The organism is Salinispora sp. CH2A1_6 (assembly GCF_056820975.1).
The window spans coordinates 55,953-113,623 of the sequence record NZ_JBXEDG010000016.1 but is presented as its reverse complement, the minus strand read 5'-3'; the positions used below and the strand labels follow the sequence as shown (position 1 = coordinate 113,623).

Genomic DNA, 57,671 nt, shown 5'->3' with positions numbered 1-57,671 from the left:
GGACCTCTGCCGCCTCCCCTCGCCTGTCGCCCACGGTCCCAACCGAGCCCCCTCGTCCCGGCCAGCGGCAGGACGAGCCCGACTCCCACCGCCGTTCACCCGCCCGCTCCGGCGCTACCGACGACAGCTTCGACCGGCGGGAAAGGCCCCGGGCCGGGTTCGAGCACGGCCACGGCCGTCGCCGTGACCATCAGCCGGGGCATTCGCGTCCCAAGAGCCCGGACCGGGGCGCGGACAGTGACGCGTACCCGCTGCCCGTCTCTGTCGATCGACACCTTCGCGCCCGGTGGGGCTACCACGCGGACCACGGCCCACCCATCTGCACCCCGGGATGTCGCGATCGCCGCCTCCCGGGCCGCGTGCAGACAGGCCCCCTTGGTGCCCACCGCGTCAACCGCCGTCAGACCAACGAAGAGGAGCAAGAGCAGCGCCGGCAGGCCGGCCGCCAGTTCGGCGGTGAAGGAGCCCCGATCTCGGCCGGCCCACCGGCACCGCCTCACTGAAGTGCCCGGTCGATGACGGCGGTCAGCGCAGTCTGCACGCTGTCAGAGGTGAGCACCTTGAGCAGGAGACCGGCGAAGGCGACTGCGGCGAGCGTGCCGACGGCGTACTCGGCGGTGTTCATCCCGGCGTCACCTCGCAGCCGGGCGGTGATTCTGCGCATGTCCATGATCCTTTCTCGAGGTTGGTCAGAGCACGTCACCGAGAACGGCGACGATCACCGGCACCAGGCCGGCGAGAATGAAGGCCGGCAGAAAGCAGAGCCCCAACGGCAGCACGATCAGAACCCCGGACCGACGGGCCGTCGCCTCCGCCGCCGTGGTCCGATCAGCTCGCAGATCATCGGCGAGACGGGCCAGGGCACCCGCCAGGGAAGCGCCGCTGGTTGCCGAACGGAGCGCAGCACCGACCAGACGCTCGGCGGCGGGCACCGCCGCAAACGTTGACCAGGCCTCCACCGGCTCCGCTCCGAGGTGGAGGAGACGCCCGACCCGGGCGAGCCGCTCCGCGAGGGGCCCGTCGAGCGCCTCCGCCACCGCCAGTACCGAACGGTCAACCGGGGCGCCGGCGCGCATCGCCGACGCGAGCAGGTCAGCAGCGAGCGGCAGGGCTGCGTTCTCCCGTCGGCGCCGTTCCCGGACGGCCGGTGACTCGACCCGATGCAGCAGGCGGTCGAGCAGCACCGCCACGGGCAGGGCGCCGAGCAGGCCGGGCACTCCGCCGGCCAGCACAGCGAGCGCCACGGCAGCGAGCCCTGCGACGAGCCGAATCGCGTCCCGCCGGTGCCGGGACTCCGCTGGGGTCACACCCGCCGGTCCGATCGGCGGCGGGCCGGGCGGGTGCCGGTCGAGGTCGCGCAGCCGACGGATCGGACGACGCCTCCTCCATCGGCCCCGGCACGGCTGGGCTGACACGGACCAACGCTTGGCAGTCAGCACCGGCGGGGTCATCCGATCTCCCCGCCGCGGATTGTGGTGAGCCGCTCTGTCCAGAGCAACCCAGCGATCTGGAGCATGACAGCGAGGACCGCACAGCTACCGCCGACCGCCGAGTGCAGTAGCACTGCGACCGGGTCGACACCGATGCCGTAGCCCAGACCAATGCCACCGAGCGGAAGCGCCGCGAGCAGCCAGGCGGTCGCCCGCGCCCCGGCCGCCTGCGCCGCCGCCGTGGCCCGCCCCCGGTCAGCGGCGCGGGCGTCCACGTCGATTCGTTCCAGCAAGTCGGCGAGGGGCGCACCGGTGCGATCAGCGAGCCGGACAGCCGCCCGGATCAGGGTGCCACCCGAACTTCCGGCCGCCGACAACGCCGTGGACTGGCCCACCGGCAGACCGGCTCGCAGATCAGCGGCGAGATCACAGAGTTGTTCGAGGTGACGGCGGCGGAGCTGGTGAGCCTGTCGGGCCGCCCGTCGCCGCAGCAGCGCGCGGACTCCCAGTGTGCCGTACGCACCGGCTACGACAGCGGCGACCGGGCCGCCCAGCAGGGCACCCATGGCGGCGGCCAGGACTGCCGAGAGCAGCAGAGTGCGCCGGGGCGCTGCCGCCAGAGAGCGGTACCGGGTGGAGATCGGCGGTGCACCCGCCACCCGCGTGACGGAGATCGAACCATCCCGGCGGCTACCGGAGATCGGGGGAGCCACCCCACTCGGGCGCCTCGAGTCACGCCGGGGCGGCGGCCCTGCCGAGCGGTCCTGCCCGCGCCGCTGGGGCTGCGCCAGCGACGGCATCGACCATGCCACGTCCCGCTCCGCCCGGAGCCCTCGTCTAGGCGACGGGGTGCTGTGCCGCAGGCTGGCAACCCAGGTCACGAGTGGGTCGTCAGCGACACCCGAGCCAGCGGGGGTCTGGACCCGTTGACGGACGAGCCAGGCCACCGACCCCGCCGCGACGACCATCAGGGGGACCAAGAGCAGCGAGAGCAGGAGCTGAGCCGAGGTCATCTGACACCTGCCGGACCGGGCCAGGGCCCCCGAAGGATCGGTGGCACCGCCACCTCCCGCTCATCCAGCAACTCGGCCAGGGTCCGGGCTGCCGGGCCGGGGCCGCCGTCCCGGCCCCACACCGGAACCGCTCTGACCAGCCGATCCGGGCCTTCCGGCAGGAGCAGGCAGATGGAATCCAGCGCCCGTCCCCGATCCGCACGGCGGACATGCAGCACCACCTGGAGTGCCGCCGCCACCTGCGCGTGCAGTGCGGGCCGGGGTAATCCACCGAGGAGACCGAGTGCCTCGAGCCGAGCCGGCACATCTGAGGGGGTGTTGGCGTGCAGCGTCCCTGCACCACCCTCGTGACCGGTATTCATCGCCACCAGCAGGTCCACCACCTCCCGGCCCCGGCACTCGCCGACGACGAGGCGGTCTGGTCGCATCCGCAGCGCCTGCCGGACCAGGTCGGTCAGGCCCACCGCACCGGCGCCCTCCACATTGGCAGTCCGTGCCTGCAACCCGACGACATGTGGATGCGCGGGGTACAGCTCAGCCGCGTCCTCCACCAAGACGATTCGTTCCGTGCCGGGAACCAGGCCAAGTAGCGTGTTGAGCAGTGTGGTCTTACCGGAACCGGTGCCGCCGACCACGAGGTACGCGAGCCGGGCTGCCACCACCGCGGCCAGCACCGGGGCGACCGCCCGTGGCACGCCCCCCTGACCGGCCATCTCGTTGAGCGTGAACGGTCGCTGCCGGAATGTCCGCAGAGAAAGGTATGGCCCGTCAGTGGCCACCGGTGGCAGGACCGCATGTAGCCGGGTGCCGTCGGCGAGCCGTGCGTCAACGTACGGTGAGCCGTCGTCCAGTCGCCTGCCCGCACTGGCAGCGAGTCGCTGCGCAAGCCGGCGGACGTCCTCCACCGAGCCCACCGGCACCGCGACTTCTTTCAGGCCCTCCCCTCGATCGACCCAGACGTGCACGTTGTTGACGAGAACATCGGTGACCCTTGGATCGGCCAAGAGCGGGGCCAGCGGACCGGCGCCCACCAGGTCGTCGCGCACCCGGTCGGCGAGGCGAAGCAGCGTGGTGTCGCCGAGCACCGCGGCGGCCGGCTCGGCACGTACGGCGGAGACGATCGCTGCCGGGGTGACCGGTGCCGACGAGGACGCGATTCGCTGTCGGACTCGTGCGGCGAGGCCGTCGTCTGCCGTGGTCATGCCGCACCCGGCGCCGCGCCGGTCAGTTCGTTGATGAGTCGTTGACACAGGGCGGCCAGTGGGCCCCGCCCATCTGCCGCCGGCGCTTCGCCCCGTTCCAGGCCGCGGCCGAGTGCCGGCTCCAGACGCACCGTGCCCGCCAGCGGCAGCCCGAGGGTCCGCGCGAGCTCGGTGGCCTTGAGCCGGCCGGGAGCGGGACCACGGACGATCAGGGAAAGGTCGGCGCAGTGTGGTGCGGCAGCGCTGACCACCCGAGCGGCAGCAGCGGTTGCGCGGAGTTCTGCGGGTACCACGACGAAGGCCCGGTCGACCGACTGTAGGGCGGTCACCGCCGCGCCATCCAGGTGACGGGGCAGGTCAACCACGACCACGTCGCGAGCCCGCCGGGCAGCGTCGAGGGTCGCCGCCATCGCCACGGCCGGCAACGACTGAAGATCACCTCGATCCCACGAGAGAACCACCAGGTCGCCCCGGCTGGGTAGGGCCTGCACCAGCGACGAGGCGTCCACCCGGCCGTCGGCGTCAGTCAGCGCGGGCCAGCGCAACCCGCCCAGTTGTTCCCAGCCCAGCACCAGATCCAGCCCGCCCCCGAGCGGGTCGGCGTCAACCAGCAGCGTCCGCAACCGGGAGCGGGCCGCGGTGACAGCGAGCCCGCCGGCGAGGACACTGGCACCGGCACCGCCCCGTCCCCCGAGGACGGCGACGACGTGGGCCGCTACCGGGTCAGCCTGCTCCGGGCCGCACTCGACGAACCGGTCGACCAGCCAGGGCTCGGCGGCGGGCAGGACGGCCACGAACTCGGCACCCATCAGATCGGCCACATCGCGGCCAGGGTCGAGGTGTCCAGCGTGTCCGACCAGCACCAACCGCCGCCGGTGCGGCAGCCGCGCCCGTAGGCACGGCTGCGCCTGGTCGCTGCCGACCAGCACCAAGGGCGCGGGGGCCCAGCGGGATCGGGCGGCCACCGGGTCCGGTGCGAGGTCAACCTCAACGCCACCGGCCGCGGCGAGCCGCAGTAGGTCGTCCAGGAGCGCGTCGTCGGAGGTCACGAGGAGAGGCAGGCGGCGCGGGGGTGGTACGGCGGGGCGAGGTGGCATCACGGCCTCCAGCAGTCGGCTCGGGCTTCGCTGGTCTGGAAGCCTGCGTGGCCCCACCGACCCGAGGGCGGCCCCGGCTGCCGATCTGTGGACGAAGTCGGCACCTGTGGACAGAGTCCGTCGGTATAGTTGATCTGTTACGTCCGCGAGGCCTCAGCGGGCGGCCGCCCCACGGTCGTTGCCGGTGCCGACGGCCCTGTTCGGGACGGTGCCGGCTCCGAGGCTCCGATATGGTCCGTGGGTGAGCCCTGCTTCGAAACGTGCTGCCACCGTCCGCAGCCTCGCTACCGTGGCCCTGGTCGCCGGCTTCCTCGTCTCGGCAATCACGCTGGCGAGCGACCACGGGGCGACGGATCCGCACATTCTGGCTAGCTTGCTCGTCGCCACCGGGATCGGGCTGCGGATCGAAGCCGCTATCAGCGAACCTCGGGCGTAGCCACCCGAGCCCTCGGAGCCTGCCCGCCCACGCCGCCGTCAACAGATCTCTCGGCTGCTCTCGCCCGGACGTCGTAGCCTCCGCTGGCGCCCCTCGCCGATATTGACAACCCCACGCTCCACTGCCAAAAAGCTGGCCGAAGCGAAACGCCGCGGTGTCGCTTGCGGGGTATGCGGGTTCGACTGGCTGACCATCGAGGAGTTGGAGTCACTCGTGACAAGGTCGTCGGCCTGACCTCCGCCGCCCCAGCCGGCGACCGGTCACGGTGGGGTGGCACCACGTCAGGCATTCATCGCTCCCGCAAAGAGACGACCCCCGTCGGGGGGAAGACGGGGGTCGTCGGGGTTCGGCTCCGGGGGGGTCGAGCCGAACCACTCAGCGGTCACGGGGGGTGCAACCGCCGAGGGGTCTGTCGGTTGTCCGCAGAATGAAACGCCTGTTGTGTCGACAGTCTGCCTGAGTGAGCCTGGCTACGTCGAGTGGTGTAGCCTCCACTCCCCGCTGAATTCTTCCCAGAGAGTGTGATCGCGGTCACGCGGAGCATGCCTACCGTCAATCACGTCGCACATCCGAGGGGTTGATGGACCCGGGCCCCCGCAGACGATAGACCATCGGGCTAGACTTGCGCGCCGTGGGCCGAAGCGCCGCTTTTTTCGATCTGGATAAGACCGTCATCGCCAAGTCAAGTGCGCTGGCGTTCGGTCGGCCGTTCTACCGGGACGGCCTGATAACCCGACGTGACGTTGTCAAGTCGGCGTACGCGCAGCTGATGTTCCGGCTGGGCGGCTCCGACGAGCAGACCATGGCCCGGACCCGGGACTACCTCGCCGCACTCTGTAAGGGCTGGCAGGTGGAGCAGGTCCGGCAGATCGTGGCGGAGACCCTCCACGAGCTGATCAACCCCTACGTGTACGCCGAAGCCGCCACCCTCATCGAGGAGCACCAGGCCGCCGGCCGGGACGTCGTGCTGGTCTCGGCCTCGGGCGAAGAGATGGTCCGGCCGATCGGGGCGCTACTCGGGGTGACCGATGTGATCGCCACCCGGATGGCCGTCGTGGACGGCCACTACAGCGGGGAGATCGAGTTCTACGCGGCCGGCCCGGCCAAGGTGGACGCGGTGGGCGAGCTGGCGCTCGAGCGGGGCTACGACCTCACCGACTCGTACGCCTACTCGGACTCGTACACGGACCGGCCGTTGCTGGAGTGCGTCGGTCGCCCGACCGCGGTCAACCCCGACCGCCAGCTACGCAAACTCGCCGCGGAGAACTCCTGGCCGGTGTTGGAGTTCCGGCACCCGATCCCACTGGGGCGGCGGTTGCGGGATCGCCCCGCAGTGCCGGTCGCCGCCGCCGCGCTCGGTGTCGGGGTTGGCGTGGCGATCGGCATCGCCTGGTACGGCCGACACCGTCGGACCCGGTCCGCCCCGGCGACCTGAGGTCACAGTCGGCCTGCGGTGGCGGGTCGGCCTGCGGTGGCGGGTCGGGCTCGAACAAGTCGGGCGAGGAGGGTTACGGGGCCGCGGCGAGCACCTCATCGCCGATCCCGGTCAGCTGGTCGGCGCCCAGCTCGGCGGCGCTCAGATAATGCCGCAGCCACGAGCGAAGCCCGTCCGGGGTTCCGGTGGCGAAGGCCCCGGCCGAGCCCACATACTCCGGCTCCCGTTCCCGATGGCCGACGTCCACGGCGAGCAGGCCCCGCGGGTCAACCCCCCGGGACATCAGCACCAGCCGGGCGGCCCCACGGGCGACCACGCCGGATGGGCCCGCGAAGGGCCGCAGGTTCAACAGCTCGCCGTGGACTACCGCGGCGAGCACCAGTGGCGGCGCCTCGCTCCCCCCGGCCACCAGGGCGGCCAACCCGTCCAGCCGGGCCGCCACAACCGCATCGGGCACCGGGCGTCCCAGCTCCGTCTCCGGCACCAGCTCCCGCGCGGCGAGCACGTGCAGTTTCGCGAGCGCCTGCCGGGGCGCCCTCGGCCAGAGGTCGGTCAGTCCGGGTAGTGCACCGGCGACCCGCAGTGCGCCCTGCAGCACCGGCTCGGTGACGGTGCCGGCACGGACCTCCTCGCGATCGTGGGCGTACCCCTCGAGGGCGGCGCTGGCCACCGCGCAGCGGAGGCTGACCTCCGCGGCCACCTGACCGCCGTGCCGGCGCAGGGCGCGGTGCTGCAGCGCCTGGTCGAAGCGCTCGCGGGTCCGCTCCACGGCAGCGGCGACATCGGCGAGGGCGAGCAGCGGAGCGAGTGGGTCATCGGTCACCCCACCACGCTATCGGGACCACAGGTACCGCCCGCCGGTGCCGTGCCGTCCGCCGGGCCACGCCGTCCACCGGGCCACGCCGTCCGGCGCGGGGGAGGCTCCATTCGGCGCGATCCGTTACCCTCGGCAGTCGCCTGCGTCCGCCGGGCGGGCTAACCTCTGCACCGAGACGCAGGTCACCCCGAGCGACGAGGGAGCAGGCATGAGCGAGGCGTTGGCCAACCTGTTGAACGAGACGCGCCAGTTCCCACCGCCGGCCGAGCTCGCCGCGAGCGCCAACGTCACCAGCGAGGCGTACGCCACAGCGGACACCGACCGGCTGGCCTTCTGGGAGCAGCAGGCCCAGCGCCTGACCTGGACGACACCGTGGGACCGGGTACTTGACTGGTCGGAGCCGCCGTTCGCCAAGTGGTTCGTCGGTGGTCAGCTCAACGTGGCGTACAACTGCCTGGACCGGCACGTCGAGGCCGGCCGGGGGGACCGGGTCGCGATCCACTGGGAGGGCGAGCCGGGTGACACCCGGACGATCACCTACGCGGAGCTACTGAAGCTGACCTGCCAGGCGGCGAACGTGCTGACCGAGCTCGGGGTGACCGCCGGCGACCGGGTGGCGATCTACCTGCCGATGGTGCCCGAGGCCGTGGTGGCGATGCTGGCCTGCGCCCGGATCGGCGCCACCCACAGCGTGGTCTTCGGCGGTTTCTCCGCCGACGCGTTGACAAATCGGATTCAGGACGCCGCGGCGAAGGTGGTGGTCACCGCCGACGGCGGCTACCGGCGGGGCCGGCCCTCCGCGCTAAAACCGACCGTTGACGAGGCGGTGTCGAACTGCCCGTCGGTGGAGCACGTACTGGTGGTCCGCCGCACCGGCGAAGAATGCGCCTGGTCGGCGAAGGACCGCTGGTGGCACGAGACGGTCGGGCGGGCGTCGGTCGAGCACGAGGCCACCGCCTTCGACGCCGAGCATCCCCTGTTCATCCTGTACACCAGCGGCACCACCGCCCGTCCGAAGGGGATTCTGCACACCACCGGCGGCTATCTGACCCAGGCCTCGTACACGATGCACGGGGTCTTCGACCTCAAACCGGAGAGCGACGTCTACTGGTGCACCGCCGACGTCGGCTGGGTCACCGGCCACTCATACATCGTGTACGGCCCGCTCTCCAACGGTGCCACCCAGGTCATGTACGAGGGCACTCCGGACACCCCGCACCGGGGCCGGTTCTGGGAGCTGGTCGACAAGTACCGGGTGACGATCCTTTACACCGCCCCGACTCTCATTCGCACGATGATGAAGTGGGGTGAGGAGATCCCCGCCGGATTCGAGTTGTCCTCCCTGCGCCTCCTGGGCAGCGTCGGCGAGCCGATCAACCCCGAGGCCTGGATCTGGTACCGGCAGCACGTCGGCAGGGGCCAGCTACCGATTGTGGATACCTGGTGGCAGACCGAGACCGGCGCCATCATGATCTCCCCACTACCCGGAGTGACCCACGCCAAGCCGGGGTCGGCGATGACCCCGCTACCGGGGATCAACGGCGACGTGGTGGACGACCAGGGTCAGCCGGTCCCCGACGGCGGCGGTGGCTACCTGGTGCTTCGGGAGCCGTGGCCGTCGATGCTGCGGACCATCTGGGGCGACGACAACCGGTTCGTGGAGACGTACTGGTCGCGCTTCGGCGCCGGTGCGGGTGTCGGCGACGACTGGGTCTACTTCGCCGGGGACGGCGCCAAGAAGGACGATGACGGCCACATCTGGCTGCTCGGCCGGGTGGACGACGTGATGCTGGTCTCCGGGCACAACATCTCCACCACCGAGGTGGAGTCGGCCCTGGTGTCGCACCCGGCGGTGGCCGAGGCGGCGGTGGTCGGCGCGACGGATCCGACCACGGGGCAGGCGATCGTCGCCTTCGCCATCCCCCGAGGCAGCGCCGAAACCGAGGGGACGGCGGGCGCTCAGCTCATCGCGGACCTGCGTAACCATGTCGCGCGCACGTTGGGGCCGATCGCGAAGCCACGGCAGATCATGCTCGTGCCGGAGCTTCCGAAGACCCGCTCCGGCAAAATCATGCGACGGTTGCTGCGGGATGTGGCGGAGAACCGGTCCCTGGGCGACGTGACCACGTTGCAGGACTCCTCGGTAATGGAGCTCATCGCCACCGGCATGGGCGCCGGTAAGGGCGAGGACTGAGCCGGACCGCACCGGCGGTGCCGGCCGGTTGCGCGGGGGGCTCAGCTGGCCGGCAGGTGTATGACGTTGGAACGCGTTACCAACAACTTCTTGCAACAAAGTGTCCGGACGGTCTTCCCCTCATCAGCAACGATGTCTATCTTCACCAGTGGTCCCATCCATGGGATCGTCGCACCGGCCCACGCCCCCGCTGGGCCGGTTTTACTTCACACCCGGAGGTACCGCGTGCGCAAAGTCGCAGTGGGTCTACTCGGGCTCTCGCTGACGGCAACGGGACTGGCGGTCGGACCATCCGCCAGCGCCGCGCCGAAGCCCCAGCAGCCGACATCGGCTCCCTCAGCCGCAGAGCCCGCCCATGTTGACCATGACCTGCCCAACCCGCTCGAGGAGAAGCGACGGGCACTGCGCCAGGAGGGCCTGAGCAGCGTCCTCTCCGGCGAGGCGACATCGCAGCGAGTCAACGGCAGCACTGTCGTCAAGGTCGGTGAGACGGACGGTGGTTCCCCGACCGCCCGTGGTCAACGCGGCAAGAAGGACCAGTACGTCGAACTCTCCCGGGAGAGCACGGACCAGATCTTCGTGATCCTGGCCGAGTACGGCGATGAGCGCCATCCGTCCTACCCGGATCAGGACACCGCCCCCACCTGGCCGGGGCCGGCGCGCTTCGACGGACCGCTACACAACGAGATCCCGGAGCCGGACCGGGCGTTGGACAACTCCACAAGCTGGCAGGCGGACTACAGTGCCGACTACTTCCGGACGTTGTACTTCGGCGAGAACCCCGGCGACGAGTCGGTAAAGCAGTACTTCGAGGCCCAGTCCTCGGGCCGGTACAGCGTCGAGGGCACGGTCACCGACTGGGTCAAGGTCCAGTACAACGCCGCTCGCTACGGCCGCTCCCTGGACGACCCGACCGACGCCAACGGCGACGATCCGGCGGTCTGCGAAGGCCGGGTCTGCACCAACGTCTGGTCCCTGGTGCGAGACGCCGCCAACCAGTGGGTCGCCGACCGGAAGGCCGCCGGCCGTACCGACGCGGAGATCGCCGAGGAACTCCGGGCGATGGACCAGTGGGACCGGTACGACCACGACTCGGATGGCAACTTCAACGAGCCGGACGGCTACATCGACCACTTCCAGATCGTCCACTCCGGTGGCGACATGGCCAACGGTGACCCGCACCAGGGTGAGGACGCGATCTGGAGCCACCGGTGGTACGCGTTCGCGTCCGACCAGGGCCGCACCGGCCCGGCGAACTTCCCGGCGGGTGGTACCCAGATCGGCGACACCGGATTCTGGATCGGCGACTACACCATGCAGCCGGAAAACGGCGGGCGTAGCGTCTTCTACCACGAGTACGCGCACGACCTCGGCCTGCCGGACGACTACAACGTGGTCAGTGGAGGCGACAACAACAACGAGCACTGGACCCTGATGGCCCAGAGCCGACTCGGCGCCAAGGGTGACGGTGGCATCGGCGAGCGCGGCGGTGACCTGGGTGCCTGGAACAAGCTCCAACTCGGCTGGCTCGACTACGAGGTGGTGACCGCGGGCGAGGAACGCACCATGACCCTCGGCCCGCAGGAGTACAACTCCAAGAGGCCGCAGGCCGCCGTGGTCGTGCTCCCGCAGCGGGAATACGACTTCGACAGCGGTGCGCCCTTCGCCGGCACGAAGCAGTTCTTCTCCGGCGACGCCGACGACCTCAACAACACGATGACCCGGACGTTGGATCTCACCGGGAAGTCGTCGGCCACCCTGACGATGAAGGGTCGATACAGCATCGAGGCCGACTTCGACTACCTGTTCTTCGAGGTGTCGGAGGACGGCGGTAGCACCTGGACGCCGCTGCCCGGCACCGCCGACGGCACGCCGTTCAAGGAGATCTCCGTCGGACGGTTCGCCCTGGACGGTAGTAGCAACGACGAGTGGGTCGACATCACCCTCCCGATGGATGCCCAGGCTGGGAAGTCAGTCCAGTTCCGGCTGCGCTACCAGACCGACGGTGGTGTCTCCGAGGGCGGCTTCTACGGCGACGAGATCACCGTCACGGCCGACGGCCAACCGGTCCTCAACGACGGCGGCGAGACCGGTGCCGGCAGCTGGAACCTGGCTGGCTGGGACATCGTCGACGAGACCTACACCCGGCTCTTCGACAACTACTACATCGCCGGCCACCGGTCGTACGTCTCGTACGACAAGTACCTGAAGACCGGGCCGTACCACTTCGGGTACGCGAACACCCGCCCGGACTGGGTGGACCACTACGCGTACCAGGAAGGTCTGCTGATCTCCTACTGGAACACCCGGTGGGCGGACAACGACACGTTCGTGCACCCGGGTGAGGGCCGCAACCTCTACATCGACTCGCGCCCGCAGCCGCTCTACAACCAAGATGGCGAGCTGTGGCGGTCCCGGATCCAGGTGTACGACGCGCCGTTCAGCCTTAAGCGGGCGGACTCGTTCACGCTGCACGTCGACAGCCAGCCGCACCGCATTCGCGGCCAGGCCGCACAGCCGCTCTTCGACGACACCAAGCAGTACTGGTACGAGGAGCTGCCCAACCACGGGGTGAAGCTCCCCGCGACCGGCACGAAGATCGAGGTGCTCAAGCAGAAGGGCACCTCCATCAAGGTCCGCTTCAAGTAACGAGAACCACACGAAGGCGATGCCCGGGCCGGTGACCGGCCCGGGCATCGCCCTTCCCGGCCCCACCCGACAGCGGCTCGGCTCCCGGCCCCGACAGCGGCTCGGCGACCGGCCCGCTCCGCTCCACGTCGGCCCGGTTGTGCCCCGGGCCTTAGGCTGTGGCACATGACCGAGCAGCACGACGGGGCCCTGGACGAGTCCTGTGTCCTCGCCGAGGGGCCGTGGACGCACCGGTTCGTCGGCGCCAACGGCAGCCGGTTCCACGTGGTCGAGGCCGGAACCGGCCCGATGGTGCTCTTCCTGCACAGCTTTCCGGAACACTGGTGGGCGTGGCACGACATGCTACCGGCGGTCGCCGACGCCGGGTTCCGGGCAGTCGCGGTCGACCTACGCGGCTACGGCGCGAGCGACAAGCCACCCCGGGGATACGACGGCTACACCCTGGCCGGCGATGTCGCCGGGCTGATCCGGGCGCTGGGCGAGCGCTCCGCCACCGTGGTTGGCTCCGGTGCCGGCGGGCTCCTGGGCTGGACAGCGGCGTCTTTCTACCCGACTTTGGTCCGCCGACTGGTGGTGCTCGGCGCCCCGCACCCACTCCGGCTACGGGCTGCCATCTTCGCTGATCCGCGTGGCCAGTTCGCTGCCTCCACGCCAACGCTGGTGTTCCAGTTGCCGCGCTACGAGCACGTGCTGACCCGCGACGACGGGGCGGCGGTAGCGGAGATCCTGCGGCGCTGGGGCGGGCCGGACTGGGTGCAAAGCCCGGAATTCGATGCGTACGCGGCCCAGTGCCGGACGGCGATGCAGATCCCGCAGGCGGCCTTCTGCGCTCTGGAGGGCTACCGGTGGGCCTTCCGGTCAGCGCTACGGCTGCACGGCTACCGCTTCGTTCGGCTCATGCAGAAGCCCCTCGTCACGCCGACCCTCCAGTTACACGGCGCCCTCGACCGGGCGGTCCTGCCGCGTACCGCCCAAGGCTCCGGCCGGTACGTGGTGGCGCCGTACGAGTGGCGCCTGCTCGACCGGGTCGGGCACTTCCCGCACGTCGAGGCCCCGGAGATCGTGCTCGGCGAGATCCTGCGCTGGGCGAAGTCCTAGCTGACCGGCGCTAGACGCGAACCTCGCGCAGGTCGCGGACCTCCGCGGCCGGTGCCCAGCCCTGGTAGACGCCGTAGTCGAACGCCTCGAGACCCATCGCCTCGGCGACCGGCCAGCGCCCACCGGTGTACTCGACCCGCAGCCAACGGTCGTGCTCGCCCAACACGATGAACGGCTGCCGCTGCCAGGTGCAGGCGGTGCGGATGTACATCAGCTCGTCCACCTCGGCGGCCGGTACGACGCGTAGGTAGCGGCCCGGGCGTACTTCGGTGAAGCCCGCACCCGGCTCGCGCTGATACAACCGGACCTCACCACCGTCCGGGCTGGCCTGGTATTCGCGGTCCCGCCAGCGCGCCACGTACCCGTCCCGGATCACCCGTCACCCGCCTGTCGCCACCGCAGTGCGTCAACATCCAACGTGGCGACGAGCCGCTCGGTGCCGTCCGCGCCGATCCGCCACAGCTGCGTGCCGTGCGGCAGCCGGGCACTGTCGACCTTGAACTCCGCCACGACGTCGCTACTCTCGCTCGGAGCGAAGCCGTTGCCGCGGAACGGCGGCTTTTCGATCACCCAGCCCTCCATGGCCTGCATCGCGGCTTCGCTCTGCCCGCCATACGGGATGCGGTAGAGGTTCGGCCGAAACGCCGGCCACCGCAGCACGTAGATCTTCTCGGCGCTCCGTTCGAAGGCAGAACCGGGGTAACCCAGGCCAAGCGCGTCGTAGAGCTGAGCCGGGGTGGTCAGGTGTGCCAGCTCGCCAGCCCGGTGCACGAAACCGGAGACGCGGTCGTACCCCCGCTCCAGGTAGTAGGCGAGTTGGCTGGCGGCCACCGCCTTCTGCATCAGGACGGGGCTCGTGGATTCGGGGCTCGGCGGCTGATAACGCGGCCGGTCCGCCGGTGCCGGCTGGTCCGCCGGCGCCGACGCGGCCGGTGCCGCCTCGGGCTCCGGCCGATCCTCGCCCAGGCCCACCTCCACCGCCCAGTTGGCGAGCCCGACGATCTGCTCGCCGGGCAGCTTCGTGCCGATCGGGGTTCCCGGATTGACAGTGAAGGACCACGACCGGTCCGGCCAATGCTGGATGAGCTGCACGAAGCGGACTCGGATGGTCTCGACGGTCCCGGTGGTGTGCTCGGCAAGCCGCTCCGAGGAGGTGTAGACCACCACGGAGACCGCTCCGTCCTGCTCCTCGGTCTGCCAGACGAACCCCGCCCCACCGGGCCGGCTACCCGGTGCCGACTCGGTCGCCACCGGAAGCAGCACCTGGGCCAGCAGCAGCGTCGACAGGAAGGTGTCGGTGTTGCCACTGATGGCCGCCGTGACCAGGTCCGCCTCGACCGCATTGGCCGGTACGAAGTCCGGCGGCACGGAGGCCGGGTTCGGGCTCGGGGCGGGCTTCGGGGATGACATCGAGCTCGGGGGAGGGTCACCTACGTCCGCCACGGTGATTCGCATCGTGGGCTCGACTGGATCGGCACTGGCGGGGAGCACCGGGGCGCCGCCGACCGGGACCGCGCCGTCGCCACCGATCGAGACCGCACCCGCTGCCACCGATATCGGCATAGTCGCCGACGCATCGTCCGAGCCGGTGGCGGTCAGGTTCCGGGACTCGACGACGGTCCCCTCGATCACCGTCGGAGGAAGGGCTCGCTGGGGTGGCGAACTGGAGGCCGGCTCGGTGCCCGGGGTCGGCTCCGACTCCGCCGAGGTAGGCCGGGGCGGGACCGCGGCGGTGCGGCGCGCGTACCGTCGGAGGGTCGCCGGGTCGGGCACCGGGAAACGGACGGTCCGGGCGTCCTCGGCTGCCACCGGCCCGGATGCTGGCTCGCCGGGCGGGGCAGCGCCGTCCTGGTTGGCCCGGGTCGTGGGTCGGGCCGAGAACATCGGCGACGTGGCCGGCGACGATTCACTGACCGGCTGCCGGCGCGGAAGCTGTTGGGCGCCCCGGGTCAGGCGCGACCTCCGCTCATCTCGGTCACTACGGGCCGCGGCCGGTTCGAAGAAGGACCGGCGACCGGGGGGCTGCTCGGGGAGGCTCCGGGGTTGCCCCCTCGGGGGTGCGGCTCCGTCGGCGGGGCCGGGTTCGGGCGGGCGAGCCTGGCGGGGTGCCACCGGGTCCCCACCGGTGACTCGGCCAGCGTCCATCACCGGCCGCCGGAGGGCGGCCGCGCGCAGGTCGGCCGGGGTTCGCAGCGGCGCGCCCGGGGACGACGTGGATGCTGACGGGCGCAGGGGGGCGACGCCCTCGGGTGTTCGGCCAGCCCGCGGAGCGCGGTCCTGCCCCTTCGGCCCGGCGGCCGGCTCCGCTTCCCAGCGTTCGAAGGGACGAGGCCGGGAGTCGGTCTCGTCATGCTGCACCCGGGCCCGAGTACCCATCGTGCGACCGGGTAGGCGGACATCGCCACGGGAGAGCTGGGCGACATACCAGGCCGGCAGATAACCCTCGATGGGCAGGCCCGGGTTGACTGCCAGCCACCACTCGTGGTTGGGCCAATGGTCGACTAGTTCAGCGTAGGCGGCTCGGCGGTTCGCGCCCGCGTGCTCGCCGAGGCAGGCGCGCAGCGCGGCGACCGAGGTGAACGCCAGCACGTGGGTTCGGCCGCCGGCGCTCCAGGTGCCCCAGTTCATCGACGCCTGACCGGCCGGCGCTGGCGCGGAGACGGGCAGCAACAGCTCCGTACGGGCCAGGACACGAAAGTATCGTTGCTGGTCATTGGCACGCAATGCGTCACGCAGCGTTACCTCTACCTCGGTGGCCGGCTCCCAGTCGGTCAAGGCCAGCCCTCCTCCCGGCGATAGCGCAGGCGTATGGGATCCAATCTACAAGGTGCCGCAAGATCATAACGGGCTGGCCATACTGGACCACTGCGAGCGATGACACCCCGCTCCGGCATCGACACAATCCGGAGTCGGTCGATGTCGCGGAACCGGTCCCACCCCACGCACCGCTTCTCCGTCGACCCCACTCGCGATGCTCGCGCCGGGGGCGGGGAGGCCCAGACCCACGGGTTCGAGGCCGTTCTCTCCGCGGCGGACGGGACCCGAGCCTTCCCTGGAAGAACAGTCCGTGGCAGCATTCTCCGCCATGGGTTTCCTGAAAGGGCTCTTAATCCGGTTGGGCATCACCGCGGCCGCCTTCTGGCTGGCCACGCTCCTCATCCCGGGCATCACGCTGGACGCGGATTCGGCCACCGAGACGGTCACCACGCTGATCCTCGTCGCCGCAATCTTCGGCGTCGTCAACGCGGTGCTCCAACCGATCATCAAGACTGTGGGCTGCGGCCTCTACCTCCTCACCCTCGGGTTGATCGCGCTGGTCGTCAATGGTCTGCTGTTCCAGCTGACCAGCTGGATCGCCGGTGAGGCCGGACTGCCCTTCCACGTTGACGGGTTCTGGCCGGCCGCCGTCCTCGGCGCACTCTTCGTCGGTGTGGTCACCTGGCTACTCGGCGCCATCTTCGACCGCGATTAGCCGCGTTTACCCGCCGCCCCGATCGGTACGTGTATCGGGGCGGCGGGCACGGTGCTCCGGCGGAGTGACCCCCAATCCGGGGTGTTCAGCTTTGGTTCACATTGCTGCAGACTGACGGCAATAGTTTCCTCCTAGCCTCCGGCGTGTACGCACGCCATTCGCTGACCGCGGCGTGCGCCATCGACACCAGGAGGCCCCTCCACATGAGCGACCGCCCTCGGCTGCTCCCGCTGCTCGGCTCCATCCGCCACGGCAGTCGTGACGCGATGACCTGTCTCTACCGGTGTGGTAACGCCTGTGACCACCCGGTGCCCAACACCTCGAACAACACCTACTTCGGCGACCTGGTGGACGCCGAGGTTTCCCGCCGCGGCATGGTTCGCGCCGGCACGGTTGGTGCGCTGGTCCTGGGCTTCGGCGGCGCCGGTGTGCTCGCCGGTGGCGGCGCCGCTGCCGGCGCCGCCACCTCCGCTGGGGTGACGCCGGAGACGACCGAGTTCGCCGCCCCGCCCGGTGGCGTCGGCGACGGGAAGCTGACCTTCAAGTCGGTCCCACCGAACACCCTGGACAGCTTCATCGTGCCGAACGGCTACGACCACTCGGTGATCATCCGCTGGGGCGACGAGGTGGTGCCGGGCGCGCCCTCGTTCGACCTACACAAGCAGACGGCCAAGGCGCAGGCCCAGCAGTTCGGTTACAACAACGACTTCGTTGGCGTGCTACCGCTGGGCCGGAACAAGGCCCTGCTCGTGGTCAACCACGAGTACACCAACGAGAACCTCATGTTTCCCGGCTTCACCGACATGGACTCGCTCAGCGTCGCGCAGCTGAAGGTCGCGATCGCCGCGCACGGCATGTCCGTGGTGGAGTTGGAGCGGGTCCAGGGCACCGGTGAGTGGCGCCCGGTCAGGTCCGGCAAGCGGCCGTACAACCGTCGGGTGACCGCCGGGACGACGAAGTTCGAGCTGACCGGTCCAGCCGCCGGCTCGGACTGGCTCAAGACCGCTGCCGACCCGAAGGGGCGCACGGTCATCGGCACGTTGAACAACTGCGCCGGCGGGGTAACCCCCTGGGGCACGGTGCTCTCCGGCGAGGAGAACTTCAACCAGTACTTCATTGGCGGCGACGGTGCCCCGGAGGAGCTGAAGCCGAGCCTGGCCCGGTACGGCGTCAACACCACCGACCGTTACCCGAGCGGGAACCGGAAGTGGGACCGCGCCGACGAGCGCTTCGACCTGACCCAGCACCCGCACGAGGCGCACCGGTTCGGCTGGGTCGTCGAGATCGACCCGTACGACCCGGAGAGCCGGCCGCGCAAGCACACCGCGCTGGGCCGGTTCAAGCACGAGGGCGCGAACGTCATCGTGTCGAAGAGCGGACACGTGGTCGCGTACATGGGCGACGACGAGCGGTTCGACTACCTCTACAAGTTCGTGTCGGAGAAGAAGTTCAAGAAGGGCAGCTCCTGGCGCGCCCGTGAGCACAACCTGACCCTGCTGGAGTCGGGCACCCTCTACGTCGCCAAGCTGGACTACACCAGCGCCGACGAGATCGACGGCTCCGGTGAGCTTCCCAGCGACGGCGCGTTCAACGGCGGCGGTCGGTGGATCAAGCTGGTCAGCGGCAACCGCTCGTACATCGAGGGCATGACCGCCGCCGAGGTACTCACCTTCACCCGGCTCGCCGCGGACCAGGTCGGTGCGACCAAGATGGACCGGCCCGAGGATGTCGAGGCCAGCCTGCACACCGGCAAGGTCTATGTTGCACTCACCAACAACTCCCGGCGTGGAGTCGACAGCAACCCGAAGGCCGACGAGGCGAACCCGCGTAACGCCAACCGCCACGGCCACGTGCTGGAGTTGGTCGAGAAGCACGGGGACAACTCGGCTGAGAAGTTCGCCTGGTCGCTGCCGATCGTCGCCGGCGACCCGGCGGACTCCTCGACCTACTTCGCCGGATACGACAAGACGAAGGTCTCTGCGATCTCCTGCCCGGACAACCTCGCCTTCGACGCCACCGGCAACCTCTGGATCTCCACCGACGGCAACGCGCTGGGCAGCAATGACGGCCTCTTCGCGACGCCGATCGAAGGCCCGGAGCGGGGCCACCTGAAGCAGTTCCTCACCGTGCCCACCGGCGCGGAGACCTGTGGCCCCTTCATCACCGGCGACAACCGTTCGGTCTTCGTGGCCGTGCAGCACCCGGGGGAGATCTCCGGGGCCTCAATCGAAAACCCCGCCTCCACCTGGCCGGACGGTGACTACGCCAAGCCGGGCGTGGTCGTCACCTGGCGCCTGGATGGCGGCCCGATCGGCAGCTGACCTCTGCACTGCCCCTCGGTCCTGGTAGGGGCGCGCGAACGGGCCCTCTCCCCGATCCGGGAGAGGGCCCGTTTCCTGCTGCCGCCGGCCCGCAGCCCCGCATCCAGTCAGGTCTCGTGGACGAGACTGTCGGCGATGCCCCGGGCAGTCGCGAGCAGCTTCGCGCGAATGACCCGGGCGGAGGTCATCATCTCGCCGGCCGGCAAGGCGCAGGCGAGCGCCATCCGGCGCTCCACGTCCTTGTCACCACTTACCAACACCGCCGCGCAGGCCACCCCCGGCCGGTACTGCCCCAGCTCCAGCTGCATCCCCCGTCGCTCACCCGCCACGAGGTCAGCCTCGAACGCCTCGATGGTGGTCAGCGTCCCGGTGGTGAACGGGCGCATGCCGCTTTCCCGCAGGTAGCGCAGTCGCTGTTCGGTCGTGAGCGTCGCGAGCAGCGCCTTGCCGAGGGCGGTGGCGTGTGCCCCCTCGTCAAAGCCGGGAACCAGGTCCTCCAGGTAGGGGGAGCGTAGGCCTTCAGTGGCGGCCGTGATGGCCACCTGGCCGCCGACGAACCGCCCCAGAAAATGGCTGTAGCCGGTGTCGAAGACGGCCCGTCGCAGGGACTCCCCGACCGCCGACGGTCCGCGGAAGGCGCTGACCAGCTCCCGGTAACGGTCGGCGACCTCCAGGCCCACGATGTACGTGCCGTCCTCGCGCCGGATCACGTAGCCCTCGTACGCCAGGGTGCGGACGAGGTGGTAAGTGGTTGCCACGGTCAGCTCGCACCGTCGCGCGATCTGTTTGACGGTCAGCCCTTTCGGGGCACGACCGACTGATTCGAGCACTCGTAGCGCACGGGACACACTTCGGATGAGGTCCGAAGGCTCCGCCAGGGGGTCACGCACAACCACCTCCGCAGCCGGGGACTTACACCATATGAAATTCAGGACCGCCAGGAAACGCCTGTTCGGGCAGAGAACACTAGATCGTCATCCACTGCACGTGATGAAATGATCACCTTACGCTGACGCGGAGGGGTGCGTGGATACCACAGGACACCATCCGACACCGTGGTGGTGCCGGCGGGCCGGGAACCGGGTTGCGCAGAGATGCGTCAGCCGGCCCGATCGGCGCCCGGACCGCCGATAGATACGTCAGCCGCTCCGGTCCGCGATCTGGTCGCAGAGAGCTTCGAGCGCCTGTCGGGCCGGACCCGGCGGCAACGGCGCAAGCTGCGCGCGCGCCTCCTCAGCACGGCTCCGGACCGTCTCCCGGGCCCGCTTCAACGCCGGGCTCTCCCGGAGCAGTCCAAGGGCCTCGGCATGCAGGTTGTCATCGGTCAACGGACCGACCGCCAGGACGTCCCGGAGCCGCACCGACGCGGCGTCGGCGTCGTCCGAGGCGAGGGCATACAGCACCGGCAGGGTGGCGATGCCCTCGCGGAGATCGGTCCCGGGCGTCTTGCCGGAGCGCTCCGCCTCGCTGGAGATGTCCAGCAGGTCATCCGAGAGCTGGAAGGCCACCCCGATGGTCTCACCGTAACCAGCCAGCGCCTCGGTGTGCGCCGGGCTGGCCCCGCTGAACATCCCGCCGAACCGTGCCGCGGTAGCGATCAACGAGCCGGTCTTCTCGGCGATCACGTGCAGGTGGTGCGCCACCGGGTCCACACCGGGACGCGGCCCCACGGTCTCCGCGATCTGGCCGTGCACCAACCGGGCGAAAGTCCGCGCCTGCAGTCGGACAGCCTCGGTGCCCAGGTCGGCCGAGATATCCGCGGCGCGGGCGAAGAGATAGTCACCGACCAGAATGGCCACCGAGTTCGTCCACCGGGAGTTGGCGCTCGGCGCACCCCGGCGCACCGGCGCCTCGTCCATAACATCGTCGTGGTAAAGCGTGGCCAGGTGGGTAAGCTCCACCACCACGGCCGCTGGCACCACCTGCTCCCGAGTCGGATCACCGAACTGGGCGCCGAGCGCCACCAACAGCGGGCGGAATCGCTTGCCCCCGGCGTCAAGGAGGTGTCGGGCGGCCTCGGTGACGAACGGGTCGGCGCTGACGACATCGGCCCGCAGCGCAGCCTCGACCCCCGCCAGCACCTGAAGTGCCGAATCCGGGAGCCCCGCGTCGATCGGGTGCAGCCCGACGGCACCCATCTGACCCGCACCGCCCCGGCCGGAACGATTACCAAGGCCGGTGGCGCCCGAAAGCTTGTCAGCCGGATTCACCACGTCTCCCACCATGCCACACCAGTACCGCCAGCCCCGGGGCGGGGATGACTGAAGGGCTCCCGAATGCGTCCATGACCTCCGAGAACAGCCTCGGGGCCGGCACGGAGGTCACGTGCCGGCCCCAGATCAGCGGTGTCACCGCACGAACTCTGCAGCTCCCGCGGCGAGGTCGAGCAGCGGCTGCGGAAACACGCCGAGCACCAGGGTGGCGACCACACCGATGGTCAGCGCGGCCGAGGTCAGCCAACCCGGCATGACCACGGCGGGAGTGGACTCGCCCGGCTCGGAGAGCCACATCAGCACGACCACCCGCAGGTACGGGAAGGCGAGCACCATGCTGGTCAGCACACCAGCGATCACCAGCCAGCCCTGACCGCCGTCGAACGCCGCGCTGAAGACCGCGAACTTGCTCGTGAAGCCGCTGGTCAGCGGGATACCGGCGAAGGCGAGCAGGATGAAGGTGAACAGCCCGGCGTAGAAGGGCGAGCGCTGGCCCAGACCCGCCCAGCGAGACAGGTGGGTGGCCTCGCCGTCCGCGTCCCGGACCAGGGTGACCACCGCGAACGCGGCCAACACCGAGAAGCCGTAGGCCACCAGGTAGAACATCGTCCCGGAGACCCCGTCGCTGGTCGGTGCGAGCACCCCGACCAGCAGGTACCCCGCGTTGGCGATCGAGGAGTACGCGAGCAGCCGCTTGATGTCGGTCTGGGTGACCGCCAGCACCGCGCCGACGAGCATGGTCAGCACCGCCACCGCGCCGAGGACCGGGGTGAAGTCCCAGCGGGCCCCCTCGAAGGCGACGTGGAAGACCCGCAGCAGGGCGCCGAACGCGGCGACCTTCGTGCAGGCGGCCATGAAGCCGGTGATCGGGGTGGGCGCCCCCTGGTAGACGTCCGGCGTCCAGACGTGGAACGGCGCGGCGCCGGCCTTGAACAGCAGGCCGATGGCGATCAGCGCCATGCCCCCAAAGAGCAGCACGGAACTGGACGGGCTCTCCGCGACCGCCGCGTGGATGGTGGCGAAGTCAACCCCCGCCGTCCGGCCGGGGACGCCGGCGGTGAAGCCGTACACCAGCGCGACGCCGAAGAGGAAGAATGCCGAGGCGTACGCGCCGAGCAGGAAGTATTTCATCGCCGCTTCCTGGCTCAGCAGCCGCCGGCGACGAGCCAGGGCGCAGAGCAGGTAGAGCGGCAGCGAGAGGACCTCGAGCGAGATGAACATGGTCAGCAGGTCGTTCGCCGCCACGAAGATCAGCATGCCGCCCACGGCGAAACTGATCAGCGGGTACACCTCGGTCGCGCCCGGCGCCCCTTCGGCCTGCCGACGATCGTCCGCCGACTCGGCGGTCACCGCCGCCTGAGCCACGAACGCCCCACCACGCTCGACCGTACGCTCGCCGATGAGCAGCAAGGCCATCGCGGCCAACACCAGGATCGCGCCCTGTAGGAAGAGCGCCGGCCCGTCAATGGCGATCGCACCACCGATGGTGATCAGACGATCATTGGCGTTCAACACCACCATGGTCAGCGCACCGAGCACCGCCAGCAGCGCTACCGCGAGCTGCACCACGTGCCGCCGCCGGCGCGGCACGAACGCCTCGACCAGGACACCGACCAGAGCGGCGCCCAACAAGATGAGCGTCGGCGCGAGCGCCGCGTAGTCGATCGACGGAAGCTTCAGCTCGCTCACCGGCTCGCCTCCTGTGGAGTTCCGGCCGACGGGGCCGGGTCAGTCTTGCCGATATCCTGCATGGTCGCCTGGACAGCAGGGTTGATTACATCCGTGACCGGCTTCGGGTAGAAGCCGAGCAGCACGATCAGCGCGACCAGCGGGGCTACCACGACCTTCTCGCGCAGGTTCAGGTCCCGCTTCATGCCCTCGACCTCGGTCAGCGCCGGGTTGAGCGTGCCCTGGGTGGTGCGCTGCACCATCCACAGCACGTACGCCGCAGCCAGGATGATCCCGAGTGTGGCGATCACCGCCACCGGCTTGTTCACCGAGAAGGTGCCGATCAGCACCAGGAACTCGGAGATGAACGGTGCGGTGCCGGGCAGCGCCAGCGAGGCGAGACCAGCGAAGAAGAGCACCCCGGCCAGCAGCGGAACCAGCTTGCCGGCGCCACCGAAGTCGCTGATCAGCGCGGAGCCCCGGCGGGCGACCAACATCCCGACCACCAGGAAGAGCAGACCGGTGGCGAGCCCGTGGTTGACCATGTAGAGCACCGCACCGGTGGCGGCCTGGCTGGTGAACGCGAAGATGCCGACCCCGATGAAGCCGAAGTGCGCGATCGAGGTGTACGACACCAGCCGCTTCAGATCGTTCTGACCGATCGCGAGGAGCGCCGCGTAGATGATGCCGATCACGCCCAGCGCCAGCGCCCACGGCGCGAACCACTTGGCCGCGTCCGGGAACAGCGGAAGGCAGTAGCGCAGCAGGCCGAACGTCCCGACCTTGTCGAGCACACCGACCAGCAGCGCGGCGGCACCAGCGGGGGCGGCGCCACCGGCGTCGGGCAGCCAGGTGTGGAACGGGAAGAACGGAGCCTTGATGGCGAAGGCGATGAAGAAGCCGAGGAAGAGCCAGCGCTCGGCCCCGGTGGAGATATCCACCTCCGACAGCGCCGCCCAGTCAAAGGTCTTTCCACCGACCACCCAGAGGCCGATCACCGCGGCAAGCATGAACAAGCCGCCGACGAGCGAGTAGAGGAAGAACTTCACGGCCGCGTACTGCCGCTGATGTCCGCCGTAACTGCCGATGAGGAAGTACATCGGCACGAGCATGACCTCGAAGAACACGTAGAAGAGGAAGACGTCGGCGGCGGCGAAGACGCCGATCATCGTGCACTCGAGCACCAGCAACAGGGCGAAGTAGACCGGCACCGACCGCTTGGAGGACTCGGCGTCATGCCAGGACGCCAGAATCACCAGGGGCACCAGCAGCGCGATCAGCATCAGCATGACCAGCGCGATGCCGTCGGCGGCGAAGGTGAAGTTGACGCCCCAGTTCGGAATCCACGGATAGGACTCGCGGAACTGGAACCGGTCACCACCGGTCTGCCAGGTCACCCACATGACCACCGAGAGCGCCAGCACCAACAGCGACCAGCCGAGCGCCACCTGTTTGGCCAGCTCCGGCCGGCGGCGGGGCAGGACGGCGACCACCAGGGCACCGACCAGCGGCGCCACGGTGAGCACCGAAAGGAACGGGAAGTCGGACATTACGCGGCCTTACCTCCGTCGTCACTGTGCGGTCCGCCGACGGCGGCCACTGCGGGGTTCCCCGACCGCCTCCTGAGGTCGATCACACCAGCCACCCCGCCTCGACGGCCAGGAAGGCCGCCACCACCAGCAGGGCACCGGCCAGGATCGAGGTGGCGTACGACCGGACGAAGCCGGTCTGCAGCCGCCGGAGCCGACCCGAGCCACCGCCGACGCCGGCGGCGAGGGCGTTGACCAGTCCGTCGATGCCCCGGTTGTCCAGGTAGACCAGCGCCCGGGTGAGGAAGATGCCCGGCTTCTCGAACACCGTCTCGTTGACGGCGTCGGTGTAGAGGTTCTTCCGAGCGGCGGTGACCAGCACCCCCGCCGGCTGCGGCTCGGTGGCTGTGCCGCGCCGGAACAGGAACCAGGCCAGCCCGGCACCGATCACGGTCACCCCGATCGACAGGATCGTGATGGCGAGGTGCGAGAGCACCGTCTCGTGCGCTGCCTCCGAGCCACCACCCAGTCCGGCGGTCGCCTCCAGCCACTCGGGGACGGGCCCGACCATCAGGGCACCGGCGCCGATCGAACCGACCGCGAGCAGGATCAGCGGGATCGTCATCAGCTTCGGCGACTCGTGCGGGTGGTCGATCTCCTCGGTCCAGCGCGCCGGGCCGTGGAAGGTGAGCACGAACAGCCGGGTCATGTAGAACGCCGTCAGCCCGGCACCGAGCAGGGCCGCCATGCCGAACAGCCAGGCCGTCCAGTCGTCCCGCTCGAACGCGGCCACGATGATCGGCTCCTTGGAGAAGAAGCCGGAGAACGGCGGCAGGCCGATGATCGCCAGCCAGCCGGCCATGAAGGTCAACCAGGTGATCTTCATGTATTTCGCCAGCCCACCGAAGCGCCGAATGTCGACCTGGTCCTTCATCCCGTGCATCACCGAGCCGGCGCCCAGGAACATGTTGGCCTTGAAGAAGCCGTGTGCCAGCAGGTGCACGATGGCCAGCGCATACGCCGCGCCGCCGAGGCCGACGCCGAGGAACATGTAACCGATCTGGCTCACCGTGGACCAGGCGAGTACCCGCTTGATGTCGTCCTTGGCCATGCCGATGATGGCACCGAGCAGCAGCGTCAGCGCGCCGATGCTCACCACGACCAGCTGCAGCGTCGAGTTCGCCGAGAAGATCGGGTTGGAGCGGGCGATCAGATACACACCCGCGGTGACCATGGTGGCCGCGTGGATGAGCGCCGAGACCGGGGTCGGGCCCTCCATCGCGTCCGGGAGCCACGCCTGCAGCGGAAACTGACCCGACTTTCCGGCCGCACCGAGCAGTAGGAGCAGGCCGAGCAGCAGGACCGTGGTGGCGGTCAGCGAGCCGACGCCGGTGAAAACCTCGTCGTACTGCGTGGTGCCCAGGGTGGCGAACATGATGAAGATGCCGATCACCAGGCCGGCGTCGCCGACCCGGTTCATCAGGAACGCCTTCTTACCGGCAGTGGCGGCGGCGGGCCGCTCGTACCAGAAGGAGATCAGCAGGTACGACGCCAGCCCGACGCCCTCCCAGCCGAAGTAGAGCATCACGTAGTTGTTGCCGAGCACCAGCAGGAGCATGGCGGCGACGAACAGGTTGAAGTACGCGAAGAACCGCCGACGCCCCGGGTCGTGGGCCATGTACTCCACCGCGTACAGGTGGATCAGGAAGCCCACCCCGGTGATCAGCAGTACGAAGACCGCCGCCAGCGGGTCGAAGAGCAGACCGAAGTCCACTCGCAGGTCACCGACCGCGATGAAATCCCAGAGGCTCCGCTCAACGGACCGGTTCTCCAGACCGCGGAGCTGGAAGAAGTAGGTCAGGCCAAGCAGGAACGCGACACCGACCGACGCGACACCCAGCCAGTGCCCCCACCGGTCCGCCCGCCGGCCGAGCAGCAGCAGGATCGCCGCGCTGACCAGTGGGATCGCCACCAGCAGCCAGACGCTGCCGAGCAACCCTTCAGCGGTCGCGTACGTGACGGCGCCCACCGGCTCGACGGGGGCTTTCGCCAATATCTCCATCACCGCAGGCCCCTCAGTACTTCAGCAGGTTGGCGTCGTCGACGCTCGCCGAGCGTCGGGTCCGGTAGATCGCCATGATGATCGCGAGTCCGACCACGACCTCGGCCGCGGCCACCACCATCACGAAGAACGCTATGATCTGCCCGTTGAGGTCACCGTTGATCCGACTGAAGGTGACCAGGGTCAGATTGGCCGCGTTGAGCATCAGCTCAACACACATGAACAGCACGATCGCGTTCCGCCGGACGAGTACCCCGGCCGCACCGATGGTGAACAGCACCGCGGCGAGGACCAGGTAGTAGTTCGGCTCGACCGAGAAGAACTCGCTCACTTTTCGGTCCCCTTCAACGTCGTGTCCTCGGCGGTCAGCTCACGAACCGGCAGGATCTCCGGCGTGCTCTGCTCGGCCAGGCGGCCGTCGGGTAGGCGGGCCGGCGTGGCGACCGACGAGGAGGTGGCGAAGACGCCGGGGCCCGGCTTCGGGCCGGGGTAGTTACCGGGGCGGAACCGCGCCTTCATGGTGGCGACCTGGTCCATCCGGTCCTCCCGGCGCCGCTCGAGATGTGCCAGCACCATCGCACCGACCGCCGCCGTGATCAGTAGCGCCGAGGTGAGCTCGAAGGCGAGAACGTACTTGGTGAACAGCAGCCGGGCGATGCCCTGCACATTGCCCTCGGCGTTGGCGGCGGTGAGCCCGACAGCGGTGCTGTCCGCCAGCGCCCGGTGCAGGCCGGTTCCGACGAGTCCGGCGAAACCGACGCCGAGCACGAGCGCCGCGACCCGCTGGCCGCGCAACGTCTCAATCACCGAATCCGAGGCACCGCGGCCCACCAGCATCAGCACGAAGAGGAACAACATCATGATCGCGCCGGTGTAGACGATGATCTGCACCACGCCGATGAACGGCCCCGCCTGGATCACGTAGAAGACGCCCAGGCAGAGCATCGTCATGACCAGCATCAGCGCCGAGTGCACCGCGTTGCGGGCGGCGACCATACCGATCGCGCCGATCAGCGCCAGCGGGGCGAGGATCCAGAAGGTGACCGCCTCACCTCCGGGTACCGAACCCGCCGCGGCGAGCACCGTCTGCGTGGTCATGCTCCGTCTCCCTTGTCCGCCCGTTCTGCGGCCTGCTCGGCGCCGGGGAACTGCACACCGGGGTGCTCGCTGATCCGGTAACGGCCGGGGCCCATCGGCGAGCGCTCCGCCCCGGCTGAGGTACCCGGGTTCTCCAACGCGCCGACGTAGTAGTCCTTCTCGCTGTCACCCAACCGCATCGGATGCGGCGGCTGCTCCATACCGGACAGCAGTGGCGCCAGGAGCTGCTCCTTCGTGAAGATCAGGTCCTGGCGGTTGTCCCGGGCCAGCTCGTACTCGTTACTCATGGTCAACGAGCGGGTCGGGCACGCCTCGATGCAGAGTCCGCAGAAGATACACCGGGCGTAGTTGATCTGGTAGACGCTGGCGTACCGCTCACCGGGGGAGAAGCGCTCCTCCTCGGTGTTGTCGCCACCCTCCACGTAGATCGCATCCGCCGGGCAGGCCCAGGCACACAGCTCGCAGCCGATGCACTTCTCCAGGCCGTCCGGGTGCCGGTTGAGGATGTGCCGCCCGTGGTAGCGCGGCGCCGCGACCGGCGGCTTGAACGGGTAGTCGGTGGTGACGACCTTCTTGAACATGTGCGAGAAGGTGACCCCGAAGCCCTTGAACGTTCCGGTGATCGCGCCCATGTCACACCTCCCTGGAGTCCGTGTCGGCGAGGTTGGCCGGCTCCCGCTCGGCGACGATGCGTTGGGTCCGCGGGCTCGGTGGTACCTGAAGGTCCAGCGGCGGCAGCGGGAAGCTGCCCGACGGCCGGTTGTTGACCTCTTCGGCCAGCGTCGGCTTCGGCCCCGGCCGACGGCTCGGCCAGATCAGGGTGGCGACCAGCACCACACCGGCGATGGCCCCGTAGAGGATCAGCCGGTCCGCGCGCTCCCAACCCTGGGTCTTCAACCAAGCCGCCAGCACCAGAATCCACACCAGGTTGAGCGGAAGCAGGACCTTCCAGCCGAGGCGCATGAACTGGTCGTAGCGGAGCCGGGGCAGGGTGCCCCGCAGCCAGACGAAGACGAAGACGAGGAGGAGGACCTTGCCAAAGAACCACAGCATCGGCCACCAGCCGGCGTTCGCCCCGTCCCAGATGCTGAGCGGCCAGGGCGCGCGCCAGCCGCCGAGGAAGAGCGTCACCGTGAACGCCGACATGGTCACCATGGCGACGTACTCGGAGAGCATGATCAGCGCGAACTTCAGCGAGCTGTACTCCGTCATGAAGCCGGCGACCAGCTCGGACTCCGCCTCGGGCAGGTCGAACGGGGCCCGGTTGGTCTCCCCGACGATGGCGATGAAGAAAATTACGAAGCTCGGGAAGAGCAGGATCGCGTACCAGCCGGGTGCCGAGACATCGAAACCGAAGAACTCGAGCTGGGGGCGTTCTCCCTGGGCCGCGACGATCCCGCTGGTCGACATCGTGCCCGAGAGCATGAAGACCGCCACGATGGAGAGGCCCAGCGCGATCTCATACGAGATCAGCTGCGCGGCGGAGCGCAGGCCGCCCAGGAGCGGGTAGGTCGACCCGGAGGCCCAGCCCGCCAGCACCACGCCGTAGACCGCCATCGACGAGCAGGCCAGCACCAGCAGTACCGCCACCGAGACGTCGGTGACCTGCAACGGCGTCTGGTGCCCGAAGATGCTGACCATCGGGCCGAAGGGCATCACCGACAGCGCGGTGACCGCACAGACCACCGAGATGACCGGGGCGAAGAAATAGACGACCTTGTCCGCGGAGCGCGGCAGGATGTCCTCCTTGAAGGCCATCTTCATGCCGTCCGCGAGCGTCTGGAGCAGACCGAACGGGCCGAGCTGGTTGGGACCCGGCCGGACCGCCATCCGGCCGACAACCCGCCGCTCGAACCAGACGCCGAGCAGTGTGGCCAGCAGACCGAACGCGAACGCGAAGACAATCTTGATCAGGACCAGCCACCAGGGGTCCCGGCCAAAATCGGCCAGCGTCGGTTCCTGGGCGAGGAAGGTCACTGTGCCCACCTTTCGGTCGCGACTGCGGGGCTGACTCGCCCCACTCGTGCTCTCCCCACCCTCACTGGACACCACCGGAGTTGAGGAGCGGGCCCGGACGGCCGGTCGCGTCGGCGGCGACCGGTGCGTCGGACTGCGGAGGAACGGTCGAGCCGGTCGTACCGGCGGAGATCCGCACGACCGCCCCGCTCGCGACGCCGAGGCTGCGGCGGAGGGTCGATCCGGGCGAGTTGGTGGGCAGCCAGACCACGCCGTCCGGCATCTCGGTCACCACCACCGGCAGGGTCACGCCGCCGCGTTCGGTGCCGACGGTCACCGCGTCCGAGTCGGCGACACCGATTGACTCCGCGGTGCTCCGGGACAACCGGACCATCGCCGGGCGGGCCGTACCGCCGAGGTGCTCGTCCCCGTCGGTCAGCGTTCCCAGGTCGATCAGCTGGTGCCAGGTGGCCAACACCGCCTCGCCGGCGCCCGGCTGCGGCACAGCCGCCGGGGCCACCGTGGGCGGGGCCGGCTTCGTGGTCCGGGTACGCGGCAGTTCACCCAACTCGCGGCGGACGGCCGGCACGTCAGCGGTGCCGAGCCGCACGTCGAGCTGCGCGGCGAGCGCGTCCAGCACCCGGCCGTCGGTCATCGCGGCGGTGTTCAGCACCGCCTCGAAGGGGCGGAGCCGCCCCTCCCAGTCCAGGAAGCTTCCCGCCTTCTCCAGCACCGGGGCGACCGGGAGGACCACATTCGCCCGCCGCGTCACCGCGCTGTTGCGCAGCTCCAGGCTGACCAGGAAGGGCACCGTGTCCAGCGCCTGCTCGGCCAGTCGGGGGTCGGCCAGGTCCGCCGGGTCGACGCCGGCGACGACCAGCGCGCCGAGCTCGCCGGCGTTCGCGGCGGCGAGGATGGCGTCCGTGTCCCGGCCCGCCTGGCTCGGGATGGTTCCGGCCGGCACGTCCCACGCCTCGCCCAGCTCGGCGCGGGCGGCGGGCTCGGTGACCAGACGGCCACCGGGGAGCAGGTTCGGCAGGCAGCCCGCGTCCACCGCGCCCCGGTCGCCGGCGCGCCGCGGAACCCAGGCCAGTTTGGCGCCGGTACGCCGGGCCACCTCCGCCGCAGCGGAGAGCCCACCCGGGGTCGCGCCCAGCCGCTCACCGACGAACAGGACCGCCCCCGGCTGGCTGAGCGCCTCGGCGACCGTCGCGTGCTCGGCGAGCACACTCGCCTCCTCGCCCGGCACCACCCGGGCCAGCTTGGCACCGAGCTTCTCCAGACCACGGGTGGCGAACGGCGCGATGGCGTAGACCGTCAGGTTCTTCTTCAGGTGCGCCTTGCGCAGCCGCAGGAAGAGGATTGGGCACTCCTCCTCCGGCTCCAGGCCGACCAGCACCACCGCGGGCGCCTTCTCGATGTCGGCGTAACTGACATCGGTGGCGCCGGCGACCGAGCTGGCCAGGAAGTCGGCCTCCTCCCGGGAGACCGGCCGGGCCCGGAAGTCGAGGTCGTTGGTCTGCAGCGCGATCCGGGCGAACTTCCCGTACGCGTAGGCGTCCTCGACGGTCAGCCGACCGCCGGTGAGCACCGCCGTGCCCGACCCACCGTCGCGGGCGGCCCGCAGCCCGTCGGCGGCGACGGCCAACGCCTCGCTCCAGGAGGCTTCGCGTAGCTCGCCGGTACGCTCGTCCCGGACCAGTGGCGTGGTCAGCCGGTCGGTGGCGCGGGCGTACTGGAAGCCCCAGCGCCCCTTGTCACAGTTCCACTCTTCGTTGACCGCCGGGTCGTCGCCGGCCAGCCGCCGCAGCACCTTGCCCCGCCGCCAGTCGGTGCGCTGGGCGCAACCGGCCGAGCAGTGCTCGCAGATGCTGGGGCTGGAGACCAGGTCGAACGGGCGGGCGCGGAAGCGGTACTGCGCGCCGGTCAGCGCCCCCACCGGGCAGATCTGGATGGTGTTACCCGAGAAGTACGAGTTGAACGGCACGTCGCCGTCTTCGCTCTCCGAGTCGCCGTACGCCTCGTCCCGGTAGATATTGATCTCCTCTGCCGACGAGCGGTTCATCAGATCGATGAACTTGTCGCCGGCGATCTCCTCGGAGAACCGGGTGCACCGCTGGCAGAGCACGCACCGCTCGCGGTCGAGCAGCACCTGCGTGCTGATCTCCAGCGGCTTCTCGTACTCGCGCTTGTGCTCGTGGAACCGGGAGTCGGTACGGCCAGTCGACATCGCCTGGTTCTGCAGCGGGCACTCGCCGCCCTTGTCGCACATCGGGCAGTCGAGTGGGTGATTGACGAGCAGCAGCTCCATCATCCCCTCCTGCGCCTTCTTGGCGACCGGGGAGGAGAGCTGCGTCTTCACCACCATGCCGTCCGCGACGGTCTGGGTGCAGGAGGCGACCGGCTTGCGCTGCCCCTCCACCTCGACCAGGCACTGCCGGCAGGCCCCCACCGGGGCCAGCAGGGGGTGGTCGCAGAACCGAGGGATCTCGACGCCCATCTGCTCGGCCACCCGGATCACCAGCTCCCCCTTGGGGGCGGTGACCTCAATGCCATCGATGGTGAGCGTGACCGTCTCGGTCTGCTTGGCTACGTCCGTCATCAGTGGGCTCCCACCAACTGCTTGTCGGAAAGCTTCGGTGCGGTCCGGCCCTCGACATAGTCGAGGTAGTCCTGCTTGAAGTACTTCAACGAGGAGGTCACCGGGCTGGTGGCACCGTCACCGAGGCCGCAGAACGAGCGGCCGAGAATGTTGTCGCAGGTGTCCAGGAGCGTGTCCAGATCCTCCTGGGTGCCCTGGCCGGAGAGGATCCGGCGGTAGATCCGGACCATCCAGTAGTTGCCCTCCCGGCACGGGGTGCACTTGCCGCACGACTCGTGGTGGTAGAACTCCAGCCACCGGTACGTCGCGTAGACCGGGCAGTCCTGGTCGGAGAAGATCTGCGTCGCCGTGGTGCCGAGAATCGACCCCGCCGCCGCCACTCCCTCGAAGTCCAGCGGCACATCCAGGTGGTCGGCGGTCAGCAGCGGCGTTGACGAGCCGCCCGGCGTCCAGAACCGCAGCGAGTGCCCCGGCTGCATACCGCCGGCCAGCTCGATCAGCTCACGCAGCGTGACACCCATCGAGCACTCGAACTGGCCCGGGTTCACGACCCGGCCGGAGAGCGAGTAGATCATCGGCCCGGAGGACTTCTCCGTGCCCATGCTCCGCCACCAGGCGGCGCCCCCCAACACGAGGTAGGGAACCGAGGCGATGGTGCCGACGTTGTTCACCACCGTCGGGCTGGCGTACAGACCGTGGGTCGCCGGGAACGGCGGGCGCAGCCGGGGCTGGCCGCGGAACCCCTCCAGCGAATCCAGAAGCGCGGTCTCCTCACCGCAGATGTACGCCCCGGCGCCCGAGTGCACCACCAGCTCCAGGTCGAAGCCGCTGCCGAGGATGTTCTTCCCGAGGTAGTTCCGGGCGTACGCCTCCTGCACCGCGTGCCGCAGCCGGCGGGCGGCGTGCACCGCCTCGCCGCGGATGTAGATGTAGGCACGGTTGGCCCGGATCGCGTACGACGCGATGATCACACCCTCGATCAGGGAGTGCGGGTCGTGCGTCATCAGCGGCAGGTCCTTGCAGGTGCCCGGCTCGCCCTCGTCCGCGTTGACCACCAGGTAGTGCGGTCGCGTCGGGGCCTTGCCGTCCGGCTCCTGCGGGATGAAACCCCACTTGAGACCGGTCGGGAAGCCCGCCCCGCCCCGGCCGCGCAGCCCGGAGTCCTTGACCAGCTGGATCAGGTCGTCCGGGTGGGCACCCAACGCCTTGCGAAGCGCGGCGTACCCGTCCAGCCGCTCATAGGTGCCGATCCGCCAGGCGTCCGGCGACAGCCAGCGCTTGGTCAGCACCGGCGTGAGCTTGGCCAGCGTCTCCGACCGAGGAGTGGTCACTGGTCTGCGCCCCTTTCGTTCCCGGCCGCATCTCCCATGCCCGCCGCTGCGTCCTTCAACGAGCGTTCCTTCACCGGCGCCTCGTCCCCCGCGGGCTTGGCGTCACTGGCGGGTTTGGCGTAGCCAGCCGGCCGGCTCTCCGTGGCCGCGCCAGCCGAAGCGGCGGCAGGCTTGGCCTCGGCCTTCGCCTTCGCCTCGGCGGCGGCCTGCTCGGCCTCGGCCTTGCTGCGAATCGGCGTGTTCGGGTCGAAGCCGGCGACCGCGATGCCGTGCTCCTGCGCCAGCCGCAGCCCGCGCACGGTCGGCTCGCCGGGGACCCCGTCGGCGACCGCGCCCTCGCGCTCGTCAGCGAAGCCGGCGAGCTGCACCGACATCTCCTTCAGCTGGCAGAGCCGAGCCCCACGACTCGGCTTCGGCCGGTTACCGGCACGCAGCTCGTCAACCACGCCGACCGCCGTCTTCGGGTCCACGTTGTCAAAGAAGTCGTAGTTGACCGTCATCACCGGTCCGTAGTCGCACGCCGCCAGGCACTCGGCGTGCTCCAGCGTGACGGTGCCGTCGGCCGTGGTCTCCTCGTGTCCGACACCGAGGTGCTCGACCAGGGTGTCGTACACCTCCTGGCCGCCCAGCACGTTGCACATCGTGTTGGTGCAGACGCTGACCAGCCAGTCACCGGTCGGCCGGCGCTTGTACATCGTGTAGAACGAGGCAACCGCACCGACCTGAGCCTTGTTCAGTCCCAGCACCTCGGCGCAGAACGTGATGCCGGCCGGAGAGACATACCCCTCCTCCGACTGCACCAGGTGCAGCAGCGGCAGCAACGCCGAGCGGGACCGATCGGCCGGATACCGAGCGATGATCTCCCGGGCCCGCGCCCGGGTCTCCTCGGAAAACACGGTCATCGGTGCCCCCTTTCCGTTCGCGACTGCGTCACTCACCGGTCACACCCACCCATCACCGGGTCCAGCGAGGCGCCACCGGCGATCACGTCGGCGATCAGGCCACCCTCGGCCATCGCCGGCAGGGCCTGCAGGTTGACGAAGCTCGGCTCCCGGTAGTGCACCCGGTACGGCCGGGTCCCCCCGTCGGAGACCGCGTGCACGCCCAGCTCACCCCGGGGTGCCTCGATGCCCACGTACACCTGACCGGGCGGGACCCGGAAGCCCTCGGTGACGAGCTTGAAGTGATGGATCAGCGACTCCATCGACTGCCCCATGATCTTCGCCACGTGCTCCAGCGAGTTACCCATGCCGTCAACACCGATGGCGAGCTGCGCCGGCCAGGCGATCTTCCGATCCGCCACCATCACCGGGCCCGGCCGGAGCCGGTCCACCGCCTGCTCGACGAGCTTCAACGACTCCCGAATCTCGGCCAGCCGGACCAGGTACCGGCCCCAGACGTCACCGTCGGTGTGGGTCGGCACGTCGAACTCGTACGTCTCGTAGCCGCAGTACGGCATCGTCTTGCGCAGGTCCCAGGCGAGGCCGGCGGAGCGCAGCACCGGGCCGGTCACACCCATCGCGAGGCAGCCGGTCGCGTCGAGCACCCCGACGTTCTGCGTCCGCTCCAGCCAGATCGGCTGACCGGAGAGCATCTTCTCGTACTCCGCGAGCTTCTTCGGCATCAGCTTCAAGAAGTCACGGATCTTGGCGATCGCCTCGTCCGGCACATCCTGCGCCACCCCACCCGGGCGGACGTAGGCGTGGTTCATCCGCAGCCCGGTGATCAGCTCGAAGATCTCCAGGACGTACTCCCGCTCCCGGAAGCCGTAGAGCATCATGTTGATCGCGCCCAGCTCCATGGCCGTGGTGGCCACCCAGACCAGGTGCGAGGAGATCCGGTTGAGCTCCATCATCAGGACCCGGATGGTCGTCGCCCGCTCGGTGATCTGCTCCTCGATGCCGAGCAGCTTCTCCACCGCCAGCGCGTAGGCCGTCTCGTTGAACAACGGGGCGAGGTAGTCCATCCGGGTCACGAAGGCCGAGCCCTGAACCCAGTTCCGGAACTCCATGTTCTTCTCGATGCCGGTGTGCAGGTAGCCGACGACCGAGCGGAGCTCACGGACCGTCTCGCCCTCCAGCTCCAGGACCAGCCGGAGCACCCCGTGCGTGGACGGGTGCTGCGGACCCATGTTGACGACGATCCGCTCGTCGTTGATCGGGTCCGTGCCGGAGAGGACGACATCCCAGTCCCCGCCGGTGACGGTAAAGACCTTGCCCTCGGCGGTCTCCCGCTCGGTGGCGTAGTTGGACGCGCTCACTCTACCTGCCCTCCGTTCGCGACTGCGGGGCTCGCAAGCTCACTCACTGGTACGACCTCCGGCGGTCCGGCGGCGGGATTTCGGCGCCCTTGTACTCCACCGGCACACCACCCAGCGGATAGTCCTTGCGCTGCGGGTGGCCCTCCCAGTCATCCGGCATGAGGATCCGGGTCAGGCCGGGGTGTCCGTCGAAGATGACGCCGAACATGTCGTACGCCTCCCGCTCCTGCCAGTCGGCGGTCGGGTAGACGCTGGTCACGCTGGGTAGGTGCGGGTCCTCGGCGGAAACCGCCGTCTCCAGCCGAACCTGACGCCGGTACGTCATCGAGGTCAGCTGGTAGACCACGTGCAGCCGGCGGGCGTCGGCGCCGAGGTAGTCCACCCCGGATACCGACGAGAGGAGCTCGAACCGGAGCGAGAGGTCGTCCCGCATCACCTGGCAGACCTCGGCGATCCGCTCCGGGCGGATGTGCAGGGTCAGCTCACCCCGGTCGACCACGACCTTCTCGATCGCCTCGCCGAAGGCCGGGTACGCCTCCTCCAGCGCATCGGTGACCTCGTCGAAGTAGCCGCCGTACGGCCGGGTAGCCGCCTCGATCGACCGTTGCGGGCGGACCAACCCGCCGTAGCCGGAGACATCGCCGGTGCCCTGGTCACCGAACATTCCCCGCCCGGCGGGGCTCGACGGGGGCAGCTCAGCCGGAGCGCCGCCGGTGGCCCCGGCCGGGGTCACCGGTACCGGCACGCCGCCGTCGTCCGTCCTGTCCTGGGGTGCGCTCATGTCACCGGCCCTCCGTTCACGACCGCGGGGCTCGCAGGCTCAATCACTTCTTCAACCCCTCGTACTGCTGCAGGTGGGGCTGGGCCTTCATCCAGTTCTCAATCCGCAGCTGCTCCTCGCGTCCCTCGCGGACAGCCTTCGTCCACTCGGCGCGACGGGCCTTGTCGCTGCGGTACGACGACGGCATCGACCCGTAGGGCACGACCGGCACGTCACCGCGCGCCTTGCGGGCCTCCAGCATCTTGCGGCCGTTCGGACCGAGGGGCTCATGCATGATCTTCTCGCGGAGCTTGAGGACCGCGTCGATGAGCATCTCCGGCCGGGGCGGGCAGCCGGGCAGGTACATGTCCACCGGCACGACGTGGTCAACGCCCTGGACGATCGCGTAGTTGTTGAACATGCCGCCGCTGCTGGCGCAGACGCCCATCGACAGCACCCAGCGGGGCTCGGCCATCTGGTCGTAGATCTGCCGGAGCACCGGGGCCATCTTCTGGCTCACCCGCCCGGCAACGATCATCAGGTCCGCCTGCCGGGGTGAGGCCCGGAAGACCTCCATGCCCCAACGGCCCATGTCGTAGTGGGGGCCGCCGGCCGCCATCATCTCGATGGCGCAGCAGGCGAGGCCGAAGGTGGCCCCCCAGACCGACGACTTACGCGACCAGTTGACGAACTTCTCCACCGAGGTGAGCAGGACACCGGCGGGGAGTTTCTCCTCGATACCCATCTACGGTTCCTTCCTCAGTCCCAGTCCAGGCCGCCGCGACGCCACACGTAGGCGTACGCGACGAGGACCGCGACGATGAACAGGACCATCTCCACGAGGCCGAAGATCGGCAGGGCATCGAACGTGACAGCCCAGGGAAGAAGGAAGATGATCTCGATGTCGAAGACGATGAAGAGCATCGCCGTCAGGTAGAACTTGATCGGAAACCGGCCACCGCCGACGGGCTGCGGGCTCGGCTCGATTCCACACTCGTACGCCTCGAGCTTGGCCCGGTTGTAACGGCGTGGGCCGGCGAGGCGAGCGGCTGCCACGGAGAACAGCGCGAACGCCGCGGCGAGGGCGAACAACCCGATGATCGGTATGTAAGGCGAGAGCGACATCGTTTCTCCTGCTCGTCCTTCCCTGCCCTCGATGCTGGACAAATATCACACTATTCACATCCCGGTCGGCGACTGCCGGCGGGGTCAAAACACACCGCGATCCAGACCGCGTCACACAGCTGGCGCCGCCTTCGTCATCGCGTTGATGACCCGGTCCATCGCGTCCCCGTCGCGCGGGTCGGTCAGGTTGGCCAACAACTTGAGCACGAAGCGCATCAACATCGGGTGCGGCAGGCCGTACTTCGTGGCAGCCCGCATGATCTCGGGACGGCCGATCAGCTTCACGAAGATCCCGCCGAGCCGGTAGTAACCGCCGAACCGGGCCTTCAGCTCCGCCGGGTACGCCATCAACGCGCGCTCCCGCTCGACGCCGGCCGAACGGGCGAGCGCCTGCACCGCGACCTCCGCGGCCAGCTCACCCGACTCCATCGCGTACGCGATGCCCTCGCCGTTGAACGGGTTGACCATGCCGCCGGAGTCACCGACGAGCAGCGTTCCGCGCGAGTAGTGGGGCACCCGGTTGAAGCCCATCGGCAGCGCCGCGCCGAGGATCGACCCCTCGGCGTTGGCCTCGTCGGCGATCCCCCACTCCTCGGGGGTGTTGGCGAGCCAGTCGGTGAGCAGCCGCCGGTAGTTCGTCTTACCGAACGCGGCGGAGGAGTTCAGCACCCCCAGGCCGACGTTCACCCGGCCGTCACCCAGTCCAAAGATCCAGCCGTAGCCGGGCAGGAGCGCGTCGCTGCCCTTGCGGCGCAGCTCCAGCCAGGACTCGAGGTAGTTGTCGTCGTGCTTGGCCGGGCAGCGGTAGTACCGCCGGACAGCCACGCCGAGCGGTCGGTCATCCCGCTTGGCCAGCCCGAGGGCGAGCGGGAAACGGCCGGAGACGCCGTCCGCGGCGACCACGAGGGGCGCCCGGAAGGTAGCCGGCTCCCGATCCGGGCCGACCGCCGCCTCGACCCCGACCACCCGGCCGGCACGGTCGAAGATCGGGGCGGTGACCTCAACCTCGGTGCGCAGCTCGGCACCGGCGGCGACGGCACGCCGGGCGAGCAGTTCGTCGAAGTCCAGCCGGGGACGCACCAGGCCGTAGTTGGGGAAGCTGGCCAGGTCGGGCCAGTCCAGCTCGAGTCGGAGGCCACCGCCGACGACCCGTAGGCCACGGTTGCGCACCCAGCCCGCCTCGGCCGAGGTGTCCACGCCCATCCGCACCAGCTGGCGCACCGCGCGCGGGGTCAACCCGTCGCCGCAGACCTTCTCCCGCGGGAACTCGGTCTTCTCCAGCAGCAACACTCGGACACCGTGCTGGGCCAGGTGGTACGCGGTCGCCGAACCACCTGGGCCCGCGCCCACGACGATCACCTCGGCGTCGTTCTCCGTGGTCATCCGCACCCTCCCTCCCGCACGCTCGTGAAAACGTTCACAAGCCAGACGGTACGGAGTCTATGACCGGCCAGGCGGCGGTGACATATTAGGGGCACCTAACTTGAAAGAAAGCCGCCGGTCAGCAGCGGCAGGGCCGGCGTAGCCGGCCACTTCGTCACGAATCAACGTGGACGCAGCCGTCCTCGCCCGAGGCGCCGGCGCCACCGTCACGGCCGGAGGGCACGATGCAGCGCAACGATGCCGCCGGTCAGATTGCGCCAGGCCACCCGCTGCCAGCCCGCCGACCCGATCTGCTCCGCCAGTGCCGCCTGATCCGGCCACGCGCGGATCGACTCCGCCAGGTAGACGTACGCGTCCGGACTGCTCGCCACCGACCGCGCCACCGCCGGCAGCGACCGCATCAGATACGACAGGTAGATCGTGCGGAAGACGGGGTTGACCGGGGTGCTGAACTCGCAGACCACCAGCCGGCCACCGGGCTTCGTGACCCGGGCCAACTCGCGCAGCGCCGCGTCCGTGTCCTGCACGTTGCGCAGCGCGAAGGAGATGGTCACCGCGTCGAAGCTGGCATCGGCGAAGGGCAACCGCAGCGCGTCCCCGGCCAACAGGGGCACCTCGGGGCGGGTCCGCCGGCCTGCGGCCAGCATCCCCAGGGAAAGGTCGGCGCCGACCGCGTACGCCCCCGAGCGGGCGAGCTCCCCGGTCGAGACACCCGTGCCGGCGCCCACGTCCAACACCCGCTCGCCGGGCCGCAGGTCCAGCGCGGCCCGGGTCGCCCGCCGCCAGGACCGGTCCTGCCCGAAGGAGAGAACGGTGTTCGTCAGGTCATAGCGGGCGGCCACGCCGTCGAACATCGTGGCGACCTCGTGCGGCTGCTTGTCCAGGCTGGCGCGCTGGCCCTGAGACGTACTCACCCCTCCACTGTGCCAGCCGTCGCACCTCCCGCCGGGAGGGCCCCCTACCAGGCCATCCGCGCCGCGAGAGCAACAGCAGCAGCGCCGCCGGCCACCCTCAGCCGACGTCAACCAGTGGCAGCGTCTTCCCGGCGCCGCCGCCGGGCAGGGCGATCGACGAGAAGTGCGACACCACCCGGTCGTCCCGCGGGTCCTCGGCGGGAGTGTGGTGCACGGCGAGCCGCCGGTAGTGGGTGTCCCGCTGGGCGGGGGTCCGGTCCGCCGACCGGATCATCCCGATCAGGTCGTGCAGGTTCGAACGGTGCCGCGCCCCGGCCGAGGAGATGACGTTCTCCTCCAGCATGATCGAGCCCAGATCGTCAACCCCCATGTGCAGCGCGAGCTGGCCGACATCCTTGCCGGTGGTGAGCCATGACGCCTGGAGGTGCGGCACGGTCTCGAAGAAGAGCCGGGACACCGCCACCAGCCGCAGGTACTCCAGGGTGGTGGCCTGGGTCCGACCCTTGAGATGGTTGTTCTCCGGCTGATAGGTCCACGGGATGAAGGCCCGGAAACCCCGCGTCCGGTCCTGCACGTCGCGGATCATCCGGAGGTGCTCGATCCGCTCGGTGGCAGTCTCCCCGGTGCCCATCATCATCGTCGCGGTCGACTCGACGCCCTGCTGGTGGGCGAGCTCCATCACCTCGAGCCAGCGCTCACCGGACTCCTTCAGCGGCGCGATCGCCTTCCGCGGCCGGGCCGGCAGCATCTCGGCGCCGGCGCCCGCGATCGAGTCCAGGCCGGCCGTCCTGATCCGGGTGATGGCCTCGGTCAGACCCACCCCGGACACCTTCGCCATGTGCAGGATCTCGCTCGGGCCGATCGAATGGATGGCGAGCTGCGGGTAGGCCCGCTTCACCGAGGAGAAGAGCTCCTCGTAATACTCCACCCCGTAGTCGGGATGATGCCCACCCTGCAGCATCACCTGGGTGGCGCCCAACTCGACGGCCTCGCCGCAGCGGCGCAGGATCTCCTCCGTCGGGTGGGTCCAGCCCTCCCGGTGCTTGGGCGCCCGGTAGAAGGCGCAGAACCGGCACGCCGTCACACAGACGTTCGTGTAGTTGATGTTGCGGTCGATCAGGTACGTGACGATGTTGTCCGGGTACCACCGCCGCCGTACCGTGTCGGCCGCCTCACCCAGCGCGTGCAAGGGCGCTTCGGTGTAGAGCAGCAGGGCCTCCTCAGGCGTGATCCGCCCACCGTCCGCGCCGCGCTGCAGGATGTCGTCGATCTCCCGGCTCACCGTCACGCTCCCGAGCCTACGTCGCCCCGGCCCGACCGGTGACGAGCGGCCACCGGCGGTGTGAGCTCTCCGGCCGTTGACCCGCCGCCGCCCGGATGGCCGACCGTCCGCGGCCGGCACCGTCCCGCTGGCTCAGGCATCGTAGTCAACCGTGAGCTGATCGGTGGTCGGGCTGGACTGACAGGTGAGGACGTAGCCCGCGGCCAGCTCGTCCGGCTCCAGCGCGTAGTTGCGGGCCATCGTCACCTCACCGGCCACGACCTTCGCCCGGCAGGTCGAGCAGACGCCCCCCTTACACGCGTACGGCAGCTCCGCGCGGACCCGCAGCGCCGCGTCCAGCACCCGGTCCGACCGGTCCATGGTCACCGTTGACGAGCGCCCGTCCAGGACGATCGTGACCTCGGTACCCGCCGCCGGCTGGCGCTCGGGGCGGCGTACCGGCTCCGGGGGCGCATCGACGTGGAAGAGCTCGGCGTGCACCGCGGCCTCCGGGACGCCCCGGGCGGTCAGGACCCGCCGGGCGTCGGTCACCATCCCGTACGGGCCGCAGAGGAACCACTCCTCGATCGCCTCACCCGGCACGATCGTCTCCAGCAGCCGACCCAGCCGCTCGGCGTCGATCCGGCCGGAGAGCAGGGGGGACTCGCCCCGCTCACGGGAGAGCACGTGGACCAGGTGCAGCCGGGTCGGGTACCGGTCCTTCAGGTCGGCGAGCTCCTCGGCGAACATCACGGTGCTCGCCGAACGGTTGCCGTACACCAGGGTGAAGGTGCTGGCGGGCTCGACGGCCAGGGCCGTGCTCACCAGGGAGAGCACCGGGGTGATGCCGGAGCCGGCGACCACCGCCGCGTAGGCGCGCACCCGGTCCGGACGCAGCGCGGTGGTGAAGTGGCCGAGCGGCGGCAGCACCTCGACGGTGTCACCGCCACGTAGCGCCGCACAGGCGTACGCAGAGAAGGCGCCGCCGGGGATCTCCCGGACCCCGATCCGCAGCAACCCCCGCTCGGCCAGGTCCTGGGGCGTCGAGCAGATCGAGTACGAGCGCCGTACCTCCTCGCCCTGCTCCGCCGTCCGGCGCACGGTCAGGTGCTGGCCGGGCGCGAACGCGAAGATCGCGCGCAGCTCGTCCGGTACGGCGAAGGTGACCGCCACCGCGTCGGCGGTGAGCCGGTCAACGGTGGCGACGGGCAGCGGGTGGAAGACCGGCCGACGACGGGTCGGCCGAGTGATCGTGACAGTCACAGTGCCTTCAGGTGGTCGAAGGGTTCAGTACAGGATCGGCAGCGTCGTAAAGCCTTACACGCGGTCGAACCGAAGCGGCTGATCTGCTCGGTCTCCGGGGATCCGCACCACGGGCAGCGGACCGTCAGGGTCAGCGGCACCGGGCCGGTGGGGCGGACCGGAGCGGGTGGGGCGATGCCGGCACGGGCGAGTTTCGCCCGCCCCGCCTCGGTGATCCAGTCGGTGCTCCACGGCGGCGTGTAGACGGTACGGACCTCGGCCTGAGGATGGCCGACGGCGGCGAGCGCCCGACGGATGTCGGCCCGGATCACATCCATCGCCGGGCAACCGGTGTAGGTGGGGGTGATGGTGACCACCACCCGGCCGGTGACCGGCTCCTCGTCAACCGACCGCAGGATGCCGAGCTCCTCGATGGTGATCACCCGGATCTCGGGGTCCACCACCGCGCCCACCGCGGCCCGGGCGGTCGTCACCAGGACGCTCCGGGATGAGCTCGGTGCAGCACCTGCAGCTCGGCGAGCAGGTACGACAGGTGCTCGGTGTGCACGCCGCTCCGGCCGCCATCCGGCGTCCAGGCGGTCTCGGGCACCGTCAACGTGGCCTCGGCGAGCACGCCGGAGACGACCGAGTCGAAGTCGACGCGCAGGGTGGTCGGGTCGATCGGCGCGGCCGGGTCCAGCGCGAGGAGTTCGTGCGTGTACGGCCAGACCTCGTCGACCGCCGCCTGCATCCGGCGATGCGACTCGTCGGTGCCGTCGCCGAGCCGCCGCACCCACAACGAGGCGTGATCCAGGTGGTAGGCCGACTCCTTGCGCGCCTTCGCCCCGATCTCGGCCAGCCGCTCGTCGCCGCAGCTGGCCAGCGCGGTGTAGAGCGGCACCTGGTACGCCGCCAGGAAGAGCAGCTTCGCCATGGTCAGCGCGAAGTCGCCGTTGGGCAGCTCGACCAGGAGGCAGTTGCGGAAATCCCGGTCGTCGCGCCGGTACGCCAGCGCGTCCTCGTCCCGCCCGGCTCCCTCCAACTCACCCGCGTAGGTCAGCAGCAGGCGCGCCGCCCCGAGCTGGTCGAGGGCGATGTTGGCCAGGGCGATGTCCTCTTCCATCTCCGGCCCGTGGGTGCACCACTGGGCCAACCGCTGGGCCGCGACGAGCGCGTCGTCGGCGAGGCCCAGGACGAAGTCGAAGCGGTCGGTGCCGGCCTCCGGCGCGGCCTGCACGGCCCCCGGCGCGGTCTGCACGGACCCCGGCGCGGTCTGTTCGGCATGCGTGGTCACAGGTGAGCAGCCCCCTCCGGCACCTCGTAGAAGGTCGGGTGCCGATAGACCTTGTCGGCCGCCGGGTCGAAGAAGGCGTCCTTCTCGTCCGGGCTCGACGCGGTGATGGCGGCGGCCGGCAGCACCCAGATCGACACCCCCTCCTGTCGCCGGGTGTAGAGGTCCCGGGCGTGGCGCAGGGCCAGCTCGGCGTCGGCCGCGTGCAGGCTGCCGACGTGGGTGTGCGCCAGCCCGCGCCGGGCCCGGACGAAGACCTCCCAGAGCGGCGCCGGTGCCCCACCCGGCTGTCCGGTCGGCTCGCTGTACTCGCTCACGCCACCTTCTCCTTCTGCTCCGCCAGCTCCTTCTTGTTCGTCTGCTTGGCCGCGTACGCGGCGGCGGCGTCCCGGACCCAGGCGCCCTCCCGGTGCGCCCGGCGGCGGTGCTCCATCCGCTGCCGGTTACACGGACCCGCTCCCTTGATCACCCGCATCAGCTCCGCGTAGTCGGGCTGGGTGAAGTCATAGGCACCGCGCTCGTCGTTCCAGCGCAGCGCCGGGTCGGGGAGAGTGAGGCCGAGCACCTCGGCCTGGCCCACGCACATGTCCACGAACCGCTGGCGCAGCTCGTCGTTGGAGAAGCGCTTGATCTTCCAGGCCATCGACTGGGCGGAGTGGGTGGAGTCGGTGTCCGGCGGGCCGAACATCGCCAGTGACGGGTACCACCAGCGGTTCACCGAGTCCTGAGCCATCTCCCGCTGGGCCGGGGTGCCGTGGGCGAGGGTGTGGAGGATCTCGTACCCCTGCCGTTGGTGGAACGACTCCTCCTTGCAGATCCGGATCATCGCCCGCGCGTACGGCCCGTACGAGCAGCGGCACAGGGGCACCTGGTTGACGATCGCCGCGCCGTCCACGAGCCATCCGATCGTGCCCATGTCGGCCCAGCTGAGGGTCGGGTAGTTGAAGATCGAACTGTACTTCTGCCGGCCCGTCAGCAGCAGGTCGACCAGCTCGTCCCGGCTGACCCCGAGGGTCTCCGCGGCGGCGTAGAGGTAGAGGCCGTGGCCGGCCTCGTCCTGCACCTTCGCGAGCAGGATCGCCTTGCGTTTGAGGGAGGGGGCACGAGTGATCCAGTTGCCCTCCGGCTGCATCCCGATGATCTCGGAGTGGGCATGCTGGGCGATCTGCCGGATCAGGGTCGCGCGGTAGGCCTCCGGCATCCAGTCCCGCGGCTCGACCTTCTGGTCGGCGGCGACGACCTCGGCGAAGTAGGCCGCCGGATCGGCACCGGCGGAACCGTGCCGCCCGCGCTCGGCCGCCGCCCGCAGCGCCATCTCGGCCGCCTCGACCTCGCCGAGCAGGCCGTCGGCGGTGTCGTCGGCGGGGAAGTCATTCCCATACATGCCCCAAGTGTTACAGCTCAGCACATCAATCTCTAGGGGGTGTAACAGGTTTCCGGCCAAGAGCAGGTCACGCACCGCCCGCCGGGCAGCGTTATGAGCCGAGTCACAATCAAGCCATAAATAGGGGCATAAAGCGTGCACCGTCTGCAACTCCCGCCATTTATGACACGCCTTCGCCGGGAACCAGTCTCGGCGCGGCGCGGATCCAGACGTAGACTTCCCGCGGTCACACCGACCCGCTGCCGGCGATCGTTACGTAGCCGAGGCCACCCTGCCTCGACCATGCCGATCCCTCCCCGGCCCTGCGAGCCGGCCCCCTGGCCCCGACGTCTGGAGTTCACCCAGTTATGCGTCCCCGGTTGCTAGCCATCATGGCGGTCGTCCTCGGAATTGCTTTGATCATTCCCGCTGCGTACGCCCGCCTCGACGATGGCGGCACCGACACCGAGGCGAGCGTCCCCACGCCCGTCCCCTCCCCGCCCCCGCCGCCGACCCTGGCCGACGCGCCGGTGTCCGTCGCCTTCGAGGGCGAGTTCTTCTCCTGGGCGCTGATGGACCGCCAGACCGACACGATCTCCGGTGCGGAGAACCTCGCCGACACCAGCTCCACCGAGTCGATGATCAAAGTGTGGTTCGCCGCCGACTACCTGAACCAGCTCGGTGACGAGTCGCTCTCGACGACGATGCGCGACGCCGTCAGCACCGCGATCCGGGACAGCAACGACGACGCGGCGAACCTGCTCTACCGGGAGGTCGGCAAGTCGGCCTCCATCGACCGGATGATCAGCACCTGCGGCCTGACCGACACCAAGCCCGGCACCGTGCCGGGCTACATCGGGTGGTGGAGCTTCACCCAGATGTCCCCCCAGGACGCGGTCCGGCTCGGCGACTGCATCGCCGACGGAACGGCCGCCGGGCCGACGTGGACCGAGTTCCTGCTGGACGAGATGAGCCAGGTTCGGGGTACGACCGCCGCCGACGACCAGAAGGAACGTTCCGGCGGCGGCCGCTGGGGCATCATTGACGGCCTACCCGAGTCGATCATCAGCCAGGGCCCGATCGGCATGAAGAACGGGTGGACGGCGCTGAACTACGACGGCAACTGGCACGTCAACTGCCTCGCGGTGAACGACCAGTGGAGCCTCGCCGTGATGATGCGCTACCCGCAGCAGAACGGGCTCGACTACGGCGCCCAGACCTGCGCGAGCGTCGCCACCCAGCTCGTCACCCCGCAGCCCGGCGCCGCCCTGAAGGTGCCGCAGCAGCCGATCGGGGCCCTCTGATGGCCAGCCAGCCCGACGCGCGGCAGGGCGGCACCTCATTGCTCAAGGTGGCCGCGATCGCGGCCGTCCTGATCGGTTTCGTACTCGTATCCCTCCGCCTGCTACCGGGGTCACCCTTCGCCGCCGAGGCGACAGCGCAGTGGGGGGAGAGTCCAGCACAGGAGCAGTCCGGTGCCCCCACCGAGCAGGCCCAGCCCACGCCATCGCCGAGCCCGACCCTCGAGCCGCTCCCCTTCGCGGCGAACGATCTCGCCAGCCTGGACATCGACGGCTGGTACGCCTGGAGCGTGCTGGACCGCCGTACCGGTGAGATCATCGGCTCGGAAAACATGACCGAGACCAGCACCACGGCTTCGATGATCAAATCCTGGATCGTCGCCGACTACCTGCGCCGCACGGTGGAGGCTGGCAGGACCCCGACCGAGACCGAGCTCGCCGACGCCACCAAGATCATCCGGGACAGTGACAACGCCCTCACCCAGGAGTTCTACAACAACCTCGGTAGATCCGTCACCATCGAGCGCCTGCTGTCCCGATGCGAGCTGACCGACAGCAACGTCGCGGAGGACGGCGGCTGGAGCCGAACCGAGCTGTCCCCGCGGGACACCGCCCGGCTCGGCGAGTGCATCGCCGACGGCACGGCCGCCGGCCCGGAGTGGACGGACTGGCTCCTCGAGGAGATGCGGTCGGTCCGGGGCACCGGTGACTTCGGCATCCGCAAGGCGTTCCCGTCGGCTGCCAGCGAGACCATCGCCATCAAGAACGGCTGGGTGGACCGCACCCGCGAGCAGGAGAACCACGTCAACTGCCTGGCGATCGGCGACACCTGGACAATGGGAGTGATGCTGCGCTACCCGGTCGCGCAGGGTTACCAGGTCGGCATGGACAACTGCCAGAAAGTCACCGAAGCCCTGCTGGCCGACCCACTCTGATCGGCGACCGCGCCGCCAGCTGGTCCGCCAGCAAGCAGGCCAGCCTGGTCAGCGCAGGACCGCAGTGGTCAGCCGACAAAGCGGGCCGGGCCGCCGGCGGGAAGCTCGGGGACAGCGCCGGCGGCAGCGGCCCGGCGGGCGAACTCGCGAAGCCCGGCTATCTGACGGTCACCCAGGCTGAAATCCAACCTCCGAAAGTACGTCGCCAGGGTCTCCGCGTCGAAGCTCTCCCAACGGGCGGCCGCCGCGGCCACCTGGTCCAACTCGGCCAGGCAGAGGTCCCGGGATCGCAGGAACGCCTCGTGCACCTCCTTGACCAGGCCAGGATGGGCGGTGGCGAAGTCGCGCCGTACCGCCCAGACGGCGAAAACCATCGGCAGCCCGGTCCACTCGTGCCACGCCTGGCCGAGGTCGGTGACGGTGAGGCCGCGGGACGGCGCGTCCAGGAAAGCCCGCAGCGCCACATCGCCGATCAGCACCCCGGCGTCCGCCTCCAGCAGCATCTGGGTGAGGTCCGGCGGGCAGCGGAAGTACTCGGGCCGCACCCCGTACCGCTCGGCGAGGAGCAGCTGAGCCAGCAGCACGCCAGTCCGCGAGGTCGACCCGAGCGCGACCCGACGCCGGTCGAGGTCGGCCAGCGGGCAGGTCGAGACGACGTTGACCGAGAGCACCGGTCCGTCACTACCCACGGCGAGATCGGGTAGCAGCAGCAGGTCGTCGGCGTTGCGCAGGTACTCCACCAGGGTGATCGGACCGATGTCCAGGTCACCGGCGACCAGCGCGGCGCTCAACCGATCCGGCGAGTCCTTGTGCAGGTCAACGTCGATCAGGGCACCCGAGCGCATCAGCCCCCAGTAGATCGGTAGGCAGTTCAGGAACTGGATGTGCCCGACCCGAGGGCGCGCGACCGGCTCTACCATGCCCCGACCGTATCGCCGCCACCGCGTACCGCGACGCCGGGTCAGGGCCGGAGTGGCCAACACCGCAGCCGATGCCGCCAACGGGTCCCGGCGACGAGAGTCACGCCGGAGCGGGCACCGCAGCACCGACGAACTGGTCGCGCGCATCGGTGCCGAGCGCTCCGGGCAGCGGACGGGCGTGCAGCACCGTCAACCGGGTCACCGCGCGGGTGAGCACGACGTAGAGCCGGTGCAGTCCGCGCGGTTCCGCGTCCACGATCTCGGCCGGTTCGACGACGATCTCGTGGTCGTACTCCAAGCCCTTGGCCAGCGTCGCCGGGACCACGGTGACGCGCTCGGGGGCGTCGAGCTCCCCGGGCTCTTCGCCGACCGCGACGAGCGCGGCCCGCAGTTCGTCAAGGTATTGGTCAGCGGCGATCACCCCGACCGACCCCGGTAGCGAGCGGGTCGCGGCCAGCTCCGCGACCACCTCGGCGGCCAGGTCGTCCACCCGGCGCAGGACGAGACTGCCGTCCGACCGCAACGACACCGCCGGGGGGACGTTCACCTCCAGCGCGGGCAGGAGTCGGTTGGCCAGCGCCACCACCACCTCCGGTACGCGGAACCCCGTGGTCAACGGCACGACCGGCGCGTCCGGCTTACCCAGATGCCGCAGTGACTCCGCCCAGTCGGTCGCCGACCACGGTGCCGTGCCCTGGGCGAGGTCACCGAGGAGTGTGATCGACCCGTGGGTGGTACGCCGGGCGATGGCCCGACACTGCATCGGGGAGAGGTCCTGCGCCTCGTCGATGACGATGTGGTGCAGGCTCGGCTCCCGCTCCAGGAGCCCGGCGGCCTCGTCGAGCAGCACCAGATCGGCGCTGCTCCACCGGACGCTCTTGACGCTCCGAAAGCGCCGGGGCCAGCGCAGCGCCTGACACTCGGCCTCGGTGAGAATGCCCTCGGCGGCGCGGGCCAGCGCCTCCGCGTCGCTGAGCAACTCGAAGACGAGCGACTGCGGCGTCACCGCCGGCCAGCAGGCGTCGAGGAACTCGACCACCGGTTTGGCCCTTCCCATCCGCCGTTGCCACGGCTCCCCCGGTGACTCGCCGGAGCGCGTCTCGGCCTGGCGTTGCAGCAGACCGACGACCCGGGCGCGGACCCGTTCCCGGCCGAGCAGATACGCGGGATCCTCCCGTCGGGTGTCGTCAACCAGGCGGGTGAGCACGCCCGGATCGATGCGCCACCGGTAGGCGCCGTCGGAGACCTGGATCGCGGAGTCAGCTCGACCGAGCCGGGACCAGAGCGCCCGCCGTAGCACGGTCGCCATTCGCGGGTCGTGCTTGACGACCTCGGCCTCGACCGGATCACCACCGGAGACAGGCACCCGGCCGATGAGCCCCTCCAGGGTGGCCTGCCGCACCTCCAGCTCCCCGAGCGCGGGCAGGACCGCCGAGATGTAGCCGAGGAACGCCGGGTTCGGCCCGAGAATCAGGACGCCGGTACGCCGGAGCCGTTCCCGGTGCAGATAGAGCAGGTACGCGGCCCGGTGCAGACCGACGGCGGTCTTACCGGTTCCGGGCGCCCCCTGGACGCAGATCGAGGTGTCGAGGTCGGCACGAACCAGCTCATCCTGCTCGGGCTGAATCGTGGCGACGATGTCGCGCATCGGCCCAACACGGGGGCGTTCGATCTCCTCGATCAGGATTTTGCTGGTGGTGCCGAGCTCCTCGCCCTGGTCGAGGCGTTCATCTTCGAAGCTGGTCAACTCGCCGCCGGCGAACCCGAACCGGCGACGGATCCGTACGCCCTGCGGGTCGCGGGCGCTGGCCTGGTAGAAGGCGCGACTGACCGGCGCTCGCCAGTCCAGCACCAGCGGCTCACCGAGCTGGTCGGTGACGTGCCGCCGTCCGATGTGGTACCGGCCGGTCACCGGGCCCGCTCCCGGCTCGGGGGCGGCTCCGGGCGCAGGGCCCGCTCCCGACTCGGCGGCCCCGTCGAGGTCGAGGCGGCCGAAGAACAGCGGCGTACGGGGGTCGTCGGCGAGTTCGGCCACCCGCCGGGCCAACGCCACCCCGAGGGTCTCGGCGGAGAAGGGGTCCCCGGCGATCTTCGCGCCGACGGCGTACATGGCTTCGGCGTGCTCGCGCATCGCGTGCAGGGCAGCCCGCGACACGGCCATGTGCGTGCGCTCGGCGTCGAGCTCAGCAGTGAGTTCAGCAGTGTGATCAACGGTGCGGTCGGCAGGCATGACGGCGGTTCCTCCGGGTCGACAGGGTGACCTGGCCGCCTGGCCACCCAGGTCGGGTACCGGCTGTGCCTCGGCGCGGCGCGAGAGCGCACGGATCGACCAGCCTAACCCCTCCGACCGCTCCCATCGACAGATTTCCGCCGGTGGTCGAACCCTGCGAAATCCGGGCGACAGCCCGCTGGGGAGGTGCGGGCTGCGGCCCGATGCCCGCTGGCCAGGCGAGCAACGGGGATCGTCTGGCAGCCGCCTTTGCCGATCGGAAGCCGCCGAAGCGCACTCTTCAGAAGCCGAAGGGTTGGGCGGAGAGCAGGACCTCGGTCACGCCGGAATCGGTTACCCTGCCCTGCCCGTACAGGTCGCTGCCGTTGTTGTCGTACGGGTTCCGGTCGCCGTATCGGTGCAGGGCGCCATCGCTGGTACGGCCGTAGTAGATACCGGCGCCGGGAGACAGCAGGTGGGTGATGTCCTGCCCGGTGCTCGACTTGAGCTCGCCGGACTCCCAGCTACCCACTCCATTAAGCTTGTACGACATCAATCGGTCATCCGAATCCGTACCGAGGATCCAGTCCGGCCCAGTCGTGGTCAGCGTCTTGAGGGTGAAACCACTGCCGACCGTCACCCAATTGACGATCTCACTACCAGTCGGCTTCATCGCGGTCACGGCGTGGCGCTGCAACACTCCCGCCGAAGTGAGCCCATACAGACCGCCGGCACCGTCATAGGAAAGATGGGTGTGCGTCCATCCACCACCAAGAATCTTCACCGGCGGATCGAACACCAACGACGCATCGTTCGTGACCACATCAACCCGATACAGGTCACCCTCCGTCGAGGTCAACAGAATTGTGTTGAAGTTCAGCGTCGCCATCGCCCTCGGCGTGAAACCCAGCGTCGCACTCGACGTCACAGCCTTCAAGAACCGACCTGAACCCGACTCGACCAACGAATAGGTCAGCCTACCGTCCGGCAGGATCCCGTAGATGGAAATATCGCCACAATTAGCACTAACGGCATGGACCGGCGGCGACAGCGGCTCCCCCGGGGGAAAGCCGTCCGTCGTAATCTCCGAGCGGATGCCGTTGAAGTAGGCCTCCACCTTGGCGCCTTCGCGCCGCTGCTCGTGATGCAGATGAGGGGCGCTTGAGTTGCCGGTGCTGCCCACTTTGCCGAGCAGTTGCCCCTGCCGGACCCATTGTCCGGTGTAGACCACCGGGGGTGACTCCATGTGCAGGTAGAGCGACTCCCAGCCCTCGCCGTGGTTGAGCTCGACGTGCCAGCCGCCGCCACCGTCCCAACCAGCAGCCGAGACGGTACCGGCGGCGGCGGCGAGAAGAGGTCGACCGGCCGTGTTGCCACTGTTCGCGAACATGTCGACGTCGTAGTCGTCATGACCGCGATAAGTGGAGACCTGCCAGGATTCGCCGCACGGGAATGGAAGCTGGAAGGAAGGCCGCACACCGGCGGCCCGAGCCTCGGCCGGACGTGCTGTCTCGACCACCACAGCACCGTTGACGGCGAGGGCCAGTGCGGCCAATACCGCCGGGACGGAGCGACGTATTCCAGTTTTCGAGGGCATGGGTCTCCTCGGGGGTTCGCTGAGACGTGCTGGGATTGAAGCGGCCACGGTCAGACACCCCCCGCCGAAGTGAGTCCATGCAGACTCCCGGCATAGTCATTGGAATGATAAGTGTGCGCATCGTTCGTGGCCACATCAACCCGACACAGGTCATCCTCCGTCGAGGTCAACAGAATCGTGTTGACGTTCAGCGTCGCCATCACCCTCGGCGCAAACCCCAATGTCGCGCCCGACGTCACCACCTCCGAAACTGGCCCGAGTCACCCTCAATGGCCGAGTACGAAAGCCCGCCGTCTGACCACACCGACACCAGTTACGGCCAGCTGGCTTCCACGCTGATCGCCGCGTCGCCCACCTACTTATGGTAGCGATATGGGTACCCCGAGACCCTGCACAGCCTGACCTACCTCACCCGACCGGGGCAGTCATCAGCCAGGGGTTATTCGGGGACAGATTTAGCATCTTGTTCAGGAACGCATCTGGTGGCCCACGTGGGGTCCAGCCGCTGCGAAGCCACCAGAAGCCAGGCAGCACGCAAGCCCGAGTCACCTGTTCGCGTTGACGTTTGCCCATTTCCCACCGGACGGGCTGTGGCAGTGTCATCATGCGGTCGGGGCGAGCCACCGTGGCCCGCCCCGGACGAGAGGGGGTTGACGTGGGCATCGTTCCGGCGGGCACCCCCTGCTGGGCCGACCTGGCCACGCCGGACCTCGACGACGCGCGCCGCTTCTACCCGGAGCTGTTCGGCTGGACCGGCCGGATCACGCCCGAGCCCGAATCGGACGGCTACACCGACTTCCTCCGCCACGGCCAGGCGGTGGCGGGTGCTGGGCCGCCGGCCATTCCCGAGCAGGTGCCGATCTGGTCGATCTACGTCGCCGCCGACGACGCTGACCTGGTGGCCGCGCGGGTCGAGGAGGCCGGCGGACAGCTGGTGGTGCCCCCCTTCGACGTGTTCGACCGGGGCCGGATGGCGGTGTTGAGCGACCCGGCGGGCGCGACGCTGTGTGTGTGGCAGCCGGTGACGATGCCCGGCGGCGAGGTCTTCGGAGTACCGGGGGCGATGAGCTGGACCGAACTGGTCACCCCGGACCCGGAGGGCGCGAAGGTCTTCTACGAGCTGGTCTTCGGCTGGCAGCCGGACGAGCCGCCAACCGGTGCGACGGGGCACACCGGCTGGCGCCTCGGCAGCCAGATCGTCGCCGGGATGACCACGCCGCTCGGCGACTTCCCGGCCGGCGCACCCGCGTACTGGTCGGTGTACTTCGGAGTGGCGGACGTGGACGCGACCGCCGCCCGGGCCGCCGCCCTGGGCGGGGCGATCCTGGTGCCGCCCCGCGACACCGCGGCCGGTCGCTGCACGGCCCTGCGCGACCCACAGGGTGCCCTCTTCAACGCGATCACCCCGCCCTGACCTTCGGCATCCCGTCGGGTGCGGAGGAGGGGCGGACGGGTACCACCAGTGGGCCGTGCTCGCCCTCGATCACCTTCACGGTCGCGCGGTAGTGGCGAGCCAGCAGCTCCGTCGTGAGCACCTCCCCGGGGCTGCCGACGGCGGCCACGTGACCGTCCGCGAGGAGCACCATCCGGTCGGCGTACTCGCCGGCGATGGAGAGATCGTGCATGGTCGCGACCACGGTCAGGCCATGCGCCCGGCGGAGCTGGTCGACCAGTTCGAGGACGTCCTGTTGGTGGCCGATGTCCAGCGCGCTGGTCGGTTCGTCGAGCAGCAGCAGGGTGGCCCCCTGGGCGAAGGCTCGGGCCAGGAAGACGCGCTGCCGCTCGCCACCGGAGAGGGTGGCCAGTTCCCGGTTGTGGAATCCGGTGAGGTCCAGCCGGTCCAGGACATCGTGTGCGGCGGCCAGGTCGGCGGGGGACTCCCGGCCCAGCGGCGCGATGTACGGGGTGCGGCCGAGCAGCACGTAGTCCAGGACCGACATCCCGGCCGGCACCACCGGCGACTGGGCCATGGTCGCCACCACCCGGGCCCGCTCCCGGCGACGCAGCTGCTGGATCGGCGTACCGAAGAGGGAGACCGCTCCCTCGGTGGGCAGCAGGCCGCCGACGGCGCGCAGCAACGTCGACTTGCCGGCACCGTTCGGGCCGATCACGGTCACCCACTCGCCCGCGGCGACGGTCAGGTCGACTCCGGTCAGGATGGGTACGCCGGCCAGCCGGACCCGCAGGTCGCGTACCGCCACCGCCGGTGCGCTCATCCCAGCACCCGCCGGGCGCTGCGCAGGACCAGGACGAAGAACGGGCCGCCGAGCAGAGCGGTCACCACGCCGATCGGGATCTCCTCGGGGGCGGCGGCGGTACGGGCGACCACGTCGGTCAGCGCCAGGAACGCCCCGCCGAAGAGCATCGACAGCGGCAGGATCACCCGGTAGCTGGCGCCGGCGAGCAGTCGTACGGCGTGCGGCACGATGATTCCGACGAAGCCGATCAGCCCGGACGCGGAGACCGCGGCGGCCGTCCCGAGCGAGGCGGCGGCGATCAACAGGTAGCGGGACCGTTGCGGGTGCAGGCCCAGGCTGGTCGCCTCGTCGTCGCCGACCGAGAGAACGTCCAGCTCCCGCCGGTGCAGCAGGACCACCACGGCGGTCAGCAGGAAGTATGGCAGGACCAGCCACACATCGTGCCAGCCGGCGGTGGCGAGTCTCCCCAGCAGCCAGGCATAGACCTGTTGGATGCTGTCTGAGTTGCGTTGCAGCAGGTACGTCTGGCCGGCGGAGAGGAAGGCGGAGACCGCCACCCCGGCCAGGATCAGGGTCGCCGGTGATCGGCTTCGGCCACCGGCGGAGCCGAGCAGGTAGGTCAACGTGACCGCGCCGATCGCGCCGACGAACGCGGCCAGCGGGACGGTGACCGGCAGCCCGGTGAGCGCCCCGCCGACGCCGCCAGCGGTGATCACCACGGTGACCGCGAACCCGGCGCCGGCCGCGACCCCGAGCAGGTACGGGTCGGCCAGCGGGTTGCGGAAGACGCCCTGGTAGGCGCCGCCGGCCAGGGCGAGTAACCCGCCGACGAGCAGGCCGAGTACGGCCCGGGGCAGGCGCAGCTCGGTGACGATGGCGATCTCCCGCTCGGTGAGCCCACTGTCGAGGCCGACCCCGGGGAGAAGGTTCAGCAGCTCGACCGCGACGCTGCCGGGCGGCAGGCTGACCGGGCCCAGGGAGACGCCCGCCACCAGGGCGGCCAGGACCGCGGCCAGCCCGGCGACGAGCCAGCCGGGCCGCAGCCCGGCTGGCTGAGCCACGTCCGGCCGCCCCTCCGGCTGGCCGGAGGGGCGCTGGGTTACCACCTGCCGCATGAGAAGGCCTTACTACCGCCGCCGGTCCAGCGTCACGCGGGGACCTTGGCGGTCGCCTCGATGATGGTGCGGAGCAGGTCAACGACGCGCGGGCCCCACCGGGAGGCGATGTCGTCGTCGAGCGCGACGACGTGGTTCTCCTGCACGGCGGTGATCGTCGCCCAGCCGGGTCGGGCCTGGACCGACGCGACGCTCTGCTGGCAGCACTTGGTGTCGGCGAGGAAGACGAAGTCCGGGTTGGCCTTGACGATGACCTCCTCGGAGAGCTGCGGGTAACCGCCGCTCGCGCCGTCCGCGTCGGCCGGGTCGGCGATGTTCTCGAGCCCGGCGAGCGCGTAGAGCGAGCCGATGAAGGTCTTGCTGGTGGCGGTGTACAGCTCGGGGCTGAGCTCGTGGAAGTAGGTCAGCTTCTCCGCCCGCTGGGGCAGGTCGGCGACCAACTCCGCGATGTCGTCCCGCATCTGGCTGACCACGTCGGCGGCCTCGGCGGGGTGCCCGGTCAGCGCGCCCACCTCGGTGAGCTGCCGATAGGTGTCGTCCAGCGTGACCGCCGCCGGGGTGAGGAAGACCGGGATCCTCAGCGTGGTGAGCTGGTCCACGATCTTGTTCTGGTCGTTGGCGAGCAGCACCAGGTCGGGGTTGTGGGCGGCGATCGCCTCGGCGTTCGGCTGGAAGCCGGAGAGATCGGTCTGCGGCGCCTCCGCCGGATGGTTGGAGTTGTCGTCGACCGCGACGACCTGCGGCCCCGCCCCGATCGCGAAGAGCATCTCGGTGGCGGTCGGCGACAGCGAGACGATCTTCTCCGGCTGCTCGTCCAGCGTCAGCGAGCCGACGGTCACCGGGAAGGTCGCGGCGCTGGACGCGCCGTCGTCGGCTGCGGGGGAGTCGGTGGTGTTCTCGGCGCAGCCGCCGAGTGCGAGCGCGGCCACCGCGAGGGCCGCGGTGAAGAACCGGGGGGTACGTCTGGACATCGGGCCTCCTGTCGGTCGAGGAGTTGGTGCTTCGCCGACAGGGACCGAGGTGCCCGTCCACGAGGCGCCCTTCCTCGAGAGCGCGTATCGCGACCGACCGCAGGCGACCTGACTCGTCCCCGGGACACGCCCGGGGCATCACAGTTGCGGGACAGTGCCGGTTTCGCACCGGCTTCGCTGCGGGATGGTCGGTAGCACCGTAGCGCACGGTCGGGCCGGAGCCCGGCGTTGGCCGCAGACGTGTGACGAGGTGGGGTGGGGGCCCCGGGACAGGGCCCCCACCTGGACTCAGGAAACGGTGATGGTGACGTTGTCGACGGCTGCCTCGACGAGGCTCCCGCCGGCGGCGTCCGCCGCCGCCACCTGGATCTGGACCGACTGGCCGGCGTACGGCGTCAGGTCGAGGTTGGCCACCGACCAGGAGGCGCTGCGGTTGGTCGCCGCCCCCGCCTGGTTGAGCAGGGTGGTGGTGCCGCCGCTGTGCACGACGCTGACCCGGAAGTAGTCGGCCGAGGAGGCGTTCGAGTAGTGCGCCAGGTACCAGGCCAACGAGAGGGTCAGCGTGCCGCTCGACGGCAGGGCCACCGCCGGGGAGCGGGCGCTGGTCACGCCGCCGTCGATGTCGTGGGTGCCCGCCGAGGAGCCGGCGAGCCGGCCGGTGACCAGGTCGTTGCCGCCCGCGTACGGGGTGAGCTGCTTGGCGCCGGAGTAGCTGGTCGCCTGGGCGGCACCCCGCTCCCACTCACCGGTGGTGGCGGTGTCGGTGCCGTTAGGGTTGATCGTCCAGCCGGTCGCGGTCTCGAAGGTGTCCGCCCAGACCGTCTCCCCGCCGCCACCGCCGCAGTACTGGTCCTCCTTGCCGATCGCCCGGTACGGGCAGTCGGCGTACTCGGAGAGGAGCAGCACCGCTTCGCGGTTGCGGGCGGTCTCCGCCGGGATGACCTCATCGGGTGGGTAGAAGCCGCCGCCCGCGGCGGAGCCGGGGTACAGCTCGAAGGTGTACGCCCAGATCCCGTGCGCCCCCCACATCCAGTCGATGCTGCTGCCATCGGTGATGTAGAGGTCGCTGGACTGCTGCGGGGTGTAGCCGTTGGTGGCCGCCATCTCCCCGCCGATGGTGGCGAAGGTGTTGTACTGGTCGGCCGTCATTCCCGGGGCGGTGTTGCTGTACGTGTAGCCGAATGGCCAGAGCACCAGTTCGGA

At 69.9% G+C, this 57,671-nt stretch carries 51 protein-coding genes, 1 pseudogene and 1 riboswitch (2 of these 53 cut by a window edge); of the genes and pseudogenes, 10 read left to right on the top strand and 42 right to left on the bottom strand.

All coding sequences use genetic code 11. The annotated features are described in order from the left end of the window. The 7 genes in view from AC1UKG_RS21405 to ssd are tightly spaced (at most 53 nt apart) and all read right to left on the bottom strand, a layout consistent with a single transcriptional unit that may run on beyond the window. Positions 1-42: the beginning of an Rv3654c family TadE-like protein gene (locus AC1UKG_RS21405; protein ID WP_018743848.1), read on the bottom strand. It extends 348 nt beyond the left edge of the window; 42 of the gene's 390 nt are visible here — the first part of the coding sequence; its start codon is at positions 40-42; its stop codon lies beyond the left edge, outside the window. 53 nt (positions 43-95) lie between these two features. Then, complete coding sequence (locus AC1UKG_RS21400) at positions 96-500, bottom strand: TadE family type IV pilus minor pilin (RefSeq protein WP_018743847.1); 405 nt, start codon at positions 498-500, stop codon at positions 96-98. Next, positions 497-670, bottom strand: coding sequence for a DUF4244 domain-containing protein (locus AC1UKG_RS21395; RefSeq protein ID WP_018738504.1), 174 nt, complete (start codon positions 668-670; stop codon positions 497-499). Before AC1UKG_RS21395 ends, AC1UKG_RS21400 begins: the two co-directional genes overlap by 4 nt. A gap of 19 nt (positions 671-689) precedes the next feature. Beyond that, positions 690-1,451, bottom strand: coding sequence for a type II secretion system F family protein (locus AC1UKG_RS21390; RefSeq protein ID WP_475890200.1), 762 nt, complete (start codon positions 1,449-1,451; stop codon positions 690-692). Next, a complete protein-coding gene (locus AC1UKG_RS21385; RefSeq protein ID WP_482643130.1) occupies positions 1,448-2,443 on the bottom strand; it encodes a hypothetical protein in 996 nt (331 codons plus the stop codon). The genes AC1UKG_RS21390 and AC1UKG_RS21385 overlap by 4 nt, the downstream gene beginning before the upstream one ends. Beyond that, the gene (locus tag AC1UKG_RS21380) at positions 2,440-3,645 is read right to left on the bottom strand and encodes a TadA family conjugal transfer-associated ATPase (RefSeq protein WP_482643131.1); all 1,206 of its coding nucleotides are present in this window, start codon (positions 3,643-3,645) and stop codon (positions 2,440-2,442) included. Before AC1UKG_RS21380 ends, AC1UKG_RS21385 begins: the two co-directional genes overlap by 4 nt. Next, a complete protein-coding gene (gene ssd, locus AC1UKG_RS21375) occupies positions 3,642-4,694 on the bottom strand; it encodes a septum site-determining protein Ssd (RefSeq protein WP_018814396.1) in 1,053 nt (350 codons plus the stop codon). The genes AC1UKG_RS21380 and ssd overlap by 4 nt, the downstream gene beginning before the upstream one ends. 289 nt (positions 4,695-4,983) lie before the next feature. On the opposite strand from ssd, the gene AC1UKG_RS21370 reads away from it, so the two are divergent. After that, positions 4,984-5,178, top strand: a complete 195-nt coding sequence (locus AC1UKG_RS21370; RefSeq protein WP_026271469.1) for a hypothetical protein — start codon at positions 4,984-4,986, stop codon at positions 5,176-5,178. Positions 5,179-5,809: 631 nt separating this feature from the next. Further along, positions 5,810-6,613 carry an HAD-IB family hydrolase gene (locus AC1UKG_RS21365; protein ID WP_018731265.1) on the top strand — a complete coding sequence of 268 codons (804 nt, stop codon included), beginning with the start codon at positions 5,810-5,812 and terminating at the stop codon, positions 6,611-6,613. A 73-nt stretch (positions 6,614-6,686) separates the two neighbouring features. Here AC1UKG_RS21365 and AC1UKG_RS21360 read toward each other — a convergent pair whose 3' ends face one another. Next, the gene (locus AC1UKG_RS21360; protein WP_482643132.1) at positions 6,687-7,436 is read right to left on the bottom strand and encodes a Fic family protein; all 750 of its coding nucleotides are present in this window, start codon (positions 7,434-7,436) and stop codon (positions 6,687-6,689) included. Positions 7,437-7,638: 202 nt separating this feature from the next. Between AC1UKG_RS21360 and acs the strand changes: the two genes are divergently transcribed. The 3 genes from acs to AC1UKG_RS21345 all read left to right on the top strand — a co-directional run bounded on the left by acs (position 7,639) and on the right by AC1UKG_RS21345 (position 13,371). Beyond that, entirely contained in the window at positions 7,639-9,624 is a 1,986-nt protein-coding gene (gene acs, locus AC1UKG_RS21355) for an acetate--CoA ligase (RefSeq protein WP_482643133.1), read from the top strand. Between the two features lie 240 nt (positions 9,625-9,864). Beyond that, positions 9,865-12,273, top strand: a complete 2,409-nt coding sequence (locus tag AC1UKG_RS21350; RefSeq protein WP_482643167.1) for an immune inhibitor A domain-containing protein — start codon at positions 9,865-9,867, stop codon at positions 12,271-12,273. Between the two features lie 165 nt (positions 12,274-12,438). Further along, a complete protein-coding gene (locus AC1UKG_RS21345; RefSeq protein WP_018814400.1) occupies positions 12,439-13,371 on the top strand; it encodes an alpha/beta fold hydrolase in 933 nt (310 codons plus the stop codon). Positions 13,372-13,381: 10 nt separating this feature from the next. On the opposite strand, the gene AC1UKG_RS21340 is transcribed toward AC1UKG_RS21345, so the two are convergent. Beyond that, positions 13,382-13,747 (bottom strand): hypothetical protein, encoded by a 366-nt coding sequence (locus AC1UKG_RS21340; protein ID WP_018743837.1) that lies wholly within the window; start codon positions 13,745-13,747, stop codon positions 13,382-13,384. Continuing rightward, the gene (locus tag AC1UKG_RS21335; RefSeq protein WP_026325287.1) at positions 13,744-16,146 is read right to left on the bottom strand and encodes an SseB family protein; all 2,403 of its coding nucleotides are present in this window, start codon (positions 16,144-16,146) and stop codon (positions 13,744-13,746) included. The genes AC1UKG_RS21340 and AC1UKG_RS21335 overlap by 4 nt, the downstream gene beginning before the upstream one ends. A gap of 310 nt (positions 16,147-16,456) precedes the next feature. Between AC1UKG_RS21335 and AC1UKG_RS21330 the strand changes: the two genes are divergently transcribed. Together AC1UKG_RS21330 and AC1UKG_RS21325 are read left to right on the top strand one after the other, a co-directional pair. Beyond that, entirely contained in the window at positions 16,457-16,843 is a 387-nt protein-coding gene (locus AC1UKG_RS21330; protein WP_018743836.1) for a phage holin family protein, read from the top strand. Positions 16,844-17,046: 203 nt separating this feature from the next. Continuing rightward, positions 17,047-19,164 carry a PhoX family protein gene (locus AC1UKG_RS21325; RefSeq protein ID WP_018743835.1) on the top strand — a complete coding sequence of 706 codons (2,118 nt, stop codon included), beginning with the start codon at positions 17,047-17,049 and terminating at the stop codon, positions 19,162-19,164. Positions 19,165-19,271: 107 nt separating this feature from the next. Here the strand turns inward: AC1UKG_RS21325 and AC1UKG_RS21320 are convergent, their stop codons facing one another. The 24 genes from AC1UKG_RS21320 to paaA form a co-directional block, all read right to left on the bottom strand. Next, the gene (locus AC1UKG_RS21320) at positions 19,272-20,054 is read right to left on the bottom strand and encodes a helix-turn-helix domain-containing protein (RefSeq protein ID WP_018814402.1); all 783 of its coding nucleotides are present in this window, start codon (positions 20,052-20,054) and stop codon (positions 19,272-19,274) included. A 249-nt stretch (positions 20,055-20,303) separates the two neighbouring features. After that, positions 20,304-21,389 carry a polyprenyl synthetase family protein gene (locus AC1UKG_RS21315; RefSeq protein WP_018814403.1) on the bottom strand — a complete coding sequence of 362 codons (1,086 nt, stop codon included), beginning with the start codon at positions 21,387-21,389 and terminating at the stop codon, positions 20,304-20,306. A 123-nt stretch (positions 21,390-21,512) separates the two neighbouring features. After that, positions 21,513-23,066 (bottom strand): NADH-quinone oxidoreductase subunit NuoN, encoded by a 1,554-nt coding sequence (gene nuoN, locus AC1UKG_RS21310; protein WP_018743832.1) that lies wholly within the window; start codon positions 23,064-23,066, stop codon positions 21,513-21,515. Next, positions 23,063-24,595, bottom strand: coding sequence for an NADH-quinone oxidoreductase subunit M (locus tag AC1UKG_RS21305; protein ID WP_018743831.1), 1,533 nt, complete (start codon positions 24,593-24,595; stop codon positions 23,063-23,065). Before AC1UKG_RS21305 ends, nuoN begins: the two co-directional genes overlap by 4 nt. 82 nt (positions 24,596-24,677) lie before the next feature. Continuing rightward, positions 24,678-26,636 carry an NADH-quinone oxidoreductase subunit L gene (gene nuoL, locus AC1UKG_RS21300; RefSeq protein ID WP_475890214.1) on the bottom strand — a complete coding sequence of 653 codons (1,959 nt, stop codon included), beginning with the start codon at positions 26,634-26,636 and terminating at the stop codon, positions 24,678-24,680. A 13-nt stretch (positions 26,637-26,649) separates the two neighbouring features. Continuing rightward, the gene (gene nuoK / locus AC1UKG_RS21295; protein ID WP_018222465.1) at positions 26,650-26,967 is read right to left on the bottom strand and encodes an NADH-quinone oxidoreductase subunit NuoK; all 318 of its coding nucleotides are present in this window, start codon (positions 26,965-26,967) and stop codon (positions 26,650-26,652) included. Continuing rightward, positions 26,964-27,734: an NADH-quinone oxidoreductase subunit J gene (locus AC1UKG_RS21290; RefSeq protein ID WP_482643134.1), complete on the bottom strand. Its 771-nt coding sequence runs from the start codon at positions 27,732-27,734 to the stop codon at positions 26,964-26,966. Before AC1UKG_RS21290 ends, nuoK begins: the two co-directional genes overlap by 4 nt. Further along, entirely contained in the window at positions 27,731-28,366 is a 636-nt protein-coding gene (gene nuoI / locus AC1UKG_RS21285; RefSeq protein WP_018743828.1) for an NADH-quinone oxidoreductase subunit NuoI, read from the bottom strand. Before nuoI ends, AC1UKG_RS21290 begins: the two co-directional genes overlap by 4 nt. 1 nt (position 28,367) lies before the next feature. Then, on the bottom strand, positions 28,368-29,711 hold the full coding sequence (gene nuoH / locus AC1UKG_RS21280; RefSeq protein ID WP_018743827.1) for an NADH-quinone oxidoreductase subunit NuoH: 1,344 nt from the start codon (positions 29,709-29,711) through the stop codon (positions 28,368-28,370). Positions 29,712-29,772: 61 nt separating this feature from the next. Continuing rightward, positions 29,773-32,292, bottom strand: coding sequence for an NADH-quinone oxidoreductase subunit G (locus AC1UKG_RS21275; protein ID WP_018743826.1), 2,520 nt, complete (start codon positions 32,290-32,292; stop codon positions 29,773-29,775). Continuing rightward, positions 32,292-33,623, bottom strand: coding sequence for an NADH-quinone oxidoreductase subunit NuoF (nuoF, locus tag AC1UKG_RS21270; protein WP_018743825.1), 1,332 nt, complete (start codon positions 33,621-33,623; stop codon positions 32,292-32,294). The genes AC1UKG_RS21275 and nuoF overlap by 1 nt, the downstream gene beginning before the upstream one ends. Beyond that, complete coding sequence (gene nuoE, locus AC1UKG_RS21265) at positions 33,620-34,525, bottom strand: NADH-quinone oxidoreductase subunit NuoE (protein ID WP_018743824.1); 906 nt, start codon at positions 34,523-34,525, stop codon at positions 33,620-33,622. The genes nuoF and nuoE overlap by 4 nt, the downstream gene beginning before the upstream one ends. 32 nt (positions 34,526-34,557) lie before the next feature. Beyond that, on the bottom strand, positions 34,558-35,883 hold the full coding sequence (locus AC1UKG_RS21260) for an NADH-quinone oxidoreductase subunit D (RefSeq protein ID WP_018252579.1): 1,326 nt from the start codon (positions 35,881-35,883) through the stop codon (positions 34,558-34,560). Between the two features lie 43 nt (positions 35,884-35,926). Then, positions 35,927-36,664, bottom strand: a complete 738-nt coding sequence (locus tag AC1UKG_RS21255; protein ID WP_018731233.1) for an NADH-quinone oxidoreductase subunit C — start codon at positions 36,662-36,664, stop codon at positions 35,927-35,929. Between the two features lie 43 nt (positions 36,665-36,707). Continuing rightward, positions 36,708-37,388: a NuoB/complex I 20 kDa subunit family protein gene (locus tag AC1UKG_RS21250; RefSeq protein WP_018731232.1), complete on the bottom strand. Its 681-nt coding sequence runs from the start codon at positions 37,386-37,388 to the stop codon at positions 36,708-36,710. Positions 37,389-37,402: 14 nt separating this feature from the next. Beyond that, positions 37,403-37,768 carry an NADH-quinone oxidoreductase subunit A gene (locus AC1UKG_RS21245; protein ID WP_018814407.1) on the bottom strand — a complete coding sequence of 122 codons (366 nt, stop codon included), beginning with the start codon at positions 37,766-37,768 and terminating at the stop codon, positions 37,403-37,405. A gap of 111 nt (positions 37,769-37,879) precedes the next feature. After that, the gene (locus tag AC1UKG_RS21240) at positions 37,880-39,151 is read right to left on the bottom strand and encodes a geranylgeranyl reductase family protein (protein ID WP_018743821.1); all 1,272 of its coding nucleotides are present in this window, start codon (positions 39,149-39,151) and stop codon (positions 37,880-37,882) included. 206 nt (positions 39,152-39,357) lie between these two features. Then, the gene (locus tag AC1UKG_RS21235; RefSeq protein WP_018743820.1) at positions 39,358-40,065 is read right to left on the bottom strand and encodes a demethylmenaquinone methyltransferase; all 708 of its coding nucleotides are present in this window, start codon (positions 40,063-40,065) and stop codon (positions 39,358-39,360) included. Positions 40,066-40,162: 97 nt separating this feature from the next. Continuing rightward, a complete protein-coding gene (gene mqnC / locus AC1UKG_RS21230; protein WP_018743819.1) occupies positions 40,163-41,353 on the bottom strand; it encodes a cyclic dehypoxanthinyl futalosine synthase in 1,191 nt (396 codons plus the stop codon). Between the two features lie 126 nt (positions 41,354-41,479). Continuing rightward, positions 41,480-42,589 carry a 1,2-phenylacetyl-CoA epoxidase subunit PaaE gene (gene paaE, locus AC1UKG_RS21225; protein ID WP_018743818.1) on the bottom strand — a complete coding sequence of 370 codons (1,110 nt, stop codon included), beginning with the start codon at positions 42,587-42,589 and terminating at the stop codon, positions 41,480-41,482. Further along, positions 42,586-43,062 (bottom strand): 1,2-phenylacetyl-CoA epoxidase subunit PaaD, encoded by a 477-nt coding sequence (paaD, locus tag AC1UKG_RS21220; RefSeq protein ID WP_018743817.1) that lies wholly within the window; start codon positions 43,060-43,062, stop codon positions 42,586-42,588. Before paaD ends, paaE begins: the two co-directional genes overlap by 4 nt. Then, positions 43,059-43,862 carry a 1,2-phenylacetyl-CoA epoxidase subunit PaaC gene (gene paaC / locus AC1UKG_RS21215; RefSeq protein WP_482643135.1) on the bottom strand — a complete coding sequence of 268 codons (804 nt, stop codon included), beginning with the start codon at positions 43,860-43,862 and terminating at the stop codon, positions 43,059-43,061. The genes paaD and paaC overlap by 4 nt, the downstream gene beginning before the upstream one ends. Continuing rightward, positions 43,859-44,176 (bottom strand): 1,2-phenylacetyl-CoA epoxidase subunit PaaB, encoded by a 318-nt coding sequence (paaB, locus tag AC1UKG_RS21210; RefSeq protein ID WP_018743815.1) that lies wholly within the window; start codon positions 44,174-44,176, stop codon positions 43,859-43,861. The genes paaC and paaB overlap by 4 nt, the downstream gene beginning before the upstream one ends. After that, positions 44,173-45,243 (bottom strand): 1,2-phenylacetyl-CoA epoxidase subunit PaaA, encoded by a 1,071-nt coding sequence (paaA, locus tag AC1UKG_RS21205; protein ID WP_482643136.1) that lies wholly within the window; start codon positions 45,241-45,243, stop codon positions 44,173-44,175. The genes paaB and paaA overlap by 4 nt, the downstream gene beginning before the upstream one ends. Before the next feature lie 347 nt (positions 45,244-45,590). Between paaA and AC1UKG_RS21200 the strand changes: the two genes are divergently transcribed. Both AC1UKG_RS21200 and AC1UKG_RS21195 read left to right on the top strand, forming a co-directional pair. Next, entirely contained in the window at positions 45,591-46,526 is a 936-nt protein-coding gene (locus AC1UKG_RS21200; RefSeq protein WP_029125079.1) for a serine hydrolase, read from the top strand. After that, the gene (locus tag AC1UKG_RS21195) at positions 46,526-47,458 is read left to right on the top strand and encodes a hypothetical protein (protein ID WP_018743812.1); all 933 of its coding nucleotides are present in this window, start codon (positions 46,526-46,528) and stop codon (positions 47,456-47,458) included. Before AC1UKG_RS21200 ends, AC1UKG_RS21195 begins: the two co-directional genes overlap by 1 nt. 68 nt (positions 47,459-47,526) lie before the next feature. Here the strand turns inward: AC1UKG_RS21195 and AC1UKG_RS21190 are convergent, their stop codons facing one another. The 4 genes and pseudogenes from AC1UKG_RS21190 to AC1UKG_RS21175 all read right to left on the bottom strand — a co-directional run. Beyond that, positions 47,527-48,378: a menaquinone biosynthesis protein gene (locus tag AC1UKG_RS21190; RefSeq protein WP_026271470.1), complete on the bottom strand. Its 852-nt coding sequence runs from the start codon at positions 48,376-48,378 to the stop codon at positions 47,527-47,529. 100 nt (positions 48,379-48,478) lie between these two features. Beyond that, complete coding sequence (locus tag AC1UKG_RS21185; RefSeq protein ID WP_482643137.1) at positions 48,479-50,608, bottom strand: HelD family protein; 2,130 nt, start codon at positions 50,606-50,608, stop codon at positions 48,479-48,481. Positions 50,609-50,888: 280 nt separating this feature from the next. Next, positions 50,889-52,142: a peptidoglycan DD-metalloendopeptidase family protein gene (locus tag AC1UKG_RS21180; RefSeq protein WP_475890180.1), complete on the bottom strand. Its 1,254-nt coding sequence runs from the start codon at positions 52,140-52,142 to the stop codon at positions 50,889-50,891. Positions 52,143-52,243: 101 nt separating this feature from the next. Next, positions 52,244-52,479: pseudogene (locus tag AC1UKG_RS21175) on the bottom strand (hypothetical protein); the annotation flags it as partial. Positions 52,480-52,839: 360 nt separating this feature from the next. Here AC1UKG_RS21175 and AC1UKG_RS21170 point away from each other — a divergent pair. Continuing rightward, on the top strand, positions 52,840-53,598 hold the full coding sequence (locus AC1UKG_RS21170; protein ID WP_018743808.1) for a VOC family protein: 759 nt from the start codon (positions 52,840-52,842) through the stop codon (positions 53,596-53,598). On the opposite strand, the gene AC1UKG_RS21165 is transcribed toward AC1UKG_RS21170, so the two are convergent. From AC1UKG_RS21165 to AC1UKG_RS21150, 4 genes are all read right to left on the bottom strand, one after another. After that, positions 53,585-54,400 carry an ABC transporter ATP-binding protein gene (locus AC1UKG_RS21165; protein ID WP_029125083.1) on the bottom strand — a complete coding sequence of 272 codons (816 nt, stop codon included), beginning with the start codon at positions 54,398-54,400 and terminating at the stop codon, positions 53,585-53,587. The two genes, AC1UKG_RS21170 and AC1UKG_RS21165, sit on opposite strands and share 14 nt — an antisense overlap. After that, positions 54,397-55,497: an iron ABC transporter permease gene (locus AC1UKG_RS21160; RefSeq protein WP_018743806.1), complete on the bottom strand. Its 1,101-nt coding sequence runs from the start codon at positions 55,495-55,497 to the stop codon at positions 54,397-54,399. Before AC1UKG_RS21160 ends, AC1UKG_RS21165 begins: the two co-directional genes overlap by 4 nt. A gap of 32 nt (positions 55,498-55,529) precedes the next feature. After that, complete coding sequence (locus tag AC1UKG_RS21155; protein ID WP_482643138.1) at positions 55,530-56,468, bottom strand: ABC transporter substrate-binding protein; 939 nt, start codon at positions 56,466-56,468, stop codon at positions 55,530-55,532. Between the two features lie 81 nt (positions 56,469-56,549). Further along, positions 56,550-56,673: riboswitch (cobalamin riboswitch) on the bottom strand. Positions 56,674-56,756: 83 nt separating this feature from the next. Then, positions 56,757-57,671, bottom strand: the 3' portion of a protein-coding gene (locus AC1UKG_RS21150) for a M14 family metallopeptidase (RefSeq protein ID WP_018743804.1). It continues 963 nt past the right edge of the window; only the last 915 of its 1,878 coding nucleotides appear in the window; its start codon lies beyond the right edge, outside the window; its stop codon occupies positions 56,757-56,759.

Excerpts from the sequence above, each read along its gene's own strand:
- AC1UKG_RS21245 (WP_018814407.1), bottom strand. The coding sequence starts at position 37,768 with ATGTCGCTCTCGCCTTACATACCGATCATCGGGTTGTTCGCCCTCGCC.
- AC1UKG_RS21190 (WP_026271470.1), bottom strand. The coding sequence starts at position 48,378 with ATGGTAGAGCCGGTCGCGCGCCCTCGGGTCGGGCACATCCAGTTCCTG.
- nuoE (WP_018743824.1), bottom strand. The coding sequence starts at position 34,525 with ATGACCGTGTTTTCCGAGGAGACCCGGGCGCGGGCCCGGGAGATCATC.
- AC1UKG_RS21330 (WP_018743836.1), top strand. The coding sequence starts at position 16,457 with ATGGGTTTCCTGAAAGGGCTCTTAATCCGGTTGGGCATCACCGCGGCC.
- AC1UKG_RS21160 (WP_018743806.1), bottom strand. The coding sequence starts at position 55,497 with ATGCGGCAGGTGGTAACCCAGCGCCCCTCCGGCCAGCCGGAGGGGCGG.
- AC1UKG_RS21275 (WP_018743826.1), bottom strand. The coding sequence starts at position 32,292 with ATGACGGACGTAGCCAAGCAGACCGAGACGGTCACGCTCACCATCGAT.
- acs (WP_482643133.1), top strand. The coding sequence starts at position 7,639 with ATGAGCGAGGCGTTGGCCAACCTGTTGAACGAGACGCGCCAGTTCCCA.
- AC1UKG_RS21185 (WP_482643137.1), bottom strand. The coding sequence starts at position 50,608 with ATGCCTGCCGACCGCACCGTTGATCACACTGCTGAACTCACTGCTGAG.
- nuoL (WP_475890214.1), bottom strand. The coding sequence starts at position 26,636 with ATGGAGATATTGGCGAAAGCCCCCGTCGAGCCGGTGGGCGCCGTCACG.
- AC1UKG_RS21390 (WP_475890200.1), bottom strand. The coding sequence starts at position 1,451 with ATGACCCCGCCGGTGCTGACTGCCAAGCGTTGGTCCGTGTCAGCCCAG.
- AC1UKG_RS21255 (WP_018731233.1), bottom strand. The coding sequence starts at position 36,664 with ATGAGCGCACCCCAGGACAGGACGGACGACGGCGGCGTGCCGGTACCG.
- AC1UKG_RS21250 (WP_018731232.1), bottom strand. The coding sequence starts at position 37,388 with ATGGGTATCGAGGAGAAACTCCCCGCCGGTGTCCTGCTCACCTCGGTG.
- AC1UKG_RS21345 (WP_018814400.1), top strand. The coding sequence starts at position 12,439 with ATGACCGAGCAGCACGACGGGGCCCTGGACGAGTCCTGTGTCCTCGCC.
- nuoI (WP_018743828.1), bottom strand. The coding sequence starts at position 28,366 with ATGGGCGCGATCACCGGAACGTTCAAGGGCTTCGGGGTCACCTTCTCG.
- paaA (WP_482643136.1), bottom strand. The coding sequence starts at position 45,243 with ATGTATGGGAATGACTTCCCCGCCGACGACACCGCCGACGGCCTGCTC.
- AC1UKG_RS21325 (WP_018743835.1), top strand. The coding sequence starts at position 17,047 with ATGAGCGACCGCCCTCGGCTGCTCCCGCTGCTCGGCTCCATCCGCCAC.
- AC1UKG_RS21165 (WP_029125083.1), bottom strand. The coding sequence starts at position 54,400 with ATGAGCGCACCGGCGGTGGCGGTACGCGACCTGCGGGTCCGGCTGGCC.
- AC1UKG_RS21315 (WP_018814403.1), bottom strand. The coding sequence starts at position 21,389 with ATGGTGGGAGACGTGGTGAATCCGGCTGACAAGCTTTCGGGCGCCACC.
- AC1UKG_RS21380 (WP_482643131.1), bottom strand. The coding sequence starts at position 3,645 with ATGACCACGGCAGACGACGGCCTCGCCGCACGAGTCCGACAGCGAATC.
- AC1UKG_RS21385 (WP_482643130.1), bottom strand. The coding sequence starts at position 2,443 with ATGACCTCGGCTCAGCTCCTGCTCTCGCTGCTCTTGGTCCCCCTGATG.
- AC1UKG_RS21290 (WP_482643134.1), bottom strand. The coding sequence starts at position 27,734 with ATGACCACGCAGACGGTGCTCGCCGCGGCGGGTTCGGTACCCGGAGGT.
- AC1UKG_RS21195 (WP_018743812.1), top strand. The coding sequence starts at position 46,526 with ATGGCCAGCCAGCCCGACGCGCGGCAGGGCGGCACCTCATTGCTCAAG.
- AC1UKG_RS21155 (WP_482643138.1), bottom strand. The coding sequence starts at position 56,468 with ATGTCCAGACGTACCCCCCGGTTCTTCACCGCGGCCCTCGCGGTGGCC.
- AC1UKG_RS21240 (WP_018743821.1), bottom strand. The coding sequence starts at position 39,151 with ATGACCACGGAGAACGACGCCGAGGTGATCGTCGTGGGCGCGGGCCCA.
- AC1UKG_RS21305 (WP_018743831.1), bottom strand. The coding sequence starts at position 24,595 with ATGTCCGACTTCCCGTTCCTTTCGGTGCTCACCGTGGCGCCGCTGGTC.
- AC1UKG_RS21395 (WP_018738504.1), bottom strand. The coding sequence starts at position 670 with ATGGACATGCGCAGAATCACCGCCCGGCTGCGAGGTGACGCCGGGATG.
- AC1UKG_RS21200 (WP_029125079.1), top strand. The coding sequence starts at position 45,591 with ATGCGTCCCCGGTTGCTAGCCATCATGGCGGTCGTCCTCGGAATTGCT.